The 57,671-nt window shown below is 69.4% G+C and carries 39 protein-coding genes (1 of these 39 cut by a window edge); 12 read left to right on the top strand and 27 right to left on the bottom strand.

The window, feature by feature from the left end; translation table 11 throughout:
* From ABD974_RS12025 to ABD974_RS12000, 6 genes are all read left to right on the top strand, one after another.
* Nucleotides 1-1,678, top strand: the 3' portion of a protein-coding gene (locus ABD974_RS12025) for a patatin-like phospholipase family protein (RefSeq protein ID WP_345303578.1). The gene continues 503 nt to the left of window position 1, outside the view; the window shows 1,678 of its 2,181 coding nt (coding positions 504-2,181); the start codon falls outside the window, past its left edge; the stop codon is at nt 1,676-1,678.
* A gap of 194 nt (nt 1,679-1,872) precedes the next feature.
* On the top strand, nt 1,873-3,426 hold the full coding sequence (locus ABD974_RS12020; RefSeq protein ID WP_345303577.1) for an alpha-lytic protease prodomain-containing protein: 1,554 nt from the start codon (nt 1,873-1,875) through the stop codon (nt 3,424-3,426).
* 115 nt (nt 3,427-3,541) lie between these two features.
* Nucleotides 3,542-4,348, top strand: a complete 807-nt coding sequence (locus ABD974_RS12015; protein WP_345303576.1) for an undecaprenyl-diphosphate phosphatase — start codon at nt 3,542-3,544, stop codon at nt 4,346-4,348.
* Nucleotides 4,345-4,548 (top strand): hypothetical protein, encoded by a 204-nt coding sequence (locus ABD974_RS12010; protein WP_345303575.1) that lies wholly within the window; start codon nt 4,345-4,347, stop codon nt 4,546-4,548. Before ABD974_RS12015 ends, ABD974_RS12010 begins: the two co-directional genes overlap by 4 nt.
* Before the next feature lie 161 nt (nt 4,549-4,709).
* Nucleotides 4,710-5,531, top strand: a complete 822-nt coding sequence (locus ABD974_RS12005; RefSeq protein ID WP_345303574.1) for a DUF4377 domain-containing protein — start codon at nt 4,710-4,712, stop codon at nt 5,529-5,531.
* A gap of 53 nt (nt 5,532-5,584) precedes the next feature.
* Nucleotides 5,585-6,115, top strand: a complete 531-nt coding sequence (locus ABD974_RS12000) for an META domain-containing protein (RefSeq protein WP_345303573.1) — start codon at nt 5,585-5,587, stop codon at nt 6,113-6,115.
* 25 nt (nt 6,116-6,140) lie between these two features.
* Here ABD974_RS12000 and ABD974_RS11995 read toward each other — a convergent pair whose 3' ends face one another.
* From ABD974_RS11995 to ABD974_RS11935, 13 genes are all read right to left on the bottom strand, one after another.
* Complete coding sequence (locus tag ABD974_RS11995) at nt 6,141-12,944, bottom strand: XVIPCD domain-containing protein (protein ID WP_345303572.1); 6,804 nt, start codon at nt 12,942-12,944, stop codon at nt 6,141-6,143.
* Between the two features lie 381 nt (nt 12,945-13,325).
* Entirely contained in the window at nt 13,326-13,940 is a 615-nt protein-coding gene (locus tag ABD974_RS11990) for a YbhB/YbcL family Raf kinase inhibitor-like protein (protein ID WP_345303571.1), read from the bottom strand.
* A gap of 78 nt (nt 13,941-14,018) precedes the next feature.
* Complete coding sequence (locus ABD974_RS11985; RefSeq protein ID WP_345303570.1) at nt 14,019-16,094, bottom strand: tetratricopeptide repeat protein; 2,076 nt, start codon at nt 16,092-16,094, stop codon at nt 14,019-14,021.
* A gap of 73 nt (nt 16,095-16,167) precedes the next feature.
* A complete protein-coding gene (locus ABD974_RS11980) occupies nt 16,168-17,169 on the bottom strand; it encodes a YheT family hydrolase (protein ID WP_345303569.1) in 1,002 nt (333 codons plus the stop codon).
* Nucleotides 17,170-17,218: 49 nt separating this feature from the next.
* A complete protein-coding gene (locus ABD974_RS11975) occupies nt 17,219-17,554 on the bottom strand; it encodes a hypothetical protein (protein ID WP_345303568.1) in 336 nt (111 codons plus the stop codon).
* On the bottom strand, nt 17,551-18,336 hold the full coding sequence (locus tag ABD974_RS11970; protein ID WP_345303567.1) for a lysophospholipid acyltransferase family protein: 786 nt from the start codon (nt 18,334-18,336) through the stop codon (nt 17,551-17,553). The genes ABD974_RS11975 and ABD974_RS11970 overlap by 4 nt, the downstream gene beginning before the upstream one ends.
* Before the next feature lie 46 nt (nt 18,337-18,382).
* On the bottom strand, nt 18,383-18,823 hold the full coding sequence (locus ABD974_RS11965) for a hotdog fold thioesterase (RefSeq protein WP_345303566.1): 441 nt from the start codon (nt 18,821-18,823) through the stop codon (nt 18,383-18,385).
* Nucleotides 18,824-18,928: 105 nt separating this feature from the next.
* A complete protein-coding gene (locus ABD974_RS11960) occupies nt 18,929-19,132 on the bottom strand; it encodes a hypothetical protein (RefSeq protein WP_345303565.1) in 204 nt (67 codons plus the stop codon).
* A 92-nt stretch (nt 19,133-19,224) separates the two neighbouring features.
* Entirely contained in the window at nt 19,225-19,407 is a 183-nt protein-coding gene (locus ABD974_RS11955; RefSeq protein ID WP_345303564.1) for a hypothetical protein, read from the bottom strand.
* Between the two features lie 300 nt (nt 19,408-19,707).
* Entirely contained in the window at nt 19,708-21,756 is a 2,049-nt protein-coding gene (locus ABD974_RS11950) for a phospholipase D family protein (protein WP_345303563.1), read from the bottom strand.
* The gene (locus tag ABD974_RS11945) at nt 21,753-22,277 is read right to left on the bottom strand and encodes a YceI family protein (RefSeq protein ID WP_345303562.1); all 525 of its coding nucleotides are present in this window, start codon (nt 22,275-22,277) and stop codon (nt 21,753-21,755) included. Before ABD974_RS11945 ends, ABD974_RS11950 begins: the two co-directional genes overlap by 4 nt.
* Nucleotides 22,278-22,330: 53 nt before the next feature.
* On the bottom strand, nt 22,331-22,807 hold the full coding sequence (locus tag ABD974_RS11940; RefSeq protein ID WP_345303561.1) for a SixA phosphatase family protein: 477 nt from the start codon (nt 22,805-22,807) through the stop codon (nt 22,331-22,333).
* Between the two features lie 95 nt (nt 22,808-22,902).
* Complete coding sequence (locus ABD974_RS11935; RefSeq protein ID WP_345303560.1) at nt 22,903-24,552, bottom strand: hypothetical protein; 1,650 nt, start codon at nt 24,550-24,552, stop codon at nt 22,903-22,905.
* Nucleotides 24,553-24,684: 132 nt separating this feature from the next.
* Here ABD974_RS11935 and ABD974_RS11930 point away from each other — a divergent pair, with 132 nt between their 5' ends.
* Nucleotides 24,685-25,521: a penicillin-binding transpeptidase domain-containing protein gene (locus ABD974_RS11930; RefSeq protein ID WP_345303559.1), complete on the top strand. Its 837-nt coding sequence runs from the start codon at nt 24,685-24,687 to the stop codon at nt 25,519-25,521.
* Nucleotides 25,522-25,634: 113 nt separating this feature from the next.
* Here the strand turns inward: ABD974_RS11930 and ABD974_RS11925 are convergent, their stop codons facing one another.
* Nucleotides 25,635-26,264, bottom strand: a complete 630-nt coding sequence (locus ABD974_RS11925) for a ParA family protein (RefSeq protein ID WP_345303558.1) — start codon at nt 26,262-26,264, stop codon at nt 25,635-25,637.
* A gap of 73 nt (nt 26,265-26,337) precedes the next feature.
* Complete coding sequence (locus tag ABD974_RS11920; protein WP_345303557.1) at nt 26,338-27,216, bottom strand: SDR family NAD(P)-dependent oxidoreductase; 879 nt, start codon at nt 27,214-27,216, stop codon at nt 26,338-26,340.
* A gap of 161 nt (nt 27,217-27,377) precedes the next feature.
* On the opposite strand from ABD974_RS11920, the gene ABD974_RS11915 reads away from it, so the two are divergent.
* From ABD974_RS11915 to ABD974_RS11900, 4 genes are all read left to right on the top strand, one after another.
* Entirely contained in the window at nt 27,378-28,862 is a 1,485-nt protein-coding gene (locus tag ABD974_RS11915; protein ID WP_345303556.1) for an AAA family ATPase, read from the top strand.
* A gap of 327 nt (nt 28,863-29,189) precedes the next feature.
* Nucleotides 29,190-29,495, top strand: a complete 306-nt coding sequence (locus ABD974_RS11910) for a helix-turn-helix transcriptional regulator (protein WP_345303555.1) — start codon at nt 29,190-29,192, stop codon at nt 29,493-29,495.
* A gap of 154 nt (nt 29,496-29,649) precedes the next feature.
* Nucleotides 29,650-30,474, top strand: coding sequence for a glycoside hydrolase family 18 protein (locus ABD974_RS11905; RefSeq protein ID WP_345303554.1), 825 nt, complete (start codon nt 29,650-29,652; stop codon nt 30,472-30,474).
* A 149-nt stretch (nt 30,475-30,623) separates the two neighbouring features.
* Nucleotides 30,624-32,015 (top strand): DUF389 domain-containing protein, encoded by a 1,392-nt coding sequence (locus ABD974_RS11900; RefSeq protein ID WP_345303553.1) that lies wholly within the window; start codon nt 30,624-30,626, stop codon nt 32,013-32,015.
* A 19-nt stretch (nt 32,016-32,034) separates the two neighbouring features.
* On the opposite strand, the gene ABD974_RS11895 is transcribed toward ABD974_RS11900, so the two are convergent.
* The 4 genes from ABD974_RS11895 to ABD974_RS11880 form a co-directional block, all read right to left on the bottom strand.
* Entirely contained in the window at nt 32,035-32,574 is a 540-nt protein-coding gene (locus ABD974_RS11895; RefSeq protein ID WP_345303552.1) for a DUF4199 domain-containing protein, read from the bottom strand.
* 115 nt (nt 32,575-32,689) lie between these two features.
* Nucleotides 32,690-33,103, bottom strand: coding sequence for a response regulator transcription factor (locus tag ABD974_RS11890; RefSeq protein ID WP_345303551.1), 414 nt, complete (start codon nt 33,101-33,103; stop codon nt 32,690-32,692).
* A gap of 77 nt (nt 33,104-33,180) precedes the next feature.
* Complete coding sequence (locus ABD974_RS11885) at nt 33,181-33,879, bottom strand: 2OG-Fe(II) oxygenase (protein ID WP_345303550.1); 699 nt, start codon at nt 33,877-33,879, stop codon at nt 33,181-33,183.
* A 50-nt stretch (nt 33,880-33,929) separates the two neighbouring features.
* Nucleotides 33,930-34,838 (bottom strand): AEC family transporter, encoded by a 909-nt coding sequence (locus tag ABD974_RS11880; protein ID WP_345303549.1) that lies wholly within the window; start codon nt 34,836-34,838, stop codon nt 33,930-33,932.
* Between the two features lie 152 nt (nt 34,839-34,990).
* Between ABD974_RS11880 and ABD974_RS11875 the strand changes: the two genes are divergently transcribed.
* Nucleotides 34,991-35,197 carry a hypothetical protein gene (locus ABD974_RS11875; protein WP_345303548.1) on the top strand — a complete coding sequence of 69 codons (207 nt, stop codon included), beginning with the start codon at nt 34,991-34,993 and terminating at the stop codon, nt 35,195-35,197.
* Between the two features lie 62 nt (nt 35,198-35,259).
* Here ABD974_RS11875 and ggt read toward each other — a convergent pair whose 3' ends face one another.
* The 8 genes from ggt to ABD974_RS11835 all read right to left on the bottom strand — a co-directional run bounded on the left by ggt (nt 35,260) and on the right by ABD974_RS11835 (nt 57,621).
* The gene (gene ggt / locus ABD974_RS11870) at nt 35,260-36,972 is read right to left on the bottom strand and encodes a gamma-glutamyltransferase (RefSeq protein ID WP_345303547.1); all 1,713 of its coding nucleotides are present in this window, start codon (nt 36,970-36,972) and stop codon (nt 35,260-35,262) included.
* A 291-nt stretch (nt 36,973-37,263) separates the two neighbouring features.
* Nucleotides 37,264-39,141 carry a putative bifunctional diguanylate cyclase/phosphodiesterase gene (locus tag ABD974_RS11865; RefSeq protein ID WP_345303546.1) on the bottom strand — a complete coding sequence of 626 codons (1,878 nt, stop codon included), beginning with the start codon at nt 39,139-39,141 and terminating at the stop codon, nt 37,264-37,266.
* A 113-nt stretch (nt 39,142-39,254) separates the two neighbouring features.
* Nucleotides 39,255-41,870: a prealbumin-like fold domain-containing protein gene (locus ABD974_RS11860; RefSeq protein ID WP_345303545.1), complete on the bottom strand. Its 2,616-nt coding sequence runs from the start codon at nt 41,868-41,870 to the stop codon at nt 39,255-39,257.
* Between the two features lie 271 nt (nt 41,871-42,141).
* Nucleotides 42,142-44,052: a hypothetical protein gene (locus ABD974_RS11855; protein WP_345303544.1), complete on the bottom strand. Its 1,911-nt coding sequence runs from the start codon at nt 44,050-44,052 to the stop codon at nt 42,142-42,144.
* Nucleotides 44,049-45,944, bottom strand: coding sequence for a hypothetical protein (locus ABD974_RS11850; protein ID WP_345303543.1), 1,896 nt, complete (start codon nt 45,942-45,944; stop codon nt 44,049-44,051). Before ABD974_RS11850 ends, ABD974_RS11855 begins: the two co-directional genes overlap by 4 nt.
* 149 nt (nt 45,945-46,093) lie before the next feature.
* Nucleotides 46,094-47,560, bottom strand: coding sequence for a hypothetical protein (locus ABD974_RS11845; RefSeq protein ID WP_345303542.1), 1,467 nt, complete (start codon nt 47,558-47,560; stop codon nt 46,094-46,096).
* A 21-nt stretch (nt 47,561-47,581) separates the two neighbouring features.
* On the bottom strand, nt 47,582-51,277 hold the full coding sequence (locus tag ABD974_RS11840) for a hypothetical protein (RefSeq protein WP_345303541.1): 3,696 nt from the start codon (nt 51,275-51,277) through the stop codon (nt 47,582-47,584).
* 11 nt (nt 51,278-51,288) lie between these two features.
* Nucleotides 51,289-57,621 carry a DUF7507 domain-containing protein gene (locus ABD974_RS11835; protein WP_425562684.1) on the bottom strand — a complete coding sequence of 2,111 codons (6,333 nt, stop codon included), beginning with the start codon at nt 57,619-57,621 and terminating at the stop codon, nt 51,289-51,291.
* Nucleotides 57,622-57,671 lie beyond the last annotated feature (50 nt).

Genomic DNA, 57,671 nt, shown 5'->3' with positions numbered 1-57,671 from the left:
AACCGGCGAAGCGGTTGCGATGGACCAGGGCGATCTGGTCAACGCGGTGCGCGCGAGCATGGCGGTACCGGGCGCGTTCGCGCCGGTGAGCTACGGCGAACGCTCGCTGATCGACGGCGGCGTCTCGCTCAATCTGCCGGTCGAAGTCGCGCAGGCCTGGGGCGCGAAACGGATCATCGCGGTCGACATCGCCGCACCGCTGAAGAAGCGCGAACAGCTGCTCGACCCCTTCAGCATCACCGACCAGATGGTCACCGCGCTGATGCTCAAGGAAACGAAGCGTCAGCGCGAACGACTGGGCGCGGGCGACGTGCTGATCATCCCGGAACTGGGCGACCTGGGCTCGGCCGATTTCACCGCCGGCCTGGATCAGGGCGTGGCCCTGGGCGAAGCGGCGACGGTCGCGGCGCTGCCGCAATTGCAGGCCATGCAGGTCTCGCCGCAGGCCTATGCCGCATGGCGCGAGGCGCGACTGGCCCGACTGAAACCGATCGGCGCGATCGAACGCGTCGAGCTGGTCAACACCTCGACCGTGGACGACGCGGCGGTGCGCGCGCACATCACCGCGCAGCCGGGCGACGCGGTGGACGCGAAGAAGATCGAAGACGATCTGGGCCGGCTTTACGGCCTCGGCGAATTCTCGCGCGCCTATTACACCGTCGACACCGCCGAGAACGGCGGCAGCGTGCTGACCTACGTCACCCGCAGCCGGCGCTGGGAAGAGGACGGCACGCTGAAATTCGGGCTGTTCATGCAGGACGATTTCGAGGGCCAGGGCGAATACCAGATCGGCGCGCGCTACGGGAAACGCGAGATCAATCGCTTCGGCGCCGACCTGTCGCTGGAAGCGCGGCTGGGCGACCGCAACCGCGCGTTCGCCGAGTTCAACCAGCCGTTGAACATGCGGCGCACCGCGTTCGTGCGCCCGTCGCTGGAATGGCTCGGCGAAAACCAGCCGCTGATCGACGACGCCAACATCACCGGCGATTACCGCTACAGCCGCTGGGACGCGCGCGCCGGCATCGGCCTGAATCTTTCGCACTGGGGCGAAGTCTCGGTGGCGCCGTTCGTGCGCCGCAATCACTACGACCTGCGCGTGGATTCGCAGCCCACGGGCATTCCGCGCACCGCCACCAGCGCCGGCGTGGATGTCGACTTCACCCTCGACACCCAGGACGACGCCGAATTCCCCGGCAAGGGCTGGTATCTGCACGCGCGGCACACGCGCTACCTGCCGATGCTCAATGCCGACAGCGAAGGCTTCACCAGCCGCGCGCAGGCGTCGTACGCCTTCACCGCGCTGGGCGGACGCTGGCAGTTCGGCGCGCAGGCGCAGGATCATCGCGGCAACGCCTACGAAGACGTGGCGCTGCTCGGCGGCCCGTTCCGGTTGTCGGGTTACGGCATCGACCGCCTGCGCGGCACCGGTTCGGCGCTGGCGACGCTGCAGTTCAACTATCCGCTGGCGCAGTTGCTGCAATACCCGCTGTTCGTCGGCGGATCGCTGGAGGCCGGACAGGTGTGGCGCCGCGGCCAGGAACCCGCCTTCGACCGCACCATCTTCGGCGGCAGCGTCTACAGCGCGCTGGACACGCCGATCGGCCCGATCTATTTCGGCCTGGGCCTCGCCGAGGAAGGCGAGGAAGCGGTGTTCCTGCGGCTGGGACAGCCGTACTGATTCATCGCAATGAATCGCGGCTGTCGCCGCCGACGCGGTCGCAAGCCGCTGTCATGCGCCGGTGCTAGCCTGCGTTCGCCATGCGACGGACCGCAGGCGGGCCGCCATCGCGCGGCATTGCGTACGGGATCCATCGCAGGCCGGCACGCGCCCCCGCGCGGGCCGTCTCCCCCGTTCGACACAAGGAGTGTCTCATGCGCAGGATCCACCTTCCCTCACCCACCCGCACCGCCACCCGCGGTCTCGCCCTCGCACTCGGCGCGTTGCTGACCACGTCCGCATTCGCGGCCGACGATCCGGCCCTGGCGGTGTCCGCGGCCATGCGTCAGGCGCTGCAACGCGATCTCGGCCTCGGCGCCGGCGAACTTCCGCGTTACCTCGACACCGAACGCCTCGCCACCCGCAAACAGGACGCAGCCCGCCGCGCGCTCGGCGCGAGCTACGCCGGCAGCTGGCTGGAACGCGATGCGGCCGGCGGATTCAGCTTCGTGGTCGCGACCACGCAACAGGCGCAGGCCGGCAAGGCGCGCGCGCTGGGCGCGCAGACCCGCGTCGTCGCGCACAGCCTCGCGGCTCTGGAATCGGCGATGTCGGCGTTGAACCGCACGCGCACGACGCGGAGCGTCGGCGTACTGCGCCCGACCGATCGCGCCATCTACGCCTGGCGGATCGATCTGCCCGCCAATCGCGTGGTGATCACCACCGCGCCGGACGGCGCCGCCGCAGCCGCGGATTTCGTCGCGTCCAGCGGCATCGACGCGGCGCTGGTCCGTTTCGAAACGTCGCGCGAACGCCCGCAGCCGGTGTACGACATCCGCGGCGGCGACCGTTACAACGTGCCGAACAGCTGGTGCTCGATCGGCTTTTCGGTGACCCAGGGCGGCAACACCGGCTTCGTCACCGCCGGCCATTGCGGCACCGCCGGCACCGCGGTCAGCGGCAACAACGGCGTGGCGCTCGGCAGCTTCGCCGGTTCCACCTTCCCGGGCAACGACTTCGCCTGGGTGCGCAACACCAGCGCGTCGTGGACGATCCAGCCGCTGGTCAACAACTACGCCGGCGGCACGCTGAGCGTGGTCGGCAATCTCGAAACCCCGGTGGGCGGCGCGATCTGCCGCTCCGGCGCGCGCACCGGTTATCGCTGCGGCGTCGTCACCGCGAAGAACGTCACCGTGAATTACAGCGTCGGCCCGGTGTACGGCATGGTCCAGTCCAGCGCCTGCGTCGGCGGCGGCGATTCCGGCGGTTCGTTCGTCACCCCGGGCGGCGAAGCGCAGGGCGTCACATCCGGCGGCCAGCTCAATCCGCAGACCAACGAGAACTGTTCGCTGGCCAGCCCGGTGACCTTCCATCAGCCGCTGCAGCCGATCCTCAACGCCTACGGTCTGGTGCTGCAGACGGTGCAGACCTGCGGCCGCATGAATCCGGGACGCGTGCTGCCCAACGGCGGCTCGGTGACGTCCTGCGACGGCCGCTTCACCCTCGTCATCCAGGGCGACGGCCATCTGGTGCTGTACCAGGCCGGCGTCGGCGCCATCTGGTACAACAGCGTCTTCGGCAGCGGCCACACCCTGCACATGCAGACCGACGGCCATCTCGTCGTCTACAACGGCGCCGGCCAGCCGGTCTGGTACACCGGCACCAACGGCAACAACGGCGCGTTCCTCAGCGTGCAGAACGACGGCAACGTGGTGATCTACAACCACCTCGGCCAGGCGCTGTGGCATACCGGCACCTACGGCCGCTGAACCGCATCGCCCGGCCGTCGCCGCGCGCACGGCGCGCGCGGCTTCGCGGTCCCCGACACCTCCGAGCGATCGGGGGTGTCGGATACACTGGCGGTTTCCGCGTTCCGGCCGCCGCATGTCCGATCTGCTCAACGCCCTGATCCTCGGCATCATCGAGGGCATCACCGAATTCCTGCCGATCTCCAGCACCGGGCATCTGCTCATCGCGCAACACTGGCTGGGCGCGCGCAGCGATCTGTTCAACGTCGCGATCCAGGCCGGCGCGATCCTCGCGGTCGTGGCGATCTATCGCGAACGCCTGTGGAACCTGCTGGTCGGTTTCCGCAAGCCGGAGAACTTCGATTACGCCTTCAAGCTCGCGGTCGCGTTCGGCGTCACCGCAGTCGGCGGCCTCGCGGTGAAGGCGCTGGGCTGGGAACTGCCTGAGAAGGTGACGCCGATCGCCTGGGCGTTGATCCTCGGCGGCGCCTGGATGCTGCTGGCCGAACATTTCGCGGCGAAGCGCGCGGCCGCGCTCGGCGAACGCGCGGCGATCACCTGGACCGTGGCCGTGCTGGTCGGCATCGCGCAGGTCGTGGCCGGCGTATTCCCCGGCACTTCGCGCTCGGGCGCGACGATCTTCGTCGCCCTGCTCGCCGGCACCACCAACCGCGTGGCCGCCACCGAATTCGCCTTCCTGGTCGGCATTCCGACGATGTTCGCCGCCACCGGCTACGAGTTGCTGAGCCTGTACAAGGACGGCGATGTGGGCGGCGAGGACTGGAGCGCGCTCGCCGTCGCCTTCGTCGCTTCGGCCGTCACCGCCTTCGTCGCCGTGAAATGGCTGCTGCGCTACATCCAGAGCCACCGCTTCACCGCCTTCGCGATCTATCGCTTCGCGCTCGGCGCGGCGCTGCTGCTGATCCTGCCCGCCGGCGAATGACCGCGCCCGCCGCCGACAGCGCAGCCGCGGGCGCGATACGCGGCCCGTGGTGGCGCGATCTGCGCCGCGACATCGCGCGGTCGCTCGGCGCGTCGGAAGCGGAGATCGCGTCGTGGCTGTGGGCGCTGGGCATCGGTTCGGCATTCTGGGGACTGATCGCCGGCGGGATCGCGCTGGCGCTGCGGCCGCGCCCCGCCTGAACGCCGCGTGCGCGGCCGGACGCACACCGCATCCGGCCGGTGTATGGTGCGGCCTCACGGCGCCGCGGCGGCAACCCCCGATCGCCCCGCCGCACGTTGCAAGGAAGTGTTCGACATCGCGCATGCCAGCGCGCGCGCCACCTGCACCCATGGAGCCCGACATGACCCGACCCGTTCTGCTGTTGCCCCTCATGCTGACGCTGAGCCTCGCCGCCTGCGCACGCACGCCCGAGGCCGCCCACGCGGACCCCGCGCGGGTGGGCGACGACGCACCGCCGGCCGCCACCGCGACCGATGCGCTCGCCGGCTATTACTGGCGGCTGCAGGAGGCGACCGACGCGCAGGGCAAGCGCATCGACGCCCTGCTGGTGCGTCCGGAACAGCCGCTGCAGTTCAACATCGCGAACGGCCGGATCGCGGTGCTCAACGCCTGCAACCAGATGGCCGGCACCATCCGCTTCGACGGCGACGAAGCCCGGGTCGAGCGTTTGATCTCGACCAAGATGGCCTGCCTGGACGCGCCGATCATGGCGCTCGACGGCGCGATCTCGCTGCGCCTGCAGGGCGCCGCCCGCATCGCGCTGCGCGAAAGCGACCCGCCGCAACTGGTGTGGACCGCCGCCAACGGCGACGTGCTGCGTTTCGTCGGCGCACCCACGCCGGAAACCCGCTACGGCAGCGCGGGCGAGACGGTCTACTTCGAAGTCGCACCGCAGACGAAGCCGTGCCGGCCGGGCCTGGCACCGAACACCGTCGCCTGCCTGCAGACCCGCGAACTGCGCTACGACGAGAACGGGCTGCGCATCGGCGAACCCGGGCCGTGGCAGACCGGCAGCCTCCGCATCGAAGGCTTCACCCACGAACCCGGCATCCGCACCGTGCTGCGGGTGAAACGCTTCGCCATCCGCAACGCACCGGCCGACGCGCCGCAGGTCGCGTACATCCTGGACACCGCGATCGAATCCGAGATGGTGCAGCCCTGAACCGCGCGACCGCCGCACCCGCCGTATCTTCCTTACGCTTCCGGAATCCGACGATGAGCCTCCGCAACGCCATGATCGCCACCGCCCTGATGCTGACCACCGCCGCCTGCGCGCATGCCGGCGCCACCACCGGAACCGCTTCGGAGGCCGCCGGCGATGCCGCCGGCGACGCCACCGCAGCGGGCAGCGGCGGCGAACGCAGCCTGCGCGTGGATCGCGACGAACTGATCAACACCGGGGGCTGGCGCCTGGCGTCGGCGAGCGGCGGCGACGGTGCGACCGCGGTGCGCGCACCGGGCATCGCCTTCGACATCAGCTTCGACCGCGAGGGCATCAGCGCCAACGGCGGCTGCAACACCATCCGCGGCACCTACACCGTGTCGGGCAAGCGGATGCGCTTCGACGTCGCGATCGCCACCCGCATGTCGTGCACCGACGACAAGAACCTCGCCGACCGCAGCTTCGTCGAACTGATGAACCAGTCGTTCCAGGCGGAACTGCTGGAACCGATGCCCTACCGCCTGCGCCTGACCGGCGACGGCGGCCAGGTGCTGGTGTTCGAAGCGAAACCGATGCAGCTGTAAGCCCCGGGGCGAGGCGCGGAGTGGTTCAAACCATCCGCGCCCCGCTGCGCGCCTGTTCGTCGGGCGTGGGCTGCGGCGTCGGCTGCAGCAACATCGCTTGGGCCTGCGACTCGCGCAATCGTTCGGTGCTGGCGGCGAGCGACTGCTGCCCAGCGCTGGCCACGTCGGTGTAGGCCACACGCCGCCATTCGGCGTCGAGGTTCTGCGTATCCACCGCGAAGGCGCGGGTGCCCTCGGCGTTGAAGGCGACGTGACTGATCTGCGGCAGGCCGGCTTCGACCGCACGCACGGTCAGATCGCCGGCGAGATTGCGTCCGAAGTCTCCCGAGTCGATGCCGCGCCCGCGCTCGAACGTCTGAATGCGATCCAGCGCGCTCGCGAACATCGTGTGATTCGGATGACGCGGGTCGTCGAGGCCGGGCTCGCGCGGTGTCTGCGTCGGCGCGACCGACTCGGGCAGCGACGACTGCCGGTTGTCGTTCGCCGGGGGCAGGATGGGCGTGTCGATGCTGCGCGACTGCGGACCGATCACCTGCTCGATGGTCAGGTCGACGCCGCGGGTACCGCCGCGCACGTCGCGGTCGGGATAGTGCTCGGGCACGTCGAACAGCACGTTGCTGTGCGGACGGTCGCGCCCCTGCAAGCCGCCGGCCACCCCCACGTTGCCGGTCAGGCCATGTTCCTGGATCACCTCGCTCAGGCGCTGCCCGTCGCGCTCGGTGATGCGCACGAAGTTGCCCGCCACCTCGTAATTGCCCGGCAGCAGCAGCGGGTCCGGCGCGGTGCTGCCGGCGCCGGCCTTGAGCAGCGGGATGCGGCTCAGATCCTCGCCCTTCTCGATGGCCTCGGCCAGGCGGTTGTGCACGCTGCCGCCCGGCAGCGACGGGAAGTACACGGTCACGCCTTCGGGCACGGTGAAGGTCTGCTCGGCGAACGGCCGTTGCGTGTACGGATTGACGCCCGACAGCCCGGCGTTGCCGCCGATGGCGGTATACGTGCCTTCGCCCGTGTTGGTCAGACCATGCTGGGTGTGGAAGTTGGGATCGATCGGCAGCCGCGGCGGCAGATTCGACAGATCCGGCGGATCGGGCTTCGGATAGCGGTCCGGCAGATCGAAGGTGATGCCCTGCCAGTGTTCGCGTTGGCCCTGCGACACCGACTGCTGCAGACACGCGGACACGACGATGTTGCCGCTGAGATCGTGATCGCGGATCAACTGGCTCAGGCGCACGCCCTGCGGGTTGTCGACCGTGATCGGATTGCCCTGGATGTTGATGGTGCCGAACGCCGGCGTGATCAGGATGTCGGGCGCGGTATCGCCGGCGCCGAGCTTGAGCAGCGGCACGCCGGAGAGATCGCCGCCCACGTCCGCACGCTGGCCGAGACGGTCGGTGATCGTGCCGCCGGGCAAACCCAGGAAATGCAGGTTCACGCCTTCCGGCACGACGAAGGTGTCGCGCTGGACGCTGTTGCCGACCGGACCGACTGTCCAATCGGTCTCGAGCACGCCATGTCCCGAGATGGTGGTGTATCTGCCACCGCCTTCGCCCGTCAGATCGTGACGCGTACTGAACCGCGGCGTATAGGCGACGCTTTGGCCCCTCAAATGCGCGCCATCGTCTTCGCTGACCGCGAGGAGGTCGCGATCGTCGCGCCCCGGGGCATAGACCGCCTTGCGTTCTTCGCTGCCTGTCTCCGCACCGATCCGCACGGTGTTGCCATTGCCTTCGACCACCGTGTTCTGGTTCCCCTGCACGGCAGACACCGAGCCGTTGACCGTGCTGTTCTGCACGCCGCCGGAGAGGCGGCCATCCACCGGCTGCGGATTCGAGGTCTCCGGCGTCGGCGTCTCGACACGAACGCCGTTGACCACGGCGTTGTTGCCCGCACCGATCTGCACGGTATTTGCGTCGCCCTGCACCACCGAATTGCGATCGCCCTGCACCGACGACAGCGAACCCGTCACCGACACATCGTTGCCGATCTGCTGACGCGAATCGGAACGGCCGTCGATGGTCTGGGTCACGCTGCCGGCGGTGACGTTGGCGCCGAGATTCTGGGTCTGGACGTTGTTGTCGCCATCGTTCACCGTCTGCCGACGATCGCCATTGATCCGCGCTTCGCCGGTGTCGATCTGGATGTTCTGGTTGCCGATGATCGACTGCACGCCGCCGTTCACGGTGCTGTTGTCGATGCGCACGTCGGTGCCGGTGCGACCCGACGTGCCGGGGTTCTGCAGTTCGATGCGCAGGCCGGGCGTGTCGGTCGCCTGGACGTTGCCGTTGCCGTCGGGCGCGGTGGTCGCCGCGGTGCCGAGGGTTTCGCGATTGCCGCTCACCTGCACGTTGCCGCTGCCGGAGACGGTCTGGATCGTGCCGGTCGTGCTGTTCTGAACGTCCACACCGATGCTGCTGTTGGCGGGCGCGCTGATCGAGATCGAGCCGGTGGTCTCGTTGCGCACCCGCACGCCCACGTCGGGCGCGTCGTCCGGCGCGGGATTGAGCAGGCGCTGGCCGGGGTTCGCCGGCTGCAGCGACCGCAGCGCCTCCATCTGCGCCTGCAGGCGCTGCACGGCGTCGCCCTGCAGCAGCACGCCGTTCTCGAACGATCGACCGTGCTGGAGCATGTCCTGCTGGTTCTGCCACAGGTACGCAGTGCCGACGTAGGCCTGTTCGCGATCGGCGATGATGACGTTGTAGTGCGGGCGCGGCTGCCACGCGGACGCGTCCTCGACCTTCAGGTTCGGCAGGCGCTGCTGGGCCTCGGCCAGCAGCCGCCGCGACTCGGGATCCATCTCGCGGAACTGCACCTGCACGTTCACGCCGGCCTCGGCGCGCTCGATGATCGCGCGCGTGGTCTCGGGATTGCGCAGTTCGCTCACGCTGACCGTGAGCTCGCGCTCGGCGCCGCGGATCAGGCCGTCCTGGGCGCGCGCGATGTACGGCAGACGCGCTTCAGGATCGTTGATCAGCACGCCTTCGCGCGCGGCGTTGGCGGTCAGCTCCTGACGGCGGGCGACGCTGGCGTCGCCGATCACCGCCTCGTTGAGATAGGCGTTGAAGGCGCGCGCGGCCTCCGGCGGCAGCGGCACGCTGATGTCGGCCTTCTGGCTGGAGCCATCGATCACCGCGCCGGTGCTGAACAGCACCTGGTCGTTCACCGCCACGCCCTTGGCGTGGATCACCTCGCGCTGCGACGGATCGCGGCCGAAGAACTCCACCTGGATGCGGTCGCGCTCGATGATCCGCTGCAGTTCGTCGAAACCGGGCTTGCCCTCGAACGAACGGAAGCTCGGCTCATAGGCCACGATCCGGATCGGCGCGTTCGGATGCATCTGCCGGAAATCGCTCATCGCGTCCAGCACCTGGCGCGCTTCGCCCTGGTTGTTGAAGGCGATGTTGAACACGGTCAGGCTCGGGGTCTGCCCGGGTTCGAGATTGCCGGCGTTGCGGCGGATGAAGTCGGCCTGGGTCTGCAACGACTGCGCGCCGAGCGCGAGCTGCGGGCTGGGCGTACCGTCGAGATTGCCGAACGCCGGATCGCGCAGCGGCAGGCCGGTCGGTTCGGTCGAAATCGCGCGATTGCGGGTGTTGGCTTCGCGATGGATGAAGCTGTCGACCTGGAAGCTGTCGTTGAAATCGGGAGAGCGCACGTCGACATAGCGCGGCGCGATGTCGGACGGTTCGATGCGCTGGGTGACTTCGGTGCCGTTGCGGATGCGGCCGGTCGCGGTCAGCTCGCCGTTGTCGCCGACGGTGATGCGATACGCGCCTTCCATCTCGCGGTCGCGCAGGCGCGCTTCGAAGGTCATGCCGGGCTGCAGCGGCATGCTGATCTCGCGGTCGGGCTCCATCGGCCGCATCCGGATCACGCCGTGGCGCACGTCGCCGAACCGGTACTCGCCGTCTTCGCCCAAGCGCATCCGGATGTCGACCGCGCGGTTCTCGGGCACGAACACGGTGCGCTCGGGATTGTCGGGATCGACCAGCTGGAACCCGCGCCGATCCACGCCGGGCTGCCAGCCAGGGGACTGCAGCGCCTGGAACCGCAGCGTTTCGCCCTGATAGGTCACTTCGCGGCCGACCGGGGTGAAGATCTCGGCGGCCCGCGCGTCCGGCACCACGGTCGTGCGCTCGGCGTTCTGCGGATCGCGCAGGACGATGCCGTTCTCGTTCCTGCCGGCGGTCAGCCACGGTTCTCGCCCGTACATCACCGCGTTGCCCGACTGCGCGAGCGCCTGCGGCGTGGTCGCCCGCATCTCGAACATCGCTTCGGACGGCAGCGCCTCCACGCGCTGGCCTTCCGGGCGCAGGCGCAAGCGGCCTTCGTCGTCCACGCCCATCACGTCGAAACGCTGTCCGTTCGGCGCCACCAGCGGCTCGGGCGCGCGCATGCGCTGCTCGCGTTCGACGGCATGGAAGGGCAACAGCGGATCGTTCGGCTGCGAGGAGGGATTGAGCCGGGGCTGGTCGGGATCCGGCGTCTGCCGGTCATTCGGCGGTGGATTCTGCGTCGGCGGTTGATTGTTGTTCGGCGGATCGACGCGATCCTGCGGCGGTGTCTGCACCGGCGGCTGCGTGTTGTTCGGCGGATCGACGCGGTCCTGCGGCGGCGTCTGCACCGGTGGCTGCGTGTTGTTCGGCGGATCGACACGATCCTGCGGCGGCGTCTGCACCGGCGGTGTCTGGTCGGGCGTCCGGCTGCGACCGAGGAGTTCGTCCGCACGGTCGTGGATGCGCTGCATCGTCTGCGGCGAGGCCGACAGATCGACCACGTACTGCTGGAGACGTTCGACGCTGCCGTAGTCCCAGGCCGGGCTGCCGTCGGCGTTGCGGGCCGGGCCGCGGCCGCCGGCGTCGAGCGATTCGCGCAGCGCCTGCGCATAGGCCGCGCGCGAGGGCTCGTCGATGCTGGACACCGCGGATTGCATCACGCTGTCGAAGGCGCGCTGGTGCAGCGCGGCGACCGACTGCACCTGGCGGCCATCAGTGAGATTGCGGACATAGTCCAGCACTTCCTGCGGCGAATCCTTGCCGGCGGCGTCCAGCGACAGCCGCAACGCGCGCGCATACGCCGGCTGCAGGTTCTGCGGCACGCTGTCGACCACGTCGTCGACGATGGCGCCGATCGCGCGGTTGTGCACCGCACGCATCGCCGGGCCGTTCGGTGCGGCATTGAGGTTGTCGATGTAGCGTTGCCCCGCGCTTGGGTCGCGGATGTTCTCGGCTTCGAAGGTCTGGCGGTAGGCGCGGGCGTAGTAGGCCTCGGTCCCGTCGGGCAAGCGGTCGGCCGCGCCGTTCACCACGATGTTCATCGCGCGGTTGTGGACCGCCATCGCCGACGGCCCGCCCGGCGCGCCCGCGAGGTTGTTGATGTATTGCTGCGCGCCGTCGGGATCGAAGCGTCCCTGGCCCAGATAGCCCTGCTCGCTCAGGATGCTGGCCAGACTGCCGCGATAGGCGTCGCGCACGTTCTCGGGGATCTGGCGCAGCGAATTGTCGACGACGTGGGTCAGCGCGCGCTCGTCCAGCGCTGTGCGGAAGGCGGCGGCGTTGGGGCCGTTGAACGCATCCATGTAGCCCATGCGTTGCTGCGGCGTGGTCAACCCGGCATCGCGGAACGTGTCGTCCAGCGCACGCTGGTAGGCGAACTCGACCCGGTCCGGATACGCCGAGACCACCCGCTGCTGCATGGTCTGTTGTGCGATCTCGTGATACTGCCGGGTGACGGCATGGTTCGGATTGTCGTTCAGCCAGCGCGCGAAACCGGCGACCTCCTCCGGCGTGTCGTAGTTGTTCGCGCGCAGCAGTTGGGTGAAGGCTTCACGATACGGCTCGCGGTAGTTCGCCGGCAGGCCCTCCACCAGCTGGTTGGTGAGCGTCGCCGCCTGGGCGCTCGGCGAGGCGGTCGGCGTACGCGTGCGCGCCGGCACGTCGCCGGCCGCCAGATCGTTGGCGTCGCCGGCCTGGCCGCGCTGGCGCATGACCTGCGGGCCCTCGTCCAGGGCGCGGATGGCGTCGCCGATGTTGTGGACCTCGCCGTTGCGCAGGCGGCGGGCGAGATTGCCGATCGACAGCCCGGCCTCGACCACGTCGGCGGCGTCGAGCGCGATGAACGCCACGCGCACGGTGAGGAAACCCTTGTGATAGTCGTCCAGCCCGGCCGCCTGAATCAGTTGCTGGGCTTCGCGCACCTGCTGCTGCAGGGCCTGCGGCACGCGGTCGAGGTTGCGCAGCATGTCCACCGCCTGCCGCCCCGCCTCCACCGGGTTGGACGCGCCCAGGATCAGCGAACGCCCGCCGGTGCCCACTTCGTCCAGCACCGCGTCGGCGGCGCCAGCGGAAAAGGCGATGGGTCCGCGCTGCCCCTTCAGGGCGTCGAACACGGTGAAGGTGCTGCGGCCGTAGACCTCTTCGACGTGGGCCCGGGTGCGCTCCTTCACTTCGTCGAACAGCGGGTCGAGCGTGGTGCGCTGCCAGAAGAACAGCGGATTGTCGCGGTCGCGGATGCCTTCCAGATATTGCAGGAACTGCGGGCCGTCCATCGTGTTGGCCTTTTCCAGCAACACCTGGGTGGTGCCCAACGCGAAGGCCGGGGTGACGAAACCGAACGGGGCACGTCCCCGCAGTTCGTCCAGCGTCTCGTTGATCAGCTCGCCGGCGCGGCGATAGCCGGCCTCGCCGCCGCCACGGTCGCGGACCATCCGCTGGATCAGGATCGCCATGTCGTTGGCGGCGGCCAGATCGCGGTTCTGCTGGGCGGGGTTGTTGAGGTAGGAACCGCCGTACTCGTCGGCGATCCAACTGGCGGCCTGCCTTCTCTCTGACATCGCGGTCCTGGTCCCTGCTCGGCCGGGACGGCCGGCCCGTCCCGTAGCGCGCGGCGAGTCTAGGGCGGCCGCGATGCGTCAAAGCGCAGGCTCTGTCACGGTTTTTTCGGGCAAGAGATCGGCGAGAGAAAAACGAGAGATTCACCGCGTCGATCACGACGCGTCCACAAGGCCCCGTGCGACGGGAATCGGTCGCGCCGCCACGGGCATCCGGAGGCAAACGTCGTGGTGGATCGCGACATGGAAGCACCGCCGCCGACGCCCTGCGGGTGCATTCGGCCGCCGCGGCGCGGAGTCGACTTCGACGCGCCCTGCGGCAGGCGGTCGGTCGGGATTCTCTCCGCTTGCGCGCGCCTCAGGGCGCGCCGGCCACGCTCCGGCTCAGCCCTTCACAGCAGCATTGAGCGAATAGGTGCCCCAGGTCGCCGCTTCGGCCAGCACATGACCGTGCATGGCCCGGAACACATCGCCGGCGCCGAAGCGCGCCGGCAGGTCGAGACGTTCGACATCCAGCGCGAACACGCGGAAGAAATAGCGGTGCAGGCGCAGATCGTGGCCCGGCGGATACGGGCCGTCGTAGCCGAGGTAGTCGCCGCCCATGTCGGCATCGCCGGCGAACCAGCCGGTGTAATCGTTCAGGCCATGGCGCGCGCCGGCAGGCCCCGCGGGCGCGGCCTTGCCGCGCGCGACGACGCCGTCGCTGCCGCTGCCGGCGGCGAGTTCGCGCACGTCCGCCGGGATGTCGACGAGGACCCAATGCACGAAATCGCCGCGCGGGTGGTCCACCGGAATCGGCGTATCGCCATCGGCCACCAGCGCGCCGTCGGTCGGCGCGTCGGTGTCGATGCACAGCAGCGCGAAGGAACGCGTGCCGGCCGGCGCGTCGTCCCAGCGCAACTGCGGGTTGCGGTTGCCGCCGAATCCGTCCGGCGTGCCCATCGCGAATTCGGCGGGGATGCGCTGGCCGTGTTCGAAACTGCTGCTGGCGATCTTCATGTCGTGCTCCTTCGTGGGGCGTGTGGCGTCATGCGATAACGATAACGATGCCGGCGATGCGGATGCCGGCAACGCCGGTCACTCCGCCGGATAGCCCAGCGACTGCGCCACTTCGGACAACAGCGCGAAGGGCTCGGCCAACGGGCGGGCGTAGTGGCGCCAGTGGCCGAAGGCGAACCGCTGCGGGCCGAACATCGAGGCCGGCGGGACGCGGATTTCCTCCAGTCCGAGGCCGCCGCCGATCTCGCTGGCGAAGGCTTCGACATCGGCCAGCGCGTGGTCGGTGCGCACGATCTTGTGCGGCTGCGCCTGTTCGCGCTGCAGCGCGACCACGTGCTGCAGTTGCCGCGCGATCCACAGCGCGGCGTCGTTGGCCGAGGCCAGGCCGAACGGCACCGGGCTGCCGAACGCCATCCATTCCAGCAGCATGTCGCGGGGATCGCGCAGCGCGATCATCACGATCGCGCCGGGCTGCAGCGGCCGCAGCATCTTCAGCAGCGCGTTGTCCCAGAAAGGCAGCCAGTCGATGATCATCCCATCCTGCACGCCGCGCGCGGGCAGCGCGGCGCGCCATTCCGCGAGCAGACGGTCCGGCGCCAGCGTGCCGGCGTTGAGCGCGGCGATCGTGTCGGGGTTCTGCAGCGGGTCGCGCGGCGGATTCGGGCCGAAGCGATCGGCGCGCAGCGGGTAGCCGGCGTGGCCGATCACCGCGGCGACCTTCTCCACGCCCGATCCCGGCGCACCCCACAGATACGCCACCGGCGGCGTGCCGGGCACCGGTGTCGCGGCCTCGGGCCACGGACCGCCCGCGGGACCGGGCGCGGTCAGCGGCCAGCGCGCGGCGGCTTCCGCGCTGTTCACCGCGTTCCAGGTCAGCACGGCCTCGCCGTGGCGGCCGGCGCGATCCTGGGCGAACCCCAGCCACGGCATCAGGCCGCGCTTGGCGTCGTCCGGCGCCTGCGCGATCAGGCCCTGCACGTGGGCGACCGCCGCCTCGGGCTGGTCGCGGACGAGACGGTCGAGCAGGCGCATCTCGGCGCTGGTGCGGCCGGGTTCGAGTTCGACGATGCGCTGCGCCAGCGCGGCCACCGCTTCGTCGTCGCCGCGGGCTTCGTGCAGATGCATCGCGGCTTCCAGGCCGACGACGTTGTCGGGCAGCGCCGCCAGCCAGCGATCGACCACCGCCTGCGCGCCGTCGCCGGCCTCTGGCTCGAACGCCAGCCGCAACTGCCACAGCGACACGCCTTCCGGATGCTTCGCCAGCGCGGCGTCGAGCTGGGCGCGGGCGTCGTCGAGATCGCCGGTGCGGCGCCAGATGTCCGTCGCCAACCCCCAGGCGCGCGGGTCGCGCGGCTCTTCGGCCAGCGACTCGCGCAGCAGCGCGATGGCGCGCTCGTGGCGGCCCAGCGCGAGTTCCAGTTCGGCGGTCATGCGCTTCAGCGCCGGGGTCGCGCTGTCGGGATCGGCGAGCAGCGGCTGCAGCACCTCCAGCGCCTCGTCCGGACGCTGCTGCTGCAGCAGGATGTCCGCCAGCAGGCCGCGCAGGCTGCGCATGTCGGCGGAGAGTTCGATGAGGCGGCGGAACACCTGCTCGGCGAACGCGTAACTGCGCTGCTGCAGATGCGCGAAGCCCAGCGCGTACAGCACCTGCAGGTCGTCGGGCGCCTGCGCCGACGCGCGGGTCAGCAGCGCCTGCGCGCGCGCGCCGTCGCCGCGACGCAGCGCCACCATGCCTTCGATCGTCTTGACCCACGGATGATCGGGCTGCAGGCGCGCGGCCGACCGCTGCAGGCGTTCGGCTTCGTCGATTTCGCCGCGGCCGATCGCCATCTGCGCCTGCACGATGTAAGCCTCGAACTGGTTCGGGTCCAGATCGATCGTGCGCTTGAGCGCGGCCTGGGCCTCGTCCAGCCTGTGTTCCTTCAGCAGGAAACCCACGCGCTGGAAATGGATCGACGCGTCGTCCGGCGCCAGCAGCACCGCACGGCCGATCGCATGCAGCGCGGCGGCGGCATCGCCGTTCGCGCGCTCGGCATGGGCCAGCAGGGCGTGGGCATAGGCGTCGTGGGAGGATTCGGCCACGGCCAGGCGGGCCAGCGACAGGGCTTCGGCGTGGGCGCCGCGCTTGAGGGCGGCGATGATCTTGTCTTGCATGAAGGCTCGGAAACGGCGGGGCCGGGGCCCGGAACCCGCGATTGTACCGCCGGGGCCGCAGCGGCCGGGCCGTTCAGCCCGGCAGCGCGTCCGCGAATTTGCCGGCCACCCAGCGCTCGGCGTAGCCGTCCAGCTTCGCGCTTTCCAGAAACCCGCAGTGGCCACCGTGCGCGGCGATCTCGATCCGCCCGTTCGCGGGCAGGCGCAGGGCGTGGAATTCGGCGACCGGAATCACCGGATCGTCGATCGAGGTCAGCAGGTCGACCGGCACGTCCAGCGCGGCCAGGCGCTCACCGGCGACCGAGTAACCGTTGAAGTAATCGTCGAGCGTGTCGAAGTCGGTGTGCCGCTCCACCATCCAGCGGGTCAGCTCGCGCATCCGCAGCCGCAGCACGCGGTCGTCGAAGTCGTAGTACTCGGGAAAGGTGTCGCGCTTGCGGCGCAGCGAATCGCGCCACTGCCGCTCGAAATAACGCATGTAGAACGGCAGCCCTTCTTCCATCCGGGTCATGGTCACCGCCGGATCCAGCAGCGGGCAGACCGCCGCCGCGCGCGCCAGCGGCAGCCCGGCCGCGCGCCCGCGCAGCGCCACCCGCAGCGCGAAATTGCCGCCCAGCGAATAACCCGCGACCACCATCGGCCGGTCGCTGCCGGAGAGGAACCGATTGGCCACATCGACCGCGGCGTGCACCACTTCGTCGATGCGATTCGAATGGAACAGCGCCTGGTTCAGGTGATGGGTGTCGCCGTGGTCGCGGAAATTCAGCCGGAACACCTCGAACCCCGCGCGCAGCAGATGCACCGCGGTCATCCGCATGTAGCTGGACTCGACGCTGCCCTCCCAACCGTGCAGCAGCAGCGCCAACCCGCGCGGCGTGCCGCCGGGCATGCGGCTGTGCACGCCTTCCAGGCGGATGCCCTCGCCGCCGTCGACCAGATACGGCTTGCTCACCGCACCGCTGCGCCGCAGCAGCAGCGCGCCGCGCGCGCGCCGCAGCGGACTGGTCGCGAGCAGCGACTGCAGATGCGGGCTGCGCAACCAGAGCGGCGGATGGTAGGAGGAGGTGGAGATCATCTCGCGGCGACAACGTGGGGAGGCCAGCATACGTCACGGCGCTGCCGTCTCAGAAATGCTCGATTCGGCGCGCTTTCGCTTCGCGCAACGCGCGTTGGAGGCAAACGCGATCCGGAGCGGCGGTCGTCATCGCGATCCGATCTTCCAGCGCATCGATGCCACGGCGATTCCAGAGCCTGCGCGACGCGGCGGCACGTTCGGCCTGCCACCAGAACCAGGCGTCGCCATCGCGCTGCGCCAGATCGCCTTCGGCCCCCTCCGGCGACAACAGGCGGCACATGGACATGGTTCGATCAATCGCGCTCGCATGCCATCCATCGCCGTGCGCGCAAGCCGCGAGGAGCCCGATGCAGACCACCGACGCAAATTTCGCGGCGGCGCTCATCCCTGCTGCATCGCCTCCACGATCCGCGTGCGCGCGGTCTCGGCGAGACGACGGCGGCCTTCGGCGTCGCCGGGCAGGATCGGTTCGAGGAAGACCACGTCGGCGACGCAGCCCGGCTCACCGAGCAGGCGCAGCATGTTCGCGGCGAAGCTCTCGGTCGGGCCGAACGCGACCACGGTCTGCGCCGATCCGCGCGCGCCGTAGCGCAGCGCGACCGGCTGCACCGGAACGTTGGCTTCCACCGCGGCGTGGAAGATCCGCGCGTGGAACGGGCCGACCTCTTCGCCGCCGCGGGTGCGGCCTTCAGGAAACACGCCGACCGCGCGGCCGTCGTGCAGCCGCGCCAGCATTTCGTGGAGCACGCCGCCGAGCGATTCCTGGCTGCCGCGCTGGTGATAGATGGTCTCGCCCATGGTCGCGAGCCAGCCGACCAGCGGCCACGACGCGATTTCGCGCTTGGCGACGAAACCCATCATGCGGAAGGCGTGCAGCGCGACGATGTCGATCCAGCTGACGTGATTGGCGACGAACATCACCGGACCGGGCAGCGGCGTGCCGATGCGGCGCAGGCGGAAACCGAACACCCGCATCAGCCCGCCCTGCCACCAGCGCACCATGCGGTGACCGAGGCGGTCGCCGCCGACGGACAGGCCGCCGAACGGCCACGACATCAGGATCAACGTGATCGGCAGATGCACGAACACGTGCCAGAGCAGCATCGGGGTACGGACGAGGTAACGCAGCAGCCGGGCGGCGCGCGCAGCGGGAGAGGCCTGGGTCATGCCGTCACGATACCGAAGCGATTTGGAGCTTTGCACCTCCGCCGCCTCAGGCACGCTGGGGCACGACCGCCAGGGTCAACCGGGAGATGCAGACCAGGCGGCCGGCGGGGTCCTCGATGCGGATCTCCCAGACCTGGGTGCGGCGGCCGATGTGCAGCGGCCGGGCGGTGCCGGTGACCTCGCCGTCGCGGACGGCGACGAGATGGTTGGCGTTGATCTCCACGCCGACGCACATCTCGCCCGGCTGCACGCAGAGGTTGCCTGCGCTGCTGCCGAGGGTTTCGGCCAGCAGCACCGAGGCGCCGCCGTGGAGCAGGCCGTAGGGCTGCCGGGTGCGGCCGTCCACCGGCATCGTGGCGCGCAGGAAGTCGGGGCCGATCCCGGTGAAGACGATGCCCAGCGCCGCCATGGCGGTGTCGGGCGAGTGGGCGTTGAGCTGTTCGAGACTGGTGGCGTGGCGGAAGACGCCGGGGGCGGGACTGTTCATCCGGTCAAGGATACCCGAGGGCCCTGCCGGGCCCCGGCGCGGTCGTGCGCGGGAGAGGGGCGCGCACGCCGCGGCCGGGGATTCGACCGATGGGACGGTGTCGGCTCAGCGGCAGCGGAACCGGGCCTGGCCCCAGTCGCTGGTGTAGCGCTTCTCGAGGGCGTAGCCGCTGCTGGTGCCGTAGCCGATGCCGAAATCGCGTTCGCGATAACGGACGGAATGGGGGGCGGACCCGGCCTGTGCCTGCACGGCGACCGGCGTGCGCGGGGCGAGCGGGGCGAGCGGGGCATGGAGCGGGGTGACGTTCATGGCGGAAGATCCTGCGGTTCGATGGGTGTGCGGGGGAATGACTTGCGGGTGTTGCAGCGGAACGGAAGCGCGTGGGAGGCTGCGTCGAAGGTTCAGGCGCAGCGGAAGCGGATCTGGCCCCAGTCGGTGGTGTAGCGCTTGTCGAGGGCATAACCGCTGCTGTTGCCGTAACCGACGCCGAAACCGCGTTCGCGATAGGTGCGGCGGGCGCCGGAGAAGGGGATGACCTTGGCGGAAGGGGTGGCGCTGCGGTCGGTGGTGGTGGTGACGTTCATGGCGGGCTCCGGATGGGCTGAGTGGCTTGGTGTGTTGGTAAAGTACAACACCTATCGACCAAAACAGATGTGCAGGAAGTCACCCATCGCTTGGCATGGCACCAACCGATTGATTTCATTGATTTTCGAAGATTGCCGGGCCGACGAACGGTCGAACTCCGGCCCGCCCTGAGGCGCCAAATGCGCGAATTCAGCCCCCGACGGGCACGCCGGCGTGGCTGCAATGGGGTGCGATCCGGCGTTGCGGGCCGGTCAAAACGGTCAAACCCGGCGCGCCCTGGGCCCGCCCTACGGGATCGCCTACAGGATGGGCGCCAGACCGGCCCCGAACGCGGTGAAGATGCGGGTCAGCGGCCGGATCACCGGCGCCACTTCGGGGAAATCGCCCACCGGCTCGTAGCAGCGGCGGAAATGCGGGTCGCGCGGCGACATCGGCGCCGGGCAGTCCGGCCCGGGCGTGAACTCGTAGCTGGTGGCGTAGCGCACCGGCCAGAAATCGAACAGCGGCAGCAGCTCCGAGACCTTCGCCAGCGAATACTCCAGCCCCGAGAACACTGGCGGCTTGTCGCGGCGCGCGATCATCCACGCGTTGGCCGGCGCCATGTCGCGCTCGATGCTCGCGGCCAGCGCGCGCGCGAACGCCGGATCGTCGATCACCACCAGCGCTTCGGTGTTGTAGGTGTCGCCGCGCGGGTCGAAATTGTGGGTCCCGATCACGCCGACGCGGTCGTCGATCACCAGCGATTTCGCATGCAGGCCGAAGCGCACGCCGCCGCGCTTGAGCGGCACCTGTTCGTTGCTGCCGCGCTTGGAATAGCGCAGCGCCGAATACTCGCGCGCCAGCGGCGTGGGCCGATCGGGCGAACGACTGCCGTCGCCGATTCCGCGGTAGCCGGAACCGGAACCGGCGCCCGAACCACCGGAACCGAGCACGCTCGGCGTGCCGTCCGCATCCCACGCGATGTCGACGGTGCCGGTGGCCTCCACGTCGATCGGCGCATCCTGCGGAAACGGTTTGAACTCGTAGATCTCGAATTTGTAGTCGCGCAGGTAGCGGCGCTTGTACTTGTACGACAGCGCATAGGGGATGAAGGCGTCGGTGGCGGCCAGGCTGTTCGTGGAGATCACCACCCGCGGCGGCGATGATCGCTGCTGCAGCGCATGGAACATGCGCTGCGCCGGCTTGGACAGCACGAGATAGGGCGTCTGCAGCAGCACGCGTTCGTCGGCGGTGTCGATCAGGTCGCGCAGCAGCGGCGAAGACGTCGCGTTGCGGTCGTCGACGGCATCGTGCTTTTCCGGCAGGTCGCCGATGTAGCGAAGATCGCGCACCGGCATCGCCGCATCGACCAGGCGGCTGCGCACCAGCGCGGCGTCGTCGGCATCGCGACCGATCAGTTCGATCCGCCGCGGTTGTTCGGGCGCGGGATGCTGCAGTTTCGGCACGCCCTGGCGCAGCACCAGCCGGCCCACGTCCGACAGGCGGGTCAGCGGCGTGCTCAGCGGCGCATCCCAGAACGCTTCGAAATGGGCCTGCATGTCGGCGACCGCGGGCCCGGCGACGAGAATGTCGCGGTCGCGGAAGTTGTAGCGCGCGTCCCAGTCGAAATAGTCGTTCTGGTAATTGCGCCCGCCGGTGACGCCGACCAGACCGTCGACCACGATCAGCTTGTTGTGCATGCGCTGGTTGAGCCGGCGCCAGCAGCATGCCGAGGCCAGCGCATACATCGGATAGCCGAAGCGCGCGCGGCCGAGCACCGGGTTGTACACCCGCATCTCGAAATTCACGTGCGCGCCGGCCAATGCCGCGACCGTGTCCACCCGCTTGAGCGCGGCCAGCTGGTCCACCAGCAATCGCACCTTCACGCCGCGCTTCGCCGCGATCAGCAGTTCGTCGAGGATCAGGTGTCCGGCATCGTCTTCGTCGAAGATGTAGGTCTGGATGTCGATCGCGCGCTGGGCGCCGCGGATGAGATCCAGCCGCGCAAGCAGCGCATCCTGGCCGTAGTCGAGCATCAAGGCGTAATGCTGCGGCGGCGATGCGGAGGCCGGTGCGGTTGCGGCCGGTGCCGGCGGCGCATCCTCCGCCAGACCCGCGGCCGGCGCTGCGGCGACGACGGACGGGTCATCCGCCACCGTCGACGGTGTGAGGCCGGCGGCGCGCTCGCCCAGCGCGCGCAGCGGCGAAGGCCGCGCGCACGCATCTTCGCGATTGCAGTCGATTTCGACGCTGCGGGCGACGGCGACCCGGATCTCCACCTGCGCCTGCTCGTACGTCGACAAGGTCGCGCACGCGGTCTGCGACAGCGCGAAGACGCACAGCAGCAGCGCACGGATCGCCCCGCTCATTCGCTGTCCTCGCGCACGCGCAGGCGCAGGTTGAAGCGCACGTGGTCGGAGACCGCGAAGATCCAGCGGTCCACGCCGTAGTCGCTGCGGCGCACGCTGCCGTTGGCGCTGACATCGCAGTCGTAGGCGGGGCGAGCGCAGTCGGCGGCTTCGATCGCGAAGGTTTCGCGACGGCGCACGTCGCGGATGGTCAGTTCGCCGGCGAGCTTGCCGCCCTTTTCGATCAGGGCGGGCGGATACGGATCGGACACGAATTCCACGTCGGGAAAACGCTCGGCCTCGAAAAAGCCGCGGCCGCGGGTCATGCCGGTGTAGTTCGGATGACCGACGATCTCGACATCCCGCGCCGACAGCACCAGACGCACGCGGCGACGGCCGTCGTCGAGCGTCTCGATGCGCCCGCTGTAGCGCGGAAACCGTCCCTGCAACACCTGGCCCCAACGGGTCTTGAGCGTGAAACCGATGCGGGTTTCGGCCGGATCGATCTCGGCCGCCGATGCCGTCTGGCCCGCCGCGAACATCGCGCAGAGGACCGGCGCGCAGAGCAGAGAAGGAAGGAAGGACGCAGTCCGCTTCACGGCCACCAGAACGCGGAGAGGGTGGCCACGCCGGGCTCCACCACGGCGTCGGTCGGGAAATGCAGGACCACGACGCTGCCCGGCGGCATGCCGCGGTAGTCCCCGGATTGCCCGCTGTGCATCAGCGCCGCGAGGCGCTCCAGGCCCGGATTGTGGCCGACCAGCATCAGCCGCTCGACTTCGTGGTGCTCGTCCACCAGCTCGGCCAGCGCACCGGCGGTGGCTTCGTAGATGCCGTCGACCAGTCGCTGCTCGACGAATCCGATGCCGCGCATCACCGCTTCGAGGGTCTCGCGCGTGCGCCGCGCCGGCGAGCACAGCACCCGATCCGGCACCAACGCCTGCGCCGCCAGCCAGGCCCCGGCGGCCTCCGCTTCGGCCAGGCCCTCCGCGGACAGCGCGCGGTCGACATCGGCCTGTCCGGCGTCGGCGGGTTCGGCATGGGCGTGGCGGAGCAGGATGAGGGTTCGCATGTGCGCGTCAGTCTTCGGGCGACGGGATGTGGGGCAGCTTAACGCGAACCACCGCGATTCGGGATCGGCCGCGCGGTCGCGCGGCCGGCCCCGGTTCAATCCAGCGTCTCGGGCAACCGCCGCAGCGCGTCGCGGAAGAACAACCGGTCCGTGGGCGTGAGTTCGCGCAGGCGACGACGCAGGCGCGCGGCGGCTTCGGCGCTGCGCGCGGGCTCGCCGTCGTGGGCCTCGTACCAGGCGACTTCGAGCAGCACGTTGGCGCGCTGCAGGGCGTCCACCTGCACCCGGCCGGCGTCGACGTCCGCCTGCATCGTCGCCGCGAGCGCGCGCCAGCTCTCCCACTCCACGCCGAGGGTCATCGGTGCGATCAGCGCGCGGAACGCCTCCGGCGACATCACCGGCCAGCGACGGAAGACATCGAGTCTGGGATGCGGTGCGTCCGGGCCACCGGCACGCGCCATCCGCAGCAGGTAGATGGTGTTCCAGCAACCGCCGCCGACGCCATGACGCCCGCTGAGCCATGCCGCCAATCCGATCCACGTCATCGGATGGCCGTCGTCGCCCGACCCGCCATCGCGGCCGCCATCGCGCACCCCATCACGCACGACCAGGCCGCAACGCTCGAACAGCCACAGCGACCAGCCGAGGTTGCTGGCGGTGGACGCGGCGGCGTCGAACAGTTCGGCTTCGTTCGCCAGCGCCAGCGCCGCGCGGTAATAGCGCACCGCCGTGCGCGCGGCATCGGTACGCTCGGCGATCTCCACGCGTTCGTCCAGCGCCAGCGCGCGATGGATCAGCGCCTGCAGGTTCGCGTGTTCGCTGCGCACCCGCGGGTGGTACTGGAACAGGCCGGTCCAGCGCGGATCGTCGGCCGCCTGGCGCAGGATCTGACGCGCCGCCTGCGGATCGCGGCCGGCGTAGGCGCACCACGCCTGCACGATCGCCGCCATCGCGCCCAGCCACGCATGCTCGGGGGCCTGTTCGTCGTGCCAGTGGCGGTCGAGTTCGGCCAGCACCGCGCGCGCGGCGTCGGCATTGCCGGCGCGACGCCACACCATCGCCTGCTGCAGCAGCGCCAGCGCCTGCAGCCACGGGTCGTCGGTGAGGGTCTGCGCGCGGCGATAACCGGCCAGCGCGCCGTGGTCGCGATCGAGGATCAGGCGACCGTCGAGCATGTCCTTGCGCGCGCCGGCCCACGCATGCCAGTACGCGGGCGAAGCGTTGCTCACCATCGCATCGCCGAAGCCGTCGGCGCCCGCGGATGCGCGCATCGCCGACGACGCGCCCAGCCATGCGATCACCGCGTCGGTGCCCGCGGGTTCGCCGTGCAGCAGGATGCGCAGGCGCGCGGCCTCGCCTTCGGCCAGCCAGAACGGGCCGCGGTTGCGGCCGGCCAACGGCAGCAGATCGGGATCGCGGGCGCGGTCGGTGCCCCAGCCCACGCGCAGCCCCCAGCGCGCGAAATCGGCGTAGGCGCGGCTGACGATCATGCGCAGGTTGCGCGCGTTGGCGAAGCGTTCCCGCAGCTGCGCCTCGCGCAGCCAGCCCTCGCCCGACTGCGCCGCCAGCCACAGCCGCAACAGCACCCACAGCGACTGATGGCGCACCGGCGCGTCCTGCACCAGCGACGGCGCCCCGAGTTCGATCGCGATGTCGCCGCGCGCGCCGGCATCGGTGGATCGGGTCCGGCGGCGCGGGGCCGGGCGCGGAGGCTTCGTCGTCGATTTCGCTGGGCGTGTGCTCATCGATCCAGTCTGGCACGCGCCGGGCGGCGCGGTGACGGACGTTACATCAGTGACGCCCGCGACGACAGCACCGCTTGGGGCCGGGCCGCGCGCTGACGACACTGCGACGCACACCTTCGCCGGAGTCGCCCGATGCGTCGTTTCCTCCGCAACACCGTGCTCGTCGCCTGCCTGCTCGCCCTCGCGCCGATGCTGTGCGCCGCGCCGCCCGCAACACCCGCGCCGACCGCCAGCGCCGCCGCACGCTTCGCCGCCTACGGCCAACCCGGCACGTTCCTGCTGCAGCGCGACGGCCAGCGCGCGCAGGTGGTGCACGGTGCGGCGCTGGCGGACACGCCGCTGCGGCCGGCATCGACGTTCAAGCCGATGCTCGCGCTGATCGCGCTGGAAACCGGCATCCTGAAAAGCGCCGACGAGATCGTGCCCTGGAACGGCAAGCCCTATCCCGACCGACCGGCATGGCAGCGCGACATGGCGCTGCGCGAAGCGATGCGGACCTCCAGCGAAAGTTACTTCGGCGTGCTCGCCGAGCGCATCGGCCGCGAGCGATTGGCCGCGTGGGTGCAGCGCGTGGGCTACGGCAACGGCCGCATCGGCGCGACGCCGGCGCTGGCCTGGCACGACGGCGTGCTCACCGTCACCGCGCGCCAGCAACTGGCCTTCGTCGACCGCCTGCGCCGCGGCGACCTGCCGTTCTCGGCGAAGACCCTCGCTGCCGTGAAAGCGGCGATGCGCGACGACGACGCGAACGGCACCCGGATCTACGGCAAGACCGGCACCCACCGCGACGGCGACCGCACCGGCAACGCCTGGTGGATCGGCTGGGTCGAAGGCCCGAAGGGCCATGCCAGCTTCGTGCTGGGGATCGATCTGAGCGCGGCGGACGATCGCGCGATGCGGACCGTGCTGGACAAGCGGATCGCGCTCGGCAAACAGTTGCTGCGCGACGCTGGACTTTTGTCGAAGTGATGCACGGCGGTAGAGCGGCCTTCAGGCCGCTGCTTTTTCGTACATGAAGAGCGGCGGCCTGAAGGCCGCTCTACCGGGGAAGGAACAGCGTGCCGCGCACCGGGATTGGGGTGTCAGCCCTTCTTCAACCACTTCAGCAGCGGCGCCCAGTCTTCCTGATGCTCGCGCACCTGCTGCGAGTGATAGTCGAACAGGCTGCGGCCCAGGCCGACCAGCATCACGTAAGCCTGGCTGTCGCGCAGTTCGGCGACCACCGGATAAGGCCACTGCTTCAGCAGCTCCACCGCCTGCTGCGACGCATTCGTCCACGGCTTGAGGCGGTTGCCGATCAAGCCCACCCGCAGTTGGCCGCGGCGCACGCGCGGGTGTTTGGCCACGGCGTTGAGGAAGCCCACGGTGGCGTCGATGTCCAGCGTGGAGGGCAGCACCGGCACCACCAGGGCGTCGGCCTCTTCGAAGAAGGTTTCCAGCGTCTCGACCGTGGAGCCGGCCGGGGCGTCGATGACGATGCGCTGGGTGTCGTCGGGAATCTGTTTCGCCCAGTTGCGGCGGGTGCCGTCCAGGGGCAGCACCGCGCTGTCCAGTTCGGCCCGGCGCTCGGCCCAGCGGGTGGAGGAATGTTGCGGGTCGGCATCCACCAGCACGGTGCGGTGCCCGTCGAGGGCGGCCTGCGCGGCGAGATGCGTGGCGATGGTGGTCTTGCCCACCCCGCCCTTCGAACTGGCGACCAGAACCGTTTTCATCGGCACCTCCGCAGTGAAGAGCCCGCAGCTTAGCACCCGCGACCGCTCCGGCGACCGGGTGCCCGGTCGCGCCTCAAGCCGTGAACTGGCTGCGGATCACGGCATGGAACCAGGCTTCCGGCAGCCACCGCTGCAGGACGAGCGTGATCCGCGCATCCACGCCGACCATGTAGCGCATGCGCGGCTGGGCGGTGGCCAACACCTTGCCGATCCGTTTGGCCACCGCTTCCGGCGGCGACCCCATGCTCGACGCCTTCCCCGCCATCGCCAGCAGCTTCTGCATGCCGGTGCGGTAATTGGGGGGCGCATCGGCGGGGAGGGCGGCCAGACCGGCGTTCAGGCCGGCCTGGGTCTTCGGCAGGAAATCGGTGACGATGCCCCCGGGGCACACCGCCACCACCCGGATCCCCTGCGGCCACAGCTCGTGGCGCATGGCCTCGCTCAGCCCCAGCACCGCGAATTTGGAGGCGTGGTAGTACGCCTCCCACGGGATGCCGACGAAACTGCCGATCGAACCGAGGTTCACCAGCTTGGCGGTCGCGCCCGGATGGCCCGCCACGTAGCGGCGCAGCAGCGGCAGCGCCGCCCGGCTCAGGGCCGCCAGGCCGACGACATTGGTCTCCATCAGCGTGCGGGCCTCGGCCTCCGTGGTGTATTCGAACGCACCGTTGAGATTGAAGCCCGCGTTGTTGATCAGGGCATAGAGACCGTCCGGGGCGTGGGCCTCGACCCGCGCCAGAGCATCGCGGATGTGATCCTCGCGGGTCACGTCCAGCAGCACCGGCACGATCCGCGCGGCCGATGCGGCCGGCGCGGCGGCCACCAGCGCCGCACCGTCGGCATCGCGGCGGACCCCGGCGAAGACGGTGTAGCCCTGCTCGGCCAGATGCAGGGCCGTGCTGCGACCGATTCCGGTGGAGGCGCCGGTGATCAGGACGGTGTCGCTGCGCATGGAAGAAACCTGTGGGTTGCGGTGGGGGGGCCCGACACTAGACTATCGACCTCGGCCCACCGTCAACCCCATCTGAGCGCATCAGGAAATTCCAGGATGCCACGCGCCGCTTTGCTATCGTGTCGCCCTTTGCGGGCGCCTGCCCCGAGCTACGGACAAGAATGAGCGGTCTCCAGGATCTCGTGGCGCTGATCCGCGCCGATACCCCCCTGATCGTGATCGAAACCCCCGACGAGCCGCGGGTGGTCGAACTGTTCCGGCAGTCCCTGATGCATGTCTGGCGGGCGCTGTTCCGCTGGTCGATCACCGAGGGCCTGCGCCGCATCGACATGGACCGCGAAGACGCGGCCGAGGTCGCACCGGACGCCGGCGCCACCCTGCAGGCGATCTATCGCCACGACCAGCGCGGCGTGTTCCTGCTGCTGGACTTCGCGCCCTACCTGAAATACGCCGGCACCCAGCGCCAGGTGCGCGACATCCTGCAGCGCCGCAACTGCCTGCCGCACGTGCTGGTGCTGGTCGGCAACAAGATCGAACTGCCCGCGGACCTCGAAGCGCACGCCGTGCGCTACCGCCCGCACCTGCCGAGCAGCGACGCGCTGCTGAAGCTGGTGAAGGACGAAGCCGCCGCCTACACCCGCGAACACGGCGGCAAGCGCGTGGAGGTCGATCCCGACGCGGTGAAGCAGATCGTGCGCAACCTGCGCGGCCTCAACGAAACCGACGCCCGCCGCATCGCCCGCCACCTGATCTTCCGCGACGGCGTGCTCAACGCCGACGACCTGCCCGAACTGGCCAAGCTGAAGTTCGAGCTGATCAACCGCAGCGGTCATCTGCACTACGAATTCGACCCGGTGAAGCTCGATCACGTGATCGGCGCGAAGCGGGTGAAGCGCTGGATCGAACTGCGCCGCGCCGCGTTCGTCGACGGCAACGCCCCGCCCGGCCTCGATCCGCCGAAGGGCGTGCTGCTGCTCGGCGTCCAGGGCTGCGGCAAATCGATGCTGGCCAAGGCGATCGCCGCCGGCTTCGGCGTACCGCTGCTGCGCCTCGACTTCGGCGCGCTGTACAACAAGTACCACGGCGAAACCGAGAAGAACCTGCGCGACGCGCTGGCTTCGGCCGAGCAACTCTCGCCCTGCGTACTCTGGATCGACGAGATCGAGAAAGGCCTCGCCAGCTCCGGCGGCGAGGACGGCGGCGTCTCGCGCCGCGTGCTCGGCACCTTCCTCACCTGGATGGCCGAACGCAAATCGCCGGTGTTCATGGTTGCCACCGCCAACCAGGTGCAGGACCTGCCGGCCGAACTGCTGCGCAAGGGACGTTTCGACGAAATCTTCTTCGTCGACCTGCCCAGCCCCGAAGCGCGCGCCGAACTCTTCGCCCTGCATCTGCGCCGGCGCAGCGTCGATGCCGAAGGCTTCGACCTCGCCGCGCTCGCGCACGCCGCCGACGGCTTCTCCGGCGCCGAAATCGAACAGGCCATCGTCGCCGCGCTCTACACCGCCCACGCCGCCGGTCACCCGCTCAGCGATTTCCAGCTGCGCGCGGAGTTGAAGAACACGCGACCACTCTCGGTACTGATGGCGGAGCAGGTGAACGAACTGCGCGAATGGGCAGGACCGAGAACCGTGCCGGCGGATTGATTGACGGCAACGGCCCATAAAACCCAATCGGGTGCGCCTCGATCCATCGGACATTGGCATCAAACTGATACTGCGCTGATACTTCACGGACGAAGATCCGGATTCCAGAATTTTCTTGGCTCGCCTCGCGATGAGCCATTGATCGGATCGCGACTTTTCCGGTCGAAGCATTCCCTCTGATTCACTCAGCACCACCAGCGGGCGCACGGCGCACGCCTCAATCATGCGAACAGCGAGCGATTCTTCTCATGGAAAAAGAATCCCAATCGTTTCGAGGTCAGCCGATAACGGCTGGTTTCCGAATACGACCATTTCCCCGGGATTCTCATGAACGACTCCACTCGTCCCAACGATGCCGCGAGCATCGACGCCGCTGATCGCTTCATCGCAAAAAACGCTCCGAAGCCTGGCAGCGTCCTTCTCGATGGCGCCGAACTGCGTCGCCTGCGCCACGCCCGCCTGATGAGCCAGCAGGAACTGGCGGATCACTGCGAGGACCGCCGCTACCGCGTGTCGCTCCCGACGATCAAGCGCGCGGAGCTGGGGCGCCGCGTCCGGTTTCGCGTCGCACGCGAACTCGCCCGCTGTTTCGACGTGCCGGTGCTGCAGATCCTTCGCGCGATTCCGGCTTGATGCATGCCGCGTCAAGGGAACGAAGGGCAAACGACCTCATCCCCGGCCGCATCCACCCGCGATCCACGTTCTAGCAGGACATCGATGATCCCGTGCGATGCGTCGCACGGGATCATCGCCCACGGAAGCAACACCCACTTCAAGGAGCGCGCACATGTCCGGCCAAAGCACATCCACCTTCGAGATCGCGACCTGGTACGACACCTGGAACGCGACCGGGCTGCAGAATCTCGTGAACGGGATCGTCCCGCTGAACTATGCGACCCGCTACAACCTCGCGTTCGGCCAGCTTTCGTCCGACCCCTCCGGCGGCTACACCGTCGACATGACCGGGCAATACGCCGATCAGGTGAAGCAGCAGATCCTCGCCCAGGTGCCGGGCGTGCAGATCTACGCGGGGCTGGGCAGCACCGGCATCGCCGAGACCGTGGCCGACAACGCGCAGAACGACAACCGCTCGACCGCGAACATCGTCGCCTGGCTGCAGGCCAACGGTTACGGCGGGATTTCCATCGACGCCGAGGACTTCGGCGCGATGCAGCTGGTGCCCGAATTCGTGACCCAGCTCGGCCCGAGCTTCCGCGCTGCGGGCCTGGGCATCGCGGTCTCGGTGCCATGGCCGGGCAACGGCCCGACCGGACTGTACGGCGAGAACGCGGTGCAGGCGTTCAACGACAACGTGGATGTGTTCGAACTGCAGGACTATTCGTCCTCCGGCACGCCCGACGACGCGCCGGTGTGGGTCGCCGCCGGCATTCCCGCCAACAAGCTGATGGGCGGCGTCGCCACCGAGAACGGCAACGCGCAGACCTCGCTGGCGGACACCCAGGCCTGGACGCAGTACGCGATGCAGAACGGGCTGCAGGGCATGTTCAGCTGGCGCCTCGACAACGACCACGGCACGCAGGGCGAAGACGAGGACGTCGATCCGACCTTCACCGGTGCGAAGACGCTCTACGACACGGTCAACGGCGGCTGAGGCCGCGCGGCCGGGTCCGGATCGACGCGGTCTTCGCGTGGATCGCGGTCGTTTCACACGGTCGTCCGCCGCATCGCCGTCGGGGGCTCCCGCCCCGCGGGGTTTCGCTGCACCATGTGCGCGGGGACCCTTTCGACCACGAGGCCGCGATGAAGACCGAACCGCACGCCGAACCGCGTCGCGACCCGCCATCCTCGTCGACGCGCCTGCGCCGGGCGATGGCCGTGCGCTTCAGCCTGCTGGCGGACAAGGCCGACGATGCGGTCATCGAGCGCCGGATCCGCGAAGGCGTGGCGCTGCAGGGTGCGACCCCATGGATCCTGATGTTCGCGATCTTCATCGCGTCGATCGGACTGAACGTGAATTCGACCGCGGTGATCATCGGCGCAATGCTCATCTCGCCGCTGATGGGCCCGATCATGGGCGTGGGCCTGGGTGCGGCGGTGTACGACTTCGCGCTGATCCGCACCTCCCTGTGGAACCTCGCCATCGCTTCGGCGATCAGCCTCGGCGTGTCGACCCTGTATTTCCTCGTCACGCCGCTGGCGGAAGCGCAGTCGGAACTGCTGGCGCGAACGTCTCCGACGCTGTGGGACGTACTGATCGCGCTGTTCGGCGGGCTGGCGGGCATCGTCGGCATCACCCGCGAAGAGAAGTCGAACGTGATCCCGGGCGTGGCCATCGCCACCGCGCTGATGCCGCCGCTGTGCACCGCCGGCTACGGGCTCGCCACCGGGCAGTGGCAATACTTCGGCGGCGCGTTCTATCTGTATTCGATCAACTGCGTGTTCATCGCGCTGGCGACGGTGATCGGCATCCGCCTGGTGCGGGTGCCGGTGCATGCGTCCGTGGATTCGACGGTGGAGCGGCGGCTGCGCAACGGTCTGCTGATGCTGGCGCTGGCCACGGCGCTGCCCAGCGCCTGGCTGGCGTACCGGCTGGTGCAGCAGGAAGTGTTCAAGTCGCGCGCGATCGCGTTCGTGCGCGACGAGTTCGCGTTCGACAGGGCGCACGTGGCCGATACCCGGGTCGATCCGGCGACGCGGGCGATCGAGGTGTCGCTGATCGGCCTGCCGCTGGACCGGCCCACGCTGCAGCGCATCGAAGGCAAGCTCGCGACCGCGGGCCTGCCCGGCGCGAAGATGCTGGTGCACCAGGCCGGCGAGAACGATCGCATCGACGTGACCGCGCTGAAATCCAGCCTGCTCAGCGACCTCTATCGCGACAGCCAGGACGCGCTGCAGAAGAAGGATGCGGAACTGGCCGCGCTGCGCGACCGTCTGGCCGCGCGCGAGGCCCTGCTGAATCAGACGGACGCGATCGCCGCGGAACTGCGGGCGCTGTTGCCCGCGACGACCTCGGTCACGCTCAGCCAGGGCTACCGGATCGCCGACGGCGCGGAGACCTCGCCGGTGGTGCAACTGATCGTGCAGTCGTCGGACGACATCGACGAAGCCGACCGCGACAGGATCGTCGCCTGGTTCAAGGCCCGGGCCGGAACGGACGCGGTCGCCGTGGTGTTCGACCGCCCGCAGGACTGATCCTTCCGTCCGCCGAACCTCAGGCGCGACGCGCGGGCAGGAAGCTGCTCCTGCGCAACAGCGCCGCCGAGATCAGCGACACCAGCACGCCGACCGGGAAGATCTCGGTGAAGGTCATCGGCATCCGGTACAGCGGGTCGGCGTACTGGACGCTGAAGGCCTTCATCTCGGCCGTGATCCGCGCGAGTTCCGCGGCGCTGGCGCCTTCGGCGCGGCGCTGCGCGATGAAGTGCTCGGCGAACTTGGCGCCGTAGTCCAGGCCGGTCACCGCCAGCGCGGTTTCCCAGGCCAGGACGTAGAACACGCCCGCGACGACGCTGATGCCCAGCCCCATGCCGAACGCCGGCCAGAAGCGGATGACGCCGCCGAGGGCGTCGTCGCGATGCCGCTTCACGCCCACGAAGATCGCGCTCAGGGCGATCAGCATGGACGTGTACCCGATCGCCATGCCGATGCCCATCGAGGGCGGATGGTCGGCCATCGCGACCGTGGTCCCGAACAGGATGCTGCCGACGATCAGGCCGGCGACGGTGCCCCAGAGCAGGATGGTGCGGAACATGCGGGTCTTCCTCGAAATGGTGAAGGCGTCATTGACCGCGTCGGGGTGTCGCCAGGCAATCGCCCGAACGGGTGATTCCGCGGAAATCACCCGCAAAAGCGCGCGACAGGGACGGTCAGGGCAGGATCCCCAGCGATCGCGCGCGGTGGATGGCTTCGGTCCGCCGCCGCGCGCCCAGCTTCTCGAACAGCCGGGCGACGTGGGTCTTCACCGTGTTCGGCGACACCTCCAGCAGCGCGGCGATCTCCTTGTTGGACTGCCCGGCGGCCAGCGCCTGCAGCACGGTCAGCTCGCGCGGGCTGATGCCCAGCGACGCCACCGCCTGCGGATTGCCGTCGAAGGGCGGCGGCTTGCCGGCCCCCAGCGCGCGGGCGCCGAGCCAGACACCGAGCGCGAGGAAGCCCGCGGCGATCAGGAAGATGTAGATCGCGTCCGAATGCGCGCGCGCCAGCCGCTGGTAGTCCAGCCACTGCAGCGCCAGGGTGCCGGCGGCCAGCAGTGCGCCGTAGTAGATCGCCCGCTTCCACATCTGCCGGTCTCCCGCACCGTTGCGCGGCGGTGGTGCCGCGTGTGCCGGCCAGTCTATCGCCGCCTGCCGGTCCACATTCAACCCGCCAGCCACCACCCGGTGATGGCATGCCGCGGATGCGCCACCCACGGCACCACGAAGGTGACCTGATGGCGCTGCGGCACCCGAAACAGGCTCAGCGAATTCCAGCGCGGCAGGAAGGTCTCCAGCACGTCGCCGTCGTTGTCGAGGAACTGCAGCTGGCCGCCCCAGTCCGGGCGCCAGTCGCGGCTGAGATTGATCACGAAGGCGTAGCGACGCCCTTCGGTGTCGTCCTGATCGTCGTGCGGCATCAGGTACTGCCCGGGGCGATAGCGGGTGCACTGCAGCACGGTGCGGGAGATCGCCTCGTCGCCGGAGAGCAGGCGCGCGAATGCGATGAACTGCGGCGCGTTCAGGAAACGCAGCACGCCGTGGACCAGCAGGTCCGGGTCCCAACCTTCCTTCGCCGCCTTCACCAGCATGTAGCTGTCGTAGGCGAACTGGTAGGCGTTGGCGGCGCGCGCATAGCCGTGCTGCAGCAGGCGTGCGTAGTCGGCATCGTCGGGATAGGCGCCACGCGGCGTGGTCCTCGCTTCGCCGCTGCTGCGTTCGGCAAGTTGCCAGGGCACGCGCTCGGCCAGTTCGCGCGCCAGCGTCTCCGCCGCGGCGGGCTGCAGGAAGTCGGGAATCTGGATGCGCGCATGCTGCGCGAGCGCGCGGCGCCAATGGTCGATGTCGATGTCGTTGCTGATCATGGCGGTCGCGTCGGACAGAAGGATGGAATTCGATGCGGCGTGCGGGAAGCCTAGCCGATCGGCAAGCCTGCCCACAGCGGCAGCGTGATCAGCGACAGCAGCAGGCCGTAGCCGACCATCGCGGCGGCAAGACGCGGCGCAAGGTTGTGCGAGATCGCCAGCGCACCGGCGGTCACCATCGACGGCATCGCCGATTCCAGCACGGTGGTGCGGGCCATCTCGCCGTGCAGACCCATCAGCGGCACCAGCAGCAGCGCCAACGCCGGCATCACCGCCAGCTTGAGCGCCAGACCGATCGCCAGCGGTTTGAGCTCGTCGCGCGGCAACGCCAGCTTCACCGACAGACCGATGGTCAGCATCGCCAGCGGCAACAGCGCATCGGACAGGCGCTGCAGGCCGCCGGCGATCCAGGACGGCGGTTCCGCAGGCATGACCGTGAACCCGAAGGTCAACGCCCACAGCGGCGGAAACTTCAGCACCCGCAGCAGCATCCCGCGCGCGGTCGGTGGTGCGTCGCCACCGTAGCGAGCGAGCACCCACAGCCCGAACGTCGACAGCATCAGGAACGCGCCGAACTGGTCGTAGATCACCGCGTACGGCAGCGCGTGTTCGCCGATCAGCGCGCGCGTCAGCGGATAGCCGAGAAAACTGGTGTTGCCCAGCGCCACGGTCAGCAGCAGCACCGCGCGTTCGTCGTCGCGGAAGCGCAGCCAGCGCGCCGCCAGCGTCACCAGCGCGACGGTCGCCGCCAGCAGCAACCACGGCACCAGCGCGACGCCGATCAAGGCCGGCTCCAGGTGCAGCCGCGGCGCGTAGCGCAGCACCGCCGCCGGCAGGCAGACGTACAGCACCACGAGGTTCAACGTCTGCGCCGCGTTGTCGGGCAGCACGCGCGCGCGCTGGAAGGCATAGCCCAGCGCGAGCATGGCGAGAATCAGGGCGAAGGCGTCGAAGGTCATGGTCGGGCTCGGGGCTGGTGCCGCCGGCTCTCGATACTCGATGTCGGCGAACGGGAATACTGCGATCGCCGGCCCGTGGACGGCAACATCCCCCACATCGGCCGCAGTAGCATGGTGGCGCCCCGCTCCGGGGCCTGAGCACAGGATTTGCCATGAACAGGAGTCGCCATCTCGTCCGCCCGTTCCTTCTCGCAGCGCTGCTGACCCTGGTCAGCGCAGGCTACGCGAACGCCGCCTGTACGCCCTCGACCTACGCCTACTGTTGGCAGCAGTACGAGAGCTGCATCATCAACGGTGGCGAGCAGGAATTCTGCACCGCCGAATACTTCGACTGCCTCACGCGTCGCGGCTGCGGCTGACCACCGAGCCGCCGTGATGCGCGTCCTCGCCTCGTGCCGCAGGCGGGGCGGGGACGTCAGGCTCAATACCCGGCCGCCATGCCGTCCTTGCGCGATTCGCTGGCGCCGACGTAACCGCCGTCGGGATTCACCATGATCGCCTGATAGCCGCCGTAGGGGCCGTCGGCGAAACGGACGCTGTGGCCCTTGCGCATCAGTGCGCGGATGGTATCGATCGGGAAGCCGCTTTCCAGATCGACCTCGCCACCGTCGGTCATCGCCGTGCCCTGCCCCGCAGGTTCGGTGCTGCCGTCGTGCTGGATGCGCGGCGCGTCGCCGGCTTCCTGCAGGTTCATGCCGAAATCGATCATGTTCAGCAGGATCTGCACATGGCCCTGCGGCTGCATCGCGCCGCCCATCACGCCGTAGCTCAGCCACGGCTTGCCGTCCTTCGTGACGAACGCGGGAATGATGGTGTGGAACGGGCGCTTGCCCGGCGCGAAGCTGTTGGCGTGCCCACGCTTCAGCACGAACTGCTCGCCGCGATCCTGGAAGATGAAACCCAGCCCCGGCGGCGCCATGCCGCTGCCCATGCCGCGATAGTTCGACTGGATCAGCGAGACCATCATGCCGTCGGCATCGGCGACGGTCATGTAGATGGTGTCGCCTTCGTTGAGTTCGGGAATGATGCCCGGCTCCGCCGCCTTCATCGCGCGCGCCATCGAGATCAGCGCACCGCGTTCGCGCGCATAGTCCTTCGAGATCAGCCGCGCGACCGGCGTGCGATGGAACCGCGGATCGGCGTACGACGCCGCGCGGTCGGCGAACGCGAGTTTCTTGGCCTCGACGAACAGATGCACGTGTTCGGGGCTGCCGAAGCCGTAGGATTTCAGATCGTAGGGCTCCAGCAGATTGAGGATCTGCAGCGCGGCGATGCCCTGCCCGTTCGGCGGCAGCTCCCACACGTCGTAGCCGCGATAGTTCGTGCTCACCGGGTCGACCCACTCGCCGTGATGCGCGGCCAGGTCTTCGTAGCGCAGGAAACCGTCGTTGGCCTTGAAATAGTCATCGATGGTGCGCGCGATCTCGCCGGTGTAGAACGCATCGCGGCCGCCGCGGGCGATCTTCTCCAGCGTGTTCGCGAGATTCGGATTGCGCCAGGTTTCGCCGCGCCGCGGCGCGCGGCCGTCGATCGTGAACTGCTCCTTGAACCCGGGCCATTTCGACAGCACCGGCACGCTGCGGCCCCAGTAGTAGGCGATCACCTCGTGCACCGGATGACCGTTGCGCGCGTAGGCGATCGTCGGCGCGAGGTTCTGCGCCATCGTGCGCCGGCCGAACTTCGCGTGCAGCGCGAACCACGCATCGACCGTGCCCGGCACCGTCACCGGCAGCGGCCCGTGCGGCGGAATGTCCTGCAGCCCGCGGCGTTCGAATTCTTCCAGGGTCAGCGCCTTCGGCGAACGGCCCGAGCCGTTGTAGCCGTGCAACTGCTTCGTCTTCGGATCCCACACGATCGCGAACAGATCGCCGCCGATGCCGTTGCCCGTCGGCTCCATCAATCCCAACGCCGCGTTGGCGGCGATCGCCGCATCCACCGCGCTGCCGCCCTCGCGCATCGTCTGCAGCGCGATCTGCGTCGCCAGCGGATGCGAGGTCGCTGCCATCGCATGCGGCGCGTAGACCTCGCTGCGGGTCGCGAAGGGTTTGCCGGTGACGCGGTCGGCGGCGTGGGCCGCACCGGTGGCGATGGTCAGCAAACACAGGGACGCGATGGTCAGGGACTGGGTGCGCATGGAAACCGCCTCGGACTCGGGATGCACAGCGTAGGCCAAAATCCGCCCCTCATCCGCCCTGCGGACACCTTCTCCCCACACATGGGGAGAAGGCGGCACGTGACATTCCCGGCGAACCTGCCTCGCGGCAGGAATCGCACGCGGGGATCACCGCGTGTGCAGCCCCGCCGGAGTTTCAAGACGATTCGATTCACCGCCATCGGCCGTGGGCACGGCATCACCCGCATCGCGCCTTCCGGCGCTCCTCAAAAGCTCGGGCCTGAAGGCCCTCCTACGAGGTCGGCGGGATCTCTAGGAATGCTGCGCGGCGAAGCCGGCGATCAGGGTGTCGTTGTCGACCGCGGGCGAGTAGAGGTAGCCCTGGACGGCGTGGATGCCGCAGGCGCGGAGGCAGTCGGCCTGGGCCTGGGTTTCGACGCCTTCGCCGACGACGTCGATGCCGAGGTTGCGGGCGAGGCCGACGAGGGCCTGGACGATGGCGAGGTCAGCGCGGTCCTGGGGGAGGCCGGCGGTGAAGCCGCGGTCGATCTTGATGGTGTCGATCGGCAAACGCTTGAGGTAGCCGAGCGAGCAGTAGCCGGTGCCGAAATCGTCCAGCGCCACGCGCACGCCGAGGGCGCGGATGCGGGCGAGGGTTTTGGCGGCGGTGTCGGTGTCGCGCAGCAGCAGGGTCTCGGTGATCTCCAGGCACAGCCGCTGCGGCGGCAGGCCGGATTCGGCGAGCGCGCTGTCGACATCGGCGGCGAGGCCGGCTTCCTCGAACTGGCGCGCGGACACGTTGACGCGCAGCATCGGCGCGACGCCGTTGCGCGCGGGCCAGCGCATCGCGGCGCTGCAGGCTTCCAGCAGGACCCAGCGGCCGAGGCGGACGATCAGGCCGGAACTTTCCGCGGCTTCGATGAATTCGCCGGCGGGCACGATGCGACCTTCGTCGTTGCGCCAGCGCAGCAGGGCCTCGGCCGAACGCCAGTGGCCGTCGCGCAGGTCGACCTCGGGCATGTAGTGCAGCAGCAGACGGCCGTCGGCGAAGGCATCGCGCAGCGACTGTTCAAGACGCATGCGCTTGAGCAGATCGCGATGACGATCGGCGTTGAACACCTTGCAGCGGCCCAACCCGTTGGCGCGGGCGCGGATGCTGGCGTTCTCGGCGTTGCGCAGCAGCGCGTCGGCGGAAGGCGCGGCCAGATCGCGCGAGAACGCGATGCCGGCGGTGACCGTGGCGGGATAACCGCGCGGGCCCGCGGCGTCGGTCTGCACCAGATCGATGCAGCGTTCGGCCAGTTCCAGCGCTTCGACTTCGCGCAGGTGGCGATGCGGGATGATCGCGAACGCATCCTCGCGAACGCGCGCGAGCGCGGCGCTGTCGGCGGTGAGCTCGCGCAGATGTTCGGCGCAGTCGACGAGGAAGCGGTGGAAGCCGTCGACATCGATGCCTTCGTGACCGGCGGGCGGATCGACCTGCAGATGGATCACCGCAAGGCCGGTATCGCCTTCGTGCAGCGGTCGCAGCGCGGTGTGCGCGACTTCCAGCAGATGATCGCGGTTCGGAAGATTGGTGTGCGGGTCGTGGCGTTCGAGGAAACGCAGGCGATTCTCGATCTCGCGCCGACGCGCGATTTCGTAGGCGACGGCGACGTAGTCGCCGATGCTGCCGGCGAAGGCGTAGTCCTCCGGCGACCACATCCGCGCGCTGCCGACGTGTTCGTGGCAGACCACGCCCAGCAGTTCGCCCTCGGCGCGGATCGGCGCATCGAGCAGCGAATGGATGTCGTGACGGCGCAGATACGCGCCCAGCGCTTCCTCCGAGGCGGAGACGGTGCTGTCGTTGCGGACGTCGGCGATATCGACGACGCGGACCTCGCCGAGTTGATCGCCGTATTCCGAATCCAGCAGCAGGGATTCGTCGAAACCGGGCGGGTCGTGCTCGCCGCTGTCGCGGATGTAGGCGTGCACGCAGCGGAGCTGTTGCCGCGCGCTGTCGACGCGCCAGACGTTGACGCGTTCGACCCCGAGGGTCTCGGCGGCGACTTCGCAGATTTCGGCGATCGCGGTTTCGAAGGTGCAGTCTTCGTGCCAGACGCGCCGGCCGAGCGCGACCAGCGCATGGTTGTGGCGCCGGGCGCGCGCGCAGCGTTCCGCCTGCTTCGGACTACCTGCGCTGGCCGTCATCGTCCCCCCGTCGCCACGAGAAGGCCGCTGCCGGAACGCTCCGGCAGCGACGTTTTAAGCACAGTACACGGGAAAAGGGGAATGCACCGGCCACGGCAGGGCGAGGGCCGGGATCAATCCACGGTGCAGGTCAGCGTGACCGCGATCGAGCCGTTGGCCGGCAGGGTGGGAATCGGCGCGCCCGCGCCCTGCAGTGCGGCGACGAGAGCGGCACCGGTGACCGGCGGACACGCGGCCCCACCCGCCGCGATGCAGCTGGCGGTGGTGCAGGTCAGATTGGTGGGCGGCGGGTCGGCCAGCACCGCACCGTTCGCACCGTCGGGGCCGAGGTTGGTGACCGTCAGCGTGTAGCTGGTCGTGGTGCCGGAGACCACCGAGTCGATCGCCTGGTCGACCTCGCCGTTGAGGCCCGGCGTGTTGGTCTTGGTGAGACGCAGATCGGCCTGGTTGTTGCGGGCATTGCTGAAGGTGCAGGTGAGGCTGTCGCCGGCGACCGCTGTCAGCGAGAACGAGGTGCCGCTGCCCGAAGGCGCCTGCCCGCCGGAGAGCGTGTTCGTGCAGGCGTAGGTGGTCTGATAATTCGCGAGATTGGCGCCGGCCGCGGCGGTCTCGCTGAAGGTGTAGGTCGCACCCACGGCGCCCGGATTGAGCGTGGCCACGCCGGTGGCGGTGCCGCCGGCGCCGGTCGTGGTGACGGTGGCGGGACCGCCGGTGCCAGTAATGGTGAGCGTGAACTGGTCGGTCGCGGTGAAGCGGCCGGCGGGCAAGGCCTTCTGCAGGCGCAGGATCGGCAGCAGGCTGTTGGTGAAGGTGCAGGTGAAGCTGACGCTGGCGCCGACCTCGGCCCCGGTGATGGTGTAGGTGCTGCCGCTGAGGCTGCCGACCGGGGTGCCGGACGCGTTCTCGCAGCTGGCGCCGACGAAGGACCAGCCGGCCGGGAGGCTGTTCTCGTTGATCGTCACCGCGGTGGTCGGCGCGACGATGGTGTAGGCGAGCGTGGCCGTGCTGGCCGTGTTGCCGTCCACCACGGTCGGCGTGTTCACCGCGGAGGTGGTGACGGTGCCGGTGGTCTGCGCGGTATTGCTGAGAGCGAAACCGAAGGCGCCGCCGACGCCGCCGATCGTGGTCTTGCGCAGGAAGAGCTTGCGCGAGACGGTGAACTGGTAGTCCTCGACTTCGCCGCTCTGCACCGTGCCGCGCGGGGTCGAGCAGTTGTCGAGCGCGGTGTTGTTGGTGCAGACGCGGAAGCGGGCGAAGGTCGGGCCGATGATCGCGGTCACCGGCACCGCGATGTTGAGATTGGTCACGCCGACCGCGACCGCCTGGTTGGTGATCATCTGTTCGCCGGCATCGGCGAAATCGCCGTCGGCGTTCCAGTCGAACCACACGTTGAGGAAGCCGGACGCGTTCTGGATGCTGACCGGGACGATGGTGGTCTCGCCGGTCGGCAGCAGCGGCGTGAGGGTGACGCCGTCCTCGTCGTCGGTGTTGTTGACGTCGTCGCCGGTGGCGGTGGCGTTGTTGAGCAGGCCGCTGTCGGCATCCACGGTCGCACCGAGGCGGATGCCCGCGATCGTGTGCGTCGCATTGCCGTAGCTGACCGGCGCGTCGGTCACGTCGGCGTTGTCGGATTCGAGCAGGAACGAGGCGTTGGTGCCGCCGTAGACGAGGGTGGCCGCCGGCGCCGATGACGTGACCGTATACAGATCGCCCGGCGTCACGCCGCCATTGCGGTAGAAAGCGCCGCCGGACATGCCGTTGGGCTCGTTGTTGACGTTGCCGTTGGGCGTGTCGTAGGTGCCGTTGTTGTTGCCGGTGACCAGCGACCCGGTGAGCGAAGTGTGGCCGGTGGGCGTGGCGAAGCCCTGGGTGGTTGAACTCGCGGCCATCACCAGCTTGCCGTCGTCGGCTTCGTCCGGTGCCTGGCCGGCGTCGTAGGCGGCGGGCGCGAGATTGAAGTTGCCGGGCGTGCCGGTGGTGACCTGCGCGGTCGCGGTCGCGTTGCGGACGAAGCCGGTCGGCGTCTGTTCGACGTTCTGGTACACCGACGCCAGCAGCAGGGCATCGTCGCCGGCGTTCGACGGCGTGGTCACGTCGGGGAAGGTGATGCTGACCGTGCCCGAAGCAGCGCCGCCGAGCAGCGTGTCGATCTCGGTTTCCAACAGCACGATGTGGAAACTGCTGACGCTGAAGAACGCGGTGCCGGCCGGCGAGCCCGACGGCGAGGTACTGATGGTGATGAAGCGGGTGTCGCCGCTGGGCGTACCGCCGATGACCAGCGCGTTCTGCTTGTTGATCGTGCCGCCGGGGCCGACCAGCCGCGCGGTGATCTGGCTGTTGGTGGTGGTGGCCGGCGGCGTGCCGATGCGCGGCTCGGGCCAGTTGTCGCCGAGGCCGGTGCCCGCGGTGTTGCCGCTGGTGCACAGGCCGCCGGTGCCGTCGGCGGGCGAGCAGTGATCGCGTTCGAACGTGGCCCAGACGAAGACCGCGCGATTCTTGCCGGCGGGAATGTTGAAGCTGGCGATCGTCGGCGTGCCGGTGGCGCCGGCGCCGGTGGCGGTCGCGGTCTGGGTGGTCAGATGCTGGACCTGAGCGGCATGCGCGGGCATCGCCGGGACGATGCCGAACAGCGACGCGATGCCCGCCGCCGCGAACCATGTCCGCATGCGGCGGAACGCGCGCTGCGGAAACCCGCCATCGATCGGGTGGTTGCTGCGTTCTGTGCCCATGGCCCTGCCCCTGTACTGCATGCGCATCCCTGACTGTCGTCAGCCTGCTGCGATCATCGAAATCAACCCCGTCTCCCCGCGACGAGACGCAACCTGCACGCGCCTGCGCGCGCACCGGCCCCGTGCGGACACGGGCCTGTCACACCTTAGAGGTTACGACTCGCAGCAGATACTGTCACTTGCGACAGGGTATTTCGAACGACATCCGTCACATCATCGATCGCCGCCATCGAATGCTTCGTCGCGATGGTCGCGTTCGAATTGATCGCGACTATTGCACCGTGCAATTCAATACGAATGTCGCATTGCCGTTGACCGGCAGCACGGGCACCACGACGCCCGCGCCCTGCAGCGCGGCGACCAGCGCGGCACCGGTCTGCGCCGGGCATGCGGCGCCGCCGCCGGCGCTGCAGGTCGCGGTGGGACAGGTCACGCCTGCAGGCAGGGGATCGACCACCCGCGTGTCGTTCGCGGGTTTGGGCCCGGCGTTGGTCACGACGATGGTGTAGAGGGTGGCCGCACCGGAATCGACCGTGTCGGCGGCCTGATCGATGTCGCCGTTGATGCCGGGCGTGTTGGTCTTGGTGATGCGCACATCGGCCTTGCAGGTGCGGCCGACATCGCTGCCGGGCATATCGGCTGCGGGCGCGATGGTCTGCGCCACGCCGTCGCCGCCGGTCTGGGCGCCGTGGTTCGCGCCGCCCGATGGCGCATCGCTGGTCGTGGTGACGCCCGGCGCACCGCCGCCGAGCGCCGGCGCGACCGGACTGCTGGCGATGACCACGCCGCCCGCGCCACCGCCACCGGGGCCATGCGCGGAGCCGCCGGTCGGCCAGGCATCGCCGCCGCGGCCACCGCGCACATCGATGCCCGCCGCGGCCGACCACGTCGTCGCCACGATCAGCACGCTGCCGCCGGCGCCGCCGCCACCGGCGCCATCGTTGGACGGATTGTCCGCGGCGCGCGCGCCGCGCGCGCTGACGCTGCCGTTCCCGGCGAAATCGACGGCGCGCAGCATCACGATGCCGCCGCCGGCCGCGCCGCTGGATTCCGCCGGCTGGCTGTTGGCGTTGTTGTCGCCCGCGCCGCCACCGCCGCCCATGACCAGCCGGGCGACGCCCGCGCCCGCGAAACCGGTGCCGCCGAAGCCCCATTTCTTGTCGACGAGGTTGCCGTAATCGGCGAGCACGCCGGCATAGCCGACACTGCGCCAACCGGCGCCGCCGCGCCCGCCGGCGCGGCCGTTGCCGCCGCCACCGCCGCCGCCGTTGTCGCTGCCGCCGTCCCAGAAGGCACCGCCGCCGCCGGCATTGGCCGGCGCGCCGCGGGCGAAGTCGCCGGTGGATGCAGTGCCGGTCGGATAACCGCCCCAGCCGATGCCGAGATCGACGATGGCGGCGGTCGCGCCGCTGTCGGGATCGCGCTTGTCGCTGACGAAACGCGGCGTACCTGCGATGCCCTCGCCCTTGGTGCCGTGGCGGGTGTCGTCGTCCCAGCGGAACCGCTCGCCGGCATCGTTGGCGGAACGGCTGCGGCCGCCACCGCCGCGGAAACCGAGGCCATCGACGTTGACCGTGCCGTTGAGCGTGAGCGTGTACGCGGCATCGATCACGACCACGCCGCCGCTGAAGCCGTCCCATGCGGGCGCGGTCACCGTGCCGTTGAGCGCGACGCTGGCGTACTGCGGCACGAGGATCACCTGGAAGGTGCGACGACCGCCGGCTGCGGTGGCGTTCGCCTGTTCGTAGGTCGCGGTGAGCGGCGAGCCGGCGAGATTCAGGACCGCGTTACTGCTGCCCGCACCGGCGCGTACGAACTGGTAGCGACCTGCGAGACAGCCGCTCGCGGGATCGGCATAGCCGGAGGCCGGCTCGCCTGCGGCGCCGTCGCCGTAGGCCGTGGTGTCGGTGCTGTCGATGTTCGCGCACTGCATCTGGATCACCAGCACCAGGTCGCCTTCGGCCAGGGTGACGGGGGCGCCGCGCTGTCCGCCCAGGACGATGCTGCCGGTGCTGGCGCCGTAGTTTCCGTTCGCGGGCGTCCAGTAGGTGTTGACGATGCCGGTCGCGGTGGCGTCGCCGTCGCTGCCGGGCAGCGCGCAGACCTGGGCCCGGAGCTGCGCGAAGGGCTGCGCCACCAGCAGTGCGACGCAGGCGATCCGGGCAAGGCGATCGGTCTTCATTGCACGGTGCAGCTGAAGGTGAAGGTGACGGTGTTGCCGCCGCTGGTCGCGGGCAGGTTGCCCAGCGTGACGCCGGTCGCGAGGTTGGCGACGGTCAGCGCACCGCCGGGGCAGGCGCTGGGGGACGCGGTGCTGCTGCAGGTGACGACGTTGGCCGCGGGACAGGTCAGGCCCGCGCCGGGCGTGTCCGAAATGACCGCGGCGGCGACCGGATTCGGACCGGCGTTGGTGACGACGAGACTGTAGGTCGTCGTCGCGCCGGAAACCACGGTATCGGCCGCCTGATCGGACGGCCCCGACAGCGGCGTGTTGGTCTTGGTGATGCGCAGATCCGCGCTGCCGGTGAAGTTGCACAGCGGCAGGTTCGCGAGCGTCGGCGCGGTGGTGGCGTTGCCGTTGCCGCCGCGGGTGGCGCCGTTGGGCAGGAACTCGGTGACCGCCCCCGAGCTGGTGGTGCCGTTGACGCCGGCGGTCACCGTGCCGGTGCCGGCAGGCGATGCGATGTATCCGCCGCCGCCGCCGCCGCCGGGACCTTCGGATTCGTTGTTGGTGATCAGCTGGCTGCCGCCGTTGCCGCCGATGGCCGACAGCGAAAGCCCGCCCGCGCTCGGGGCGACCAGCACCACCGAACCGCCGCCACCGCCGCCGCCCGGCGCATCGTTGTGACCGGGCACGGTATTCGTCGCGGTGGCGCCGTTGGCCTGCAGGCTGCCGTTGCCGGCCACCGCATTCGCGATCAGGAACACCAGGCCGCCGCCGCGCGCACCGGCACTGGCCGCACCGTTGTTGCCGTCGCCGGCACCGCCGCCGCCGCCGAAGAAGAGGCGGGTGTCGCCGACGATGCTCGGATTGTTCGCGAGCGGGCGCCCGCCGAGGCCACCGCGTTCGCGCCGGCTGTTGCCGCCCCAGCTCGCCGTACCGGGCGCCACGGTGAGCGCGTCCTGGTTGCTGGCAGCGTAGGTGTAGCCGCCGCGACCGCCGCCGGGCGAATTGGTGGTGGCGGTGAGCGTGCCATCGATATTCCACGCGGTGACCCAACCGGCGACGCTGGTATCGGGCACACCCTGGCCGTTCCAGCCGACCGCGCTGCCGCCGTTGGCGCCGCCGCCGCCGCCGGCGTTGTGCGCGTTGCCGCCGCCGCCGCCGTTCGCCGGCGCGCCGCGGTTATAGCGTCCGCCGAGGCCGTCGTAGGTGGTCTGGCTGCCGGCGATGCTCTCGCCCTTCTCGCCGCCGTCGGCGGTGGTGGCCGCGACGTAACTCGCGACATCGGTCCCGGCCGCGGTGGTGTCGTTGTCGATCGCGCCGCCGCGGAACCCGAGGCCGTTGGCGTGGATCGAACCGTTGACCGTCAGCGTGCCATCGACGATCGCCGCGACCACGCCGCCGGTGCTGCCGGCCCATGCGGTCGGCACGATCGACGCACCGGCGTTGACGGTGAGACTGGTGTACTGCGGCACCCGCACCACCTGCGCACCGCTGGCGTACGAAAAACGCAGCGGCGTGGTGTCGCAGACGGTGCCGAGCGTGATCGTGGTGCCGCTGACCGACGCCACGCTGACGTACTCGTAGCGCCCGGCGTTGCCCAGCGCGGTCACCGCGCCGTAGCCGCTCGCGTTCGTCGTGCTGATCGTCGCGCCCTGGGCCTGATACAGCAGCAGCACATCGCCGGCGGTGATGCCGGCGGCGCTGGCGACGGTGAGGGTGGTCGCGCCGGCGGCCGCGGCCGCGCTCAACGTGGTGTAGCTGTTGATGACGGTGTTCGCGGCGGAGACGGTGCTGGCGCCGTCCTTGCCGATCTGTCGCGCCTGCGCGGGCATCGCGATCGCGGCCGCGACGCCGCAGGTGATCGCGGCGCACAGCGCGGTGATCCGGAAGGGAGTGCGCTCACCCATGATTCGGTCGCTCCTGACTGGAAAGTGATGCGGGGAACGCACCGACGATCCCGCCGCCCGCCGGGCATGCAGTCTGCGCGGCGCCCGAGCTGTCTTCGCCATGGGCGCGCATGATCGATACGTCGATCAACGATAGCCGATGACTATCGTTACTGCACCGTGCAACCGAATGCGAATGTCGCGGTATTGCCACCGGCCGTCGCCGGGAGGGCACCGAGGGTCACGCCGGCGGTCAGATTGGCCACCGTCAGCGCACCGCCGGGACAGGCGCTGGGCGATGCGGTGCTCGTGCAGGTCACCGGCGTCGCGGCAGGACAGGTGAGGCCGGCGCCCGGCGCATCCTGCACCACGATCCCGGTGGCCGCGTTCGGACCGTTGTTGGTCACGACGATGGTGTAATTCGACGTCGTGCCGGACACGACCGTATCGGCCGCCTGGTCGACGTTGCCGTTGACGCCCGGAGTGTTGGTCTTGGTGATCGACACGTCCGCCTGCGGCAGCGACAGCGTGGTGGTCGTGCTGCTGCTGTTGTTGGCGTTGCTGATGTCGCCGCCGCTGCCGGCGGGAATCGTCGCGGTGTTGTTGATCGGTCCGGGCAGCGCGCCCGCCTTCGGCGTGACGCTGATCGTGGCCACCGCCTGATTGGTCGCGCCCGCGGCGAGCGCGGCCGTGCTGGTGCACGCGATGGCGACGTTGCCGGTGTTGATCGGGAAGCCGGTATTCGGCGTGCACGCCCAACCCGCGGACGGCGTGATGCCGTTGATCGTGTAGAGATTGGCGTTGATGGTGTCGTTGATCGGTACGCCTGCCGGCGTCGCGGCGCTGCCGGGATTGCTGGCCTGCAGCGTGAAGTTGAAGGCATTGCCGACGGTGGCGCTGGCGGGCGCGGTCTTGGTCACGCCCGGGTTCGGATTCTGCACGCAGAAACCGCCGAACGTCGTGCTGACCTGCTGCTCCGGCGGGTTGCCCGCCGCCGGCGGCGCGGCGTTGCCGTAGACGATCGTGAGCGTGACGATCGGCGCGCTGAAATTGAAGGTCGCATTGCAGTCGCCGTTGGTGAACGGGCAGTTGGTGCCGGTGGTCGCCGTGCCCGAGGGCGCGGCGACGTTGCCGGCGATCGCGACCAGGCCGCTGGCCGCGGTCGCGGTCGGCGTGACCGTACCTCCCGCCGGCGCGGTGCCGGTGACCGTCACCTGATCGGCGTAGGCATTGGTGGTGCCGCTGCGATCGATGTCGGTGATGATCAGGCGCAGGTTGTCGACCGGCTTGCTGAAGGTGTAGGTGATGGTGTTGGTCTGCGTGGTGTTGCCGCGGTTGACCGCGAAGCCGAAGGTGTCGGCGATGCCGCCGGTCAGTTCGTTCTGCGGATAGCCGGCGCTGATGTTGCCCGCGGTCACGCTGGCGTTGACGCTCACCGCGGAAGCGCCGGTGCCGATGTTCGCGGCATACGTCAGGCTGCCCGAGGTCCACGGATTGGCGCCCTGGTCGAGATTCTGTGTGGCTTCATTGGCGGCGCAGGCCGCGGACTGCGCGTTGGCCAGTCCGGACATGCCGCCCGCAGCGATGAGCAGCGCGGCGCACAGCCGCGCTTTGATACGGAATTGCGTGTTCGACATCGTTGGACTCGATCGTTCTCGTCAATACCAGCCGACCAGATTCACGAACCACCCCTTGTGGTCGTAATCGAAGTCGGTGAGGTCGTCGCTGAATTCGGTGAAGTTGTAGCCGACGCCGAGGCGGAGGTTCTTGCCCAGGTCGCGATCGATCCCGAGCAGCACGCCCTGACGATCGCCACCGTCCTCCACGCTCAGCCAGCGGTACTCACCCAGCGCATGCCACTTGTCGGCGAAGGCGTACCGCGCCTGCCCCGCTGCGAAAGTGGCGCCGGAATCCGCCCATTGCCCGGCGAGGCGGCCGAAGCGCACTTCGCCTTCGCGCCGCATCAGCTTGCCGGCGAATTCCCAATCGGTGTTCGGCTTGTAGATGCCTTCCAGCGACAGCACCTGGCTGCGCTGATCGTAGAAGGCCACGTTGTCGCCGATCTGCGGCAGCGACGACACGTCGTACAGGTACGTGTACTTGCCGAGCAACGCCCACTTGCCGGAATCGAACGGACGCCAGGCGAAGCCGAAGTTGCCCTCGATGAACTTCGCGCCCGCGGCCGACGACAGATCGTCGGTGGTCTTCGAGTAGTTGAAGCGCGCCGCGATGCGGAAGCTCTCGTTGACCTTGTGGGTGAAGTTGTTGGTCGTCACCCACTGGTCGCGCTGCTCCGCGCCGCGGTCGCGACGCCACTCCAGCTTGCTCTGCCACTGGGTGTCGTTGGACGTGCGGCCGGCGCTGACGCTGACCGCGTCGCGATCGACGTTGCCGGTGCCGCGGTCGAGGTTCGCGTTCTGCAGGGTGAAGCCCAGCGTCCAGCCCACGCCCGGATAGAAATCCATGCCGAAGGTGTGCGCCAGCCCGGATTCGTTCGGCGCCTTCAGGAACTGGCTTTCGTTGAACAGGTTGACCTGGTTCGACAGGCGCCAGCGCTGGCCCAGCGTCCAGCCGGTGTTGCGGCGGTCGTTGAACAGCGGATCGTAATCGCTGCGGTCGGTCGAGTAGGTGTAACCGCCGTACAGCGTGTGCTCCGGGCTGATCCGGTATTCCGCGTTGACCTGCGCCGAATCGCCGCGGTCGCCGCTGGTGACTTCCGCGCCGACGCTGGACAGATCGCCGAACAGATACTTGGCGCCGAGCGTGAGCGCGTCGTTGTCGGCGTACTGGCCGCCGTCGTCGTCGACCGTGAACTGCGCGGTGCCGTAGACGTCGAGGCTGCTGCCGAAACGATGCTTGTACTGCAGCGCGGCGAGCGTGCCGACGGCGTCGCCGGCCAGACGCTCTTCGTCCACGCGACGCAGCTCGGCGGCGAGGCTGTCGTGATCGTTGATCCGCCATTCGCCCGCGACCTGCGCCTGGGTCAGCGCTTCCGCGCCGCGTTCGGCGCGGCTGTAGCGGGCGCGCACGTTCACGTTGGGGGCGAACTGGCCCAGCACTTCGGCGCCGTGTTCCTGCACGTCGGCGCCGGTATCGAAGCGACCGATGGAGAAGCCGGCGTCGACGTCGCGCCACCAGGCGCCGGCCGACCAGTCGAGCTCGCTCCAGCCGAGTTCCTTGAAGTTGGCGCGGGCTTCGACCGCACGCGCGTCGCCTTCGCGGGCGCCGACGGCCGAGTTGAGCTGGGTGAAGCTCAGGCCGCCGTTGTCGGAGAAGAAGATCGGCGCGCTGGTCGCTTCGGTGCGGCTCTGTTCGAGCTTCAGGTAGGTGCCGCGACCGGCCTGCAACGTCAGGTCCACACCCTTGAGCGAATAGTCGTCGCCGGCGCGGTTCTCGTCGATCCAGGTCGCGCCGACGGCGACGTGATCGCCGAACCAGTGCTTGCCGCGGAAACCTGCGGTGACCTCATCGGCGTCGAAGCCGTTCGGGATGTATTCGTAGTCGATCAGCAGCACCTGCGCGAAGCCGTCGAGCGGCGTGTCGCGGGTGAGCGTGGGCAGGTTTTCGCGGGTGATCTGCGACAGCGGACGGGTCAGCAGCACGCGGCCCTGGAACTCGTCGATCTCGTAGTCGGCGCCGCGCGCCAGGTCGATCCGGCGTTCGACCCGGCCGGTGGTGCCGTCGCGCACTTCCAGCACCACGCGATCCGAACCCGGCAGCACGTCGGTGTGCTTGAGGTAGTACAGGCTGCCGCCGGTACCGAGGAATTCGCTGTGGCCCGGCGCGGTCTGCGCTTCGGAACCGAACACCTTGAGCTGCGAACCGGCTTCGCCCAGATCGGTCGAGCGCCGCGAACGCCAGCTCAGCGCGCCGCCGTAGAGCGAACGCGAATACTGGCCGTATTCGGTGCCGGTGATGCCGGTGTTGTAGTTGCCCCACAGCGCCTGGCTCTTGTCCCAGTCCACGCGCACGTAGAAGCGGCCCTGGGTGTCGACGTCGCGATAGGTCGTGGAATCGTCGCCGTACACCGGATAGTAGGCATCCGGATCGAGGCGGCGGAACACGTCCTGCGGATCGGCGTCCCAGAAACCCCGGAACAGTTCGGAGACTTCGCGTTCCTGGGTGTCGGCCTGGGCGGTGATCAGGTATTTGCCCTTGATCTTGCCCTTGAGATAGAACGCGAGCCGGCCTTCGAGCAGGAAGCTGTCGTCGTAGCGATCGTCGCCCGCCAGCGGCTCGATCGAGCCGGAGACGTTGCCGCCCGACGCGGTGAGGTCGGCGATGGCGACCGCGAACATGTACTTGCCGCTGACGTCGATGTCGAGGCGGCTGTTCGTCGCCTCCTGGCCGGCGCCGCGCAGCTGGATGTCGAAGCCGTGGCGACCGACCGGCACCAGGTATTCGGCGACCAGCTTGCGCTGCAGGTCGACCGGATGGCTCTGGCCGTTGATCAGGACGCTGTAGCCCTCGGGGATATCGCGGCCCTGGATGCGGATGCGCGAACCGTAGATCGGGATGTTCTGCTGGCGCAGCGAGTTCTCGCCGAACACGCCTTCGACCAGACTGCGCTGCTCGGCTTCCTCGGCGCTGAGCGCGAGACCGCTGCTGCGCTCGACCGACTGGCGCAGCACCTGGTTGCCGCGTTCGGCTTCCTCCGGCGTGACCAGTTGCATGCGGCGCGGATAGGTCTCGTCGAAACTGCCGTCGGCGGCGTACGCGCGCACCAGATAGACCAGTTCGTCGCCGGCGCGGGCCTCGAAGCCCGCCGGCAGCGCGCCGTCCCACTGCACATCGCTCACCGCGCCGACCGGCAGTGCCACCTTCGCCAGCGGCTCGACCAGGTCGGCGTCGCTGGCGCGATAGATCAGCACTTCGGCGCGCTGGATGAAGGCGGGATAGTTGTTGTAGGCGTAGAACCGCACCGGCTTGGCGATGCGGCCGCCATCGAACGGCACCAGCGACGGCGCGGACACGTTGAACTGCGGCTGGCCGAGATTCGGATCCTCGGTGGCCCAGATCACGCCGCCGCCCGGCAGGTCGGTCGACCATTTGCCGATGGCCAGCGCCTGGCCCGGCTGCAGGTCGTAGTTCCACTTCGATTCGACGCGTTCGGCCTCCACCGTCACCCGGCGATCGGGCTGCAGCGTGCCGGAGTCCGACTGTTCGGTGGTGGCATCGGTGACCGGCCGCTGTTCGCCGCGGGTGCGGATCTTGAACAGCACGCCCTCGTCGGACGCGCAGCCGTCGGTGCCGCACTGGGTGGCCGGCGCCGTGGGCGCGTCCTGCGCCGTGGCGTTCGCGGCGAAGCCGGCGAGGATGCCGATCAGGGTGTAGTCGAGCAGTTTCATCTTCATCACGGCACCCCTCACTGACCGTTCATGCCGGCAGGGGCTGCCGGATCTTCGTTGAAATCGACCCGAAGCCTGCTGCGCAGTTCCGGCGGCATCGCTGCCGCGATCGCTTCGTGAACGGCCTTCGCACGGCGCATGCCGAGTGCCACGTTGTATTCCTCCGATCCTCGTTTGTCGGCGTGGCCGACGATCGCCACCTGATTGGTGCCGATCTCGACCAGGTACTCCGCGATCCTGCGCATCAGCGGCAGGTATTCGGGCTTGATCTCGGCGCGGTCGGTTTCGAACAACACGGTGCCGATCAGCGGCCACGCCATCACCCCGACCACCGTCGACGACGGATCGTGGGGATTGGCGCGGACGCTGATCCGCAGCGCCGACGCGACTTCGGGCGAGAGCTTCGCCACCAGCGCGTCGCGCACCGCGACCGCGCGTTCGAAGGCGAGCAGATCGCTGTCGCCTTCGGCCGCGATGACCACTTCGCCGCCGCCGTACTGCTGCGTCGTCTCGGCCATCTTGTCGATCGCCGCGCGGTACTGCGTGCGGATCTCGGCGCTGCCGGGCTCGAACATCACCGAGCCCAGCTCCATCTCCACCGACCGCTCGCCGCCTTCCAGCACCGACACCGGCAGCTTCACGCCGAAGTCGAAGCGGGTCGGGATGCCCGGGGTGACGCGTTTCACCAGCGGGTTGTCCGTGGTGAACGTGCTGCCCGGCGGCAGCGTGGCCGGATCGACCTTGAGGATGAAGTTGCGACCGCGCTCGCGACCGCCGTCCACGCCCACCACACGGTAGCGGCCGTACTGGTCGGTCTCGATCAGCACGCCCTCCACCGAAGCGATGCGCACACCCGGAATGCCGCGTTCGTCGATGCCGGCGTTGCCGATGACGTACTCGACCAGATAACCGTCGGCCAGCTGGCTGGTCCGGCGTTCCACCGTCGGCTCGGCGCCGTTGAGGCCCTTGGCCGCGTCGCCGCTCTTCTCGACGCGGGTGCGACCGTCGGCGCCCATGCGCACCGTCACGCCCTGCGCCGACGTCAGCACGAAGTCGTCGGTGAAGCGCAGGTCGCGGAGCTTCTGGCGGATGGTGACCGTGCGCCGCGTGGTGTCGCCTTCGGACTGACGCGCGGCGATGTCGCCCACCGCGATGCCATGCAGCATCGGCGAACTGGCATCCGGTTCCGGCGTCGGCCCGTTGCCGCGATCGACCGTGGTCGAGTTCGGCACGTAGGCCTCCGGCGCGAAGCCGCCCTGGACGCGCAGGTTGCCGAGGCCCGCCGCATCCTGCCAGCCGTCGCCGTCGCGGTCGTTGAAGACCGTACCGACGATCAGCGATTCGTCGAGCATCGGGTCGGAGACCATCTGCACGTCGGCGGTCGCCACGTTCGAGACCACGTCGCCATCGTCTTCCACGTACGCGCTGTTGGTGTGGACGCCCGAGCGGACGCCCGCGCCCACGCGCAGCAGGTAGGTGATGGTGGCGCGGCCGTCGGCCGGGATGTCGATCTGATCCACGCGGATCGGATACGTCCCCACCAGGCGGCCGGCGTTGTCGGCATCGGCCACCGCCAGCGAACCGTCGACGTAGGTGAAGCCGGCCGGCGGCGTATCGATCAGCATGCCGTCGGTCATCGGGGTCTGGCTGGTGTTCTCCATCGTCAGCGTGTAGCGGACCAGGTCGCCGACATTCACGTCGCGCGGGCTGGCGGTCTTCACGATGCGGATCGCCGCCGGTGCGCCGTTCACCGCGACCACCGCGGTGCTGGTCGACGTCACCGTCTGCGTCGAGGTGGAGGACTGCGCCGTCGCCGTCACCACGTTGTCGAGCGTGCCGCCCGCCGCCGCTTCGGCCGCCGTCACCGTGTGCGTGTAGCTCGCGCAGGTGGCGGTGGCGCCCGGGGCCAGCGTGGTCGGCGTGCAGTTCAGCGTCGTCGGCGCGCCGCCTTCGAAGCTGTCGGCCACCACAAGGGCGTTGAGGGTGACGTTGCCGGTGTTGCGCACCGTGACCGCATAGGTGATCACGTCGCCGTCATCGGCCATGCCGATCACGCCGTTGTCCGTGGTCAGGGTCGCGGTCTTGGTCGCGGCGATCAGCGGCGTCTGCACGATGGTCGTCGTGGTGCTGTCCGGCGGGGACACCGTGGTGCCGCCGCCCGGCAGCGAGCCGGTCGCGGTCGCGGTGTTGTTCACCGTGCCCGCATCGACTTCCGCCTGCGTGATCGTGTGCGAACCCGTACACGTCGTCGACGCGCCCGGGGCCAGCGTGGTCGCCGGGCAGACCGCCGGCGCGCTGAGCTGGGCGTCGTTGATGACGAGGCCCGTCACCGTCACGTTGCCGGTGTTGGTCACCACGAAGCTGTAGGCGATCGTGCTGCCCGCGGTGTTGCCCGACGGCGTTCCCGCGGTCTTGTCGATCGTCAGCGCCGGCGCGGCGGCCACGATCACGGTCGCGATCGCGGTATCGCAGTTGTTCGGATTGATCGCCTCGCAGATCGTGTACGGATACGTGTAGGTGCCCGCTTCCGTGTTCGGCGCGATCGTGATCGTGCCGTCCGGATTCATCGTGATGCTGCCGCTGGTGGGCACCGGCGCCGTTCCGGGCGTCAGCGTCACATCGGCCGGATTCACCGCCACGCCGTTCAGCGTGTCGTTGACCAGCACCGACGCGGTCGTGCCGCCGCCCACGCCGTTGACCGGCGGGAAGGCATCGTCGACCGCATCGATCGGCGCGGCATCCACGGTCACCGTGATCGTCGCCGTATCGCAGTTCGTCGGGTTCAGGTTCTCGCAGATCCGGTACACGATCGTGTAGCTGCCCGCCGGCGTGCCGGCCGGCACGCTGACGTTGCCGGTCGCCACGTCCAGGGTCGGCACCGGACCGCCGTTGATCGGCGTCGCCGGCGTGACCACGGTCCCGGTGATGTCGGCCACGTTCACCGCCACGCCGTTGAGCGTGTCGTTGGCGTAGGCGTTGACCACGTTCGTGGCACCTGTGAGGCCGTTGACCGGGCCCGCAGCGTCATCCACCGCGTCGATCGGCGCCGCGCCCACCGTGACCGTCACGGTCGCGTTGTCGCAGTTGGTCGGGTTCAGCACTTCGCAGATCCGGTACACCAGCGTGTAGGTGCCCGCCGGCGTACCCGGCGCCACCGTCACCGCACCCGTCGCCGGGTTCAGGGTCACGTTCGGGTTCGTCGTGCTCACCTGACTCAGCGTCACCGTCGCCAGCGTCGCCGGCGCACCGTTCAACGTGTCGTTGACCAGCACGTTCGCCACCGCCGTGCCGCCGGTCGCGCCGTTCGCCACCGTGCCGGTGTCGTCCACCGCGTCGATCGGGGCTGCCGCCACCACGACCGTCGCGGTCGCCGTGTCGCAGTTCGTCGGGTTCAGCACTTCGCAGATCGTGTACGGATACAGATACGTGCCCGCCGTCGTGCCGGCCGCGATCGTGATCGTGCCGTCGGCGTTCATCGTGATCGCACCCGCGGCCGGCGTTGGCGCCGCGCCAGGAGTCAGCGTCACGTTGCCGCCCACGCCCACGCTCACCGGGCTACCGCCCAGGGTGTCGTTGACCAGCACCGAGGCCGTCGTCGCACCGCTCGCACCGTTCACCGGACCGTAGCTGTCGTTCACCGCGTCGATCAGCGCCGCACCCACCGTCACCGTCACGGTCGCGTTGTCGCAGTTGGTCGGGTTCAGCACTTCGCAGATCCGGTACACCAGCGTGTACGTGCCCGCAGGCGTACCCGGCGCCACCGTCACCGCGCCCGTCGCCGGGTTCAGGGTCACGTTCGGGTTCGTCGTGCTCACCTGACTCAGCGTCACCGTCGCCAGCGTCGCAGGCGCACCGTTCAACGTGTCGTTGACCAGCACGTTCGCCACCGCCGTGCCGCCGGTCGCACCGTTCGCCACCGTGCCGGTGTCGTCCACCGCATCGATCGGGGCTGCCGCCACCACGACCGTCGCGGTCGCCGTGTCGCAGTTCGTCGGGTTCAGCACTTCGCAGATCGTGTACGGATAGGCGTACGTGCCCGCCGTCGTGCCCGGCGCGATCGTGATCGTGCCGTCGGCGTTCATCGTGATCGCACCCGCGGCCGGCGTCGGCGCCGCGCCAGGAGTCAGCGTCACGTTGCCGCCCACGCCCACCGTCGCCGGGCTACCGCCCAGGGTGTCGTTGACCAGCACCGAGGCCGTCGTCGCACCGCTCGCACCGTTCACCGGACCGTAGCTGTCGTTCACCGCATCGATCACCGCCGCGCCCACCGTGACCGTCACGGTCGCGTTGTCGCAGTTGGTCGGGTTGAGGACTTCGCAGATCCGGTACACCAGCGTGTACGTGCCCGCAGGCGTACCCGGGGCCACGTTCACCGCACCCGTCGCCGGGTTCAGGGTCACGTTCGGGTTCGTCGTGCTCACCTGACTCAGCGTCACCGTCGCCAGCGTCGCCGGCGCACCGTTCAACGTGTCGTTGACCAGCACGTTCGCCACCGCCGTGCCGCCGGTCGCACCGTTCGCCACCGTGCCGGTGTCGTCCACCGCATCGATGGCATTCGGCGCTTCGGTAATCGTGACGGTATCCGTGGCCGGCGTCAGCGTGCCGCCCGCCGGCGTACCGGTCGCGGTCGCGATATTGGTGACCGTACCCGGCGTACCGGCGAGATCGGCTGCCTGGATCGTATAGCTGCCGGTGCAGGTTGTGCTCGCGGCGGGCGCCAGCGTCGTCGCCGGGCAGGTGACCGTGGCGATGCGGTCATCGGAGACCGCGATACCGCTGATCGTCACGTTGCCCGTGTTCGTGACCAGATAGGTGTAAGCGATGACCTGGCCGATCGTGCTGTACGTCGGCGCGCCGGCGGCCTTGTCGATCGTCAGACTCGGGGTCTGCGGGATCGGGGTCGTCACCGTGTCCGTGGTCGGACCCGGCACTTCGGTCGAGGTGACCGTCGCGGTATTGACGATCTGGCCCGCATCCACCTGGGTCTGCGTGACCACGGTCGTACCGGTCAGGACGCACGTTCCGCCCGGTGCCACGCTGGCGCACGTCGTGCTGGCCGGAGTCAGCAACGGATCGCTCACCACGACATTGGTCAATGTCACGTTGCCGGTGTTCGTCACCGTCACCGTGTAGGTCAGGGTCGAACCGACCGTCAACGTCCCCGTCGGGGACGACTTGTCGATCGTCAGGGCCGGATTGGCCACGATCGGCGTGCTCGTCGTATCCGGCGGGCTCGTCGTCGTGCCGCCGCCCGGCGGCGTGCCGGTCGCGGTCGCGCTGTTGTTCACCACGCCCGCGTTCACTTCCGCCTGCGTGATCGTATGCGTGCCCGTGCACGTCGTCGATGCGCCCGGCGCCAGCGTCGTCGCCGGACAGGTCGCCGCCGCATCCAGGTTCGCGTCGTTGATCGCGATCCCCGTGATCGTCACGTTGCCCGTGTTCGTCACCAGGAACGAATAGGCGATCGTGCTGCCCGCGGTGTTGCCGCTGGGCGCGGCCGCGGTCTTGTCGACCGTCAGCGCAGGCGTCTGCGCGATCGGCGTGCTCGTCGTGTCCGGCGGGCTCGTCGTCGTGCCGCCGCCCGGCGGTGTGCCGGTCGCGGTCGCGCTGTTGTTCACCACGCCCGCGTTCACTTCCGCCTGCGTGATCGTGTGCGTGCCCGTGCAGGTCGTGCTCGCGCCCGGCGCCAGCGTCGTCACCGGGCACACGGCCGCGGCGTCGAGGTTCGCGTCGTTGATCGCGAGCCCCGTGATCGTCACGTTGCCCGTGTTCGTCACCAGGAACGAATAGGCGATCGTGCTGCCCGCGGTGTTGCCGCTCGGCGCAGCCGCAGTCTTGTCGACCGTCAGCGCAGGCGTCTGCGCGATCGGCGTGCTCGTCGTGTCCGGCGGGCTCGTCGTCGTGCCGCCACCCGGCGGCGTGCCGGTCGCGGTCGCGCTGTTGTTCACCACGCCGGCGTTCACTTCCGCCTGCGTGATCGTGTGCGTGCCCGTGCAGGTCGTGCTCGCGCCCGGCGCCAGCGTCGTCACCGGGCACACGGCCGCGGCGTCGAGGTTCGCGTCGTTGATCGCGAGCCCCGTGATCGTCACGTTGCCCGTGTTCGTCACCAGGAACGAATAGGCGATCGTGCTGCCCGCGGTGTTGCCGCTCGGCGTGCCCGCGGTCTTGTCGACCGTCAGGCTCGGCGTCTGCGCGATCGGCGTGCTCGTCGTATCCGGCGGGCTCGTCGTCGTACCACCGCCCGGCGGCGTGCCGGTCGCGGTCGCGCTGTTGTTCACCACGCCGGCGTTCACTTCCGCCTGCGTGATCGTGTGCGTGCCCGTGCACGTCGTCGATGCGCCCGGCGCCAGCGTCGTCGCCGGACAGGTCGCCGCCGCATCCAGGTTCGCGTCGTTGATCG

The sequence above is a fragment of the Lysobacter hankyongensis genome (assembly GCF_039543145.1).
Taxonomy (GTDB): Bacteria; Pseudomonadota; Gammaproteobacteria; order Xanthomonadales; family Xanthomonadaceae; genus Lysobacter_I; species Lysobacter_I hankyongensis.
The sequence above is the reverse complement of the archived record's forward strand: the minus strand, read 5'-3'. Positions and strand labels throughout refer to the sequence as shown.

What these genes read in the sequence shown, in the direction of transcription:
- ABD974_RS12020 (WP_345303577.1), top strand. Translation starts at nt 1,873, where the DNA reads ATGCGCAGGATCCACCTTCCCTCACCCACCCGCACCGCCACCCGCGGT.
- ABD974_RS12015 (WP_345303576.1), top strand. Translation starts at nt 3,542, where the DNA reads ATGTCCGATCTGCTCAACGCCCTGATCCTCGGCATCATCGAGGGCATC.
- ABD974_RS12010 (WP_345303575.1), top strand. Translation starts at nt 4,345, where the DNA reads ATGACCGCGCCCGCCGCCGACAGCGCAGCCGCGGGCGCGATACGCGGC.
- ABD974_RS12005 (WP_345303574.1), top strand. Translation starts at nt 4,710, where the DNA reads ATGACCCGACCCGTTCTGCTGTTGCCCCTCATGCTGACGCTGAGCCTC.
- ABD974_RS12000 (WP_345303573.1), top strand. Translation starts at nt 5,585, where the DNA reads ATGAGCCTCCGCAACGCCATGATCGCCACCGCCCTGATGCTGACCACC.
- ABD974_RS11995 (WP_345303572.1), bottom strand. Translation starts at nt 12,944, where the DNA reads ATGTCAGAGAGAAGGCAGGCCGCCAGTTGGATCGCCGACGAGTACGGC.
- ABD974_RS11990 (WP_345303571.1), bottom strand. Translation starts at nt 13,940, where the DNA reads ATGAAGATCGCCAGCAGCAGTTTCGAACACGGCCAGCGCATCCCCGCC.
- ABD974_RS11985 (WP_345303570.1), bottom strand. Translation starts at nt 16,094, where the DNA reads ATGCAAGACAAGATCATCGCCGCCCTCAAGCGCGGCGCCCACGCCGAA.
- ABD974_RS11980 (WP_345303569.1), bottom strand. Translation starts at nt 17,169, where the DNA reads ATGATCTCCACCTCCTCCTACCATCCGCCGCTCTGGTTGCGCAGCCCG.
- ABD974_RS11975 (WP_345303568.1), bottom strand. Translation starts at nt 17,554, where the DNA reads ATGAGCGCCGCCGCGAAATTTGCGTCGGTGGTCTGCATCGGGCTCCTC.
- ABD974_RS11970 (WP_345303567.1), bottom strand. Translation starts at nt 18,336, where the DNA reads ATGACCCAGGCCTCTCCCGCTGCGCGCGCCGCCCGGCTGCTGCGTTAC.
- ABD974_RS11965 (WP_345303566.1), bottom strand. Translation starts at nt 18,823, where the DNA reads ATGAACAGTCCCGCCCCCGGCGTCTTCCGCCACGCCACCAGTCTCGAA.
- ABD974_RS11960 (WP_345303565.1), bottom strand. Translation starts at nt 19,132, where the DNA reads ATGAACGTCACCCCGCTCCATGCCCCGCTCGCCCCGCTCGCCCCGCGC.
- ABD974_RS11955 (WP_345303564.1), bottom strand. Translation starts at nt 19,407, where the DNA reads ATGAACGTCACCACCACCACCGACCGCAGCGCCACCCCTTCCGCCAAG.
- ABD974_RS11950 (WP_345303563.1), bottom strand. Translation starts at nt 21,756, where the DNA reads ATGAGCGGGGCGATCCGTGCGCTGCTGCTGTGCGTCTTCGCGCTGTCG.
- ABD974_RS11945 (WP_345303562.1), bottom strand. Translation starts at nt 22,277, where the DNA reads ATGTTCGCGGCGGGCCAGACGGCATCGGCGGCCGAGATCGATCCGGCC.
- ABD974_RS11940 (WP_345303561.1), bottom strand. Translation starts at nt 22,807, where the DNA reads ATGCGAACCCTCATCCTGCTCCGCCACGCCCATGCCGAACCCGCCGAC.
- ABD974_RS11935 (WP_345303560.1), bottom strand. Translation starts at nt 24,552, where the DNA reads ATGAGCACACGCCCAGCGAAATCGACGACGAAGCCTCCGCGCCCGGCC.
- ABD974_RS11930 (WP_345303559.1), top strand. Translation starts at nt 24,685, where the DNA reads ATGCGTCGTTTCCTCCGCAACACCGTGCTCGTCGCCTGCCTGCTCGCC.
- ABD974_RS11925 (WP_345303558.1), bottom strand. Translation starts at nt 26,264, where the DNA reads ATGAAAACGGTTCTGGTCGCCAGTTCGAAGGGCGGGGTGGGCAAGACC.
- ABD974_RS11920 (WP_345303557.1), bottom strand. Translation starts at nt 27,216, where the DNA reads ATGCGCAGCGACACCGTCCTGATCACCGGCGCCTCCACCGGAATCGGT.
- ABD974_RS11915 (WP_345303556.1), top strand. Translation starts at nt 27,378, where the DNA reads ATGAGCGGTCTCCAGGATCTCGTGGCGCTGATCCGCGCCGATACCCCC.
- ABD974_RS11910 (WP_345303555.1), top strand. Translation starts at nt 29,190, where the DNA reads ATGAACGACTCCACTCGTCCCAACGATGCCGCGAGCATCGACGCCGCT.
- ABD974_RS11905 (WP_345303554.1), top strand. Translation starts at nt 29,650, where the DNA reads ATGTCCGGCCAAAGCACATCCACCTTCGAGATCGCGACCTGGTACGAC.
- ABD974_RS11900 (WP_345303553.1), top strand. Translation starts at nt 30,624, where the DNA reads ATGAAGACCGAACCGCACGCCGAACCGCGTCGCGACCCGCCATCCTCG.
- ABD974_RS11895 (WP_345303552.1), bottom strand. Translation starts at nt 32,574, where the DNA reads ATGTTCCGCACCATCCTGCTCTGGGGCACCGTCGCCGGCCTGATCGTC.
- ABD974_RS11890 (WP_345303551.1), bottom strand. Translation starts at nt 33,103, where the DNA reads ATGTGGAAGCGGGCGATCTACTACGGCGCACTGCTGGCCGCCGGCACC.
- ABD974_RS11885 (WP_345303550.1), bottom strand. Translation starts at nt 33,879, where the DNA reads ATGATCAGCAACGACATCGACATCGACCATTGGCGCCGCGCGCTCGCG.
- ABD974_RS11880 (WP_345303549.1), bottom strand. Translation starts at nt 34,838, where the DNA reads ATGACCTTCGACGCCTTCGCCCTGATTCTCGCCATGCTCGCGCTGGGC.
- ABD974_RS11875 (WP_345303548.1), top strand. Translation starts at nt 34,991, where the DNA reads ATGAACAGGAGTCGCCATCTCGTCCGCCCGTTCCTTCTCGCAGCGCTG.
- ggt (WP_345303547.1), bottom strand. Translation starts at nt 36,972, where the DNA reads ATGCGCACCCAGTCCCTGACCATCGCGTCCCTGTGTTTGCTGACCATC.
- ABD974_RS11865 (WP_345303546.1), bottom strand. Translation starts at nt 39,141, where the DNA reads ATGACGGCCAGCGCAGGTAGTCCGAAGCAGGCGGAACGCTGCGCGCGC.
- ABD974_RS11860 (WP_345303545.1), bottom strand. Translation starts at nt 41,870, where the DNA reads ATGGGCACAGAACGCAGCAACCACCCGATCGATGGCGGGTTTCCGCAG.
- ABD974_RS11855 (WP_345303544.1), bottom strand. Translation starts at nt 44,052, where the DNA reads ATGAAGACCGATCGCCTTGCCCGGATCGCCTGCGTCGCACTGCTGGTG.
- ABD974_RS11850 (WP_345303543.1), bottom strand. Translation starts at nt 45,944, where the DNA reads ATGGGTGAGCGCACTCCCTTCCGGATCACCGCGCTGTGCGCCGCGATC.
- ABD974_RS11845 (WP_345303542.1), bottom strand. Translation starts at nt 47,560, where the DNA reads ATGTCGAACACGCAATTCCGTATCAAAGCGCGGCTGTGCGCCGCGCTG.
- ABD974_RS11840 (WP_345303541.1), bottom strand. Translation starts at nt 51,277, where the DNA reads ATGAAGATGAAACTGCTCGACTACACCCTGATCGGCATCCTCGCCGGC.